Raw genomic sequence first — 57671 nt, forward strand, 5'->3', positions numbered from 1 at the left:
TAAATTCGCCGTTACGTTGCTGGTAAATATAATTGCCGGCCCAATTGTGGAACAGGTCCAATTGAGCTTTAATCCAGTCGGCTTTGAATTTGTACCCCAAATCCAGGTTGTAGGAGGTTTCTTCGCGCAGGTTGATGTCGCCACGCTCAAAACTGCGAGTCGCATCATGAAAACCGTTGGACAGCAGCTCCTGCACTTGCGGTGCGCGTTGCGAGCGCGTTATCGCCAGATTAAGGCTGTTGCTGTCGTTTATCTTCCATAAACTGGAAGCGGAAGCGCTGACCGGCACATAATTAAGGCTGGACAACCCTTGCGGTTCCAGCGTCGTGTCTTCAACCCGGACGCCAAGCTGGTTAGACAGCGCTCCGGTATTGAATGATTCCACCGCAAAGACGCCATAACTATTGCTTTGAGTTTCGGGGACAATTACTTCATTGGTCGATTTATCAATCGCCGTAAAATCGCCGGCTATGGCTTGAAACCCGACCATGCCGCGAAATATCCCGACAGGGTTATGGGTTAGTTCCAGCCGGCTTTCATAAGTTTTATTGGTAAAAAACGCACCCGGTTCTCCATCGGCAATTTCGGTATGTTGGTAATCGGTATAACCCAGCTTCATACGCAATGATTCAGCGAACTTGAACGGATTTTTCAATTCGCTTTTAAAGTCGTATTTGCTTTGTTTCAGATCGATGCGGGTAATCTCACCGCCGCTGCCGTCCGGTGCAATGCCATAGTTATTTTCCAATCGGTTGATAGAGACGCCGGCAAAACCGGGATCGCCGATCAATGAAACGCCGGCCGACCCGCTGATCGCATGAGCGGAGGTATTGTTGATGAAGCCTTGGGTGTTTTGAATAACCTCCAGTGTCGGATCAGTCGCCTGAGCCGCGTTGACATCAATAGCCGAGCCGCCGATATCGAGATTATTGCGGCTGCGGTAAAAACCGTCCAGATGGTAAGCCAGGTGACTTTTGCCGCCTTCTATTTTCATTACGGTAGAGGTTTCGTCGGAGGTCGAATCGAAACGCTGCTCAAGAGCGCCGCCCAGCAATTTGTCCGGGAGCTTGCCTGGAATTCGGTTATCGATCACATTGACCACGCCGCCGATCGCGCCGCTTCCGTAAAGCAACGTACCGGGGCCGCGCAATACTTCGATACGATCCGCCAGCAACGGTTCGATGCTGGTGGCATGATCCGGGCTGATTGCTGAAGCATCATTGCTGCCGATGCCGTTATTCAATACCCTGACACGAGGTCCGCTTTGACCGCGAATGACCGGCGTGCCGACTCCCGGACCGAAGGACTGGCTGGTAATGCCCAGCTCGTTTTTCAGTGTTTCACCGATGCTGTGCCCGACTTTCAAGCGTAGTTCCTCTTCGCTCAAAACCGTAACCGGGATGGCGGACTCAGAGGCCTTGTTCTGTAGCGGCGCAGTCACAACAACATCTTCTAATTGTTGTATATCTTCTTCGGTCGCTCCGGCTGCATAGGCTGTCGGCGCTGCCACAGCCGTTGATAGAAAGAGAAAAATAGCGGTTTTTTTGTTCATCGGATGTCCAAGATATTCAATTGAAGATAAGAAAATTTAATATGCCACGCTGATAAACTCATTAATCCCGATGGTAAATAAGCATGGAAAAGTATTTAGCATTAGATGATATGTTATAACATAACATTGCGCAATTATTATTTATCTTCAAAAATTCTTCCGGCACAAATGAGATATATCCGGAGTACAGGCTTTTCCTGTTCGCAAGCAGAGCATGCACTTCACGTGCCCTAGCCTATTTATAATCTGCCCGGCTTTGACGGATAGCAAAAAAAGCTACCGAAGGATCATAAAAGGTTTAGCTTTGGTCGCCGTAAAACGCCGCACATTTAACGCAGATACCGTGAATTTCTATGGCTTTGCTATGCACGATAAAACCGGCTTGCTCCAGCTCTTCCGACAGGGCTTGCATAACTTCAGTCGCGGGGCGCTCCTCGACTTCATTGCAATGCTTACAGATTAACAGCAGCTGCTCATGTTGATGACCTGAACTACTGCAACCGACAAACGCATTAAGGCTCTCCACCCGGTGAACCAAGCCTTGTTCAATTAAAAAATCCAGCGCCCGGTAAATCGTCGCCGGTTTAGCGCCGTTTTTCAGCGGCTTGATCTTATCCAACAATTCATACGCTTTAACGGCTTTGTGGCTATCCCAGATCAGCTCCAGCACCTGGTGACGGATAGGCGTCAATTGCACGCCGCGCACCACGCACAAATGCTCGGCCGTGTCTAAGGCCTCACTGACGCATTTAGTATGGTCGTGTTCCGAAGGATGGGGATGGTTGTGAATTGCTTCGGCGACTGTGTTCATTGTAAAAACGTTTATCTGAAATCGAATGTTATATTATAACACTCGTTAGGGTTAGGCAATTTACCCTTTCAATAATTAATAAATGTATTTTGCTACGATGGAAATAAACCTTCCAGGTTTTTAAAACCTGGAAGGTTTGGACCGCGGAATTAAACCAAATGCCCCCAAAGATCATATTCGTCCGCTTCTTCCAGCTCGACATCGACAAATCGCCGACTTTCAGTGACAGCATAGATTTTCAAGCAACGGAAAAGACGCGCGGTACTCTCTACTTGACTACCTTATGCATTGTGGCGATGTTTCGCTTGCTGTAAATGCATTAGTTTTGCCTGAGTGCTTTCCAAAATAAAATCGCGCAAAAAGGTGCTGGCCTTTAGAATTTCCACACCGATCAATTCGCCGTCAGCATTCAATTCCGCCGTGATATTTGGACTTAGCTCCATGCTGTCAGCTTCATCGTCATCGGTCATCGCTATGTGGATAATGTCTTGATCCGGGAAATAGTTCATTTTTGGTTTATTCATAAATCAACCTGCCTGTAGTCAGTCTAAATTTGATTTGTTGCCGCGATGTCGTATGTATCGTGACAGGTATCAATTCCCTCTCTGTTTCGTCATAAGGAATCATCACCAGTTTATCGCCATGTTCACCCACCACGATAACCCGTTGCGTTTCCGCATCATAATACCTTTCCGAACTGTAACGGATAATTTGTTCTATTAACAGCAAATCAAAACCGCGTAAGTCCGCCCGAAACTTCAGGTAATCCGTTACTACAAACGTTTTTTCAGCCATGATACCCATCCCGATTAGCCTGAAATATCCTAAACCAAATGCCCCCAAAGATCATATTCGTCCGCTTCTTCCAGCTCGACATCGACAAAATCGCCGACTTTCAGGTGCGTCGCGCCGTCGATAAAGACCTGTCCGTCGATTTCCGGCGCATCGGCTTTACTTCTTGCGACCGCGCCTTCCTCGACCACTTCATCAATCAATACCGTTTCGATTCGGCCTACCCGTTTTTGCAAACGCTCGGCGCTGATTTCAGCCTGATGCGCCATGAAGCGCGCCAAGCGTTCCTGTTTGACTTCTTCCGGCACTTGGTCCGGCAAATCGTTGGCCGCCGCGCCTTTGACCGGCGAATAGGCAAAGCAGCCGACCCTGTCCATTTGCGCTTCGCTGAGAAAATCCAGCAATTCCTCGAACTCCTGTTCGGTTTCGCCCGGAAAGCCGACAATAAACGTGCTGCGCAAGGTAATGTCAGGACAGATTTCGCGCCATGCTTTGATGCGTTCCAAATTATTTTCGCTGGCCGCCGGGCGCTTCATCAACTTAAGAATCCTGCTATTTGCGTGCTGAAACGGTATGTCCAGGTAAGGCAGGATTTTTCCCTCGGCCATCAACGGAATCACTTCATCGACATGCGGATACGGATACACGTAATGCATCCTGACCCAAATACCCAAATCGCCGAGCGCTTCGGCTAAATCGTAAAAACGGGTTCGGACCTCGCGGCCTTTCCAGTTGCGGCTTTGATACTTCAAGTCCAGGCCGTAGGCGCTGGTATCTTGCGAAACCACCAGCAATTCCTTGACGCCGGCATTCGCCAGGCGTTCGGCTTCCAACATCACATCGTCAACCGGCCTGCTGACCAAGTCGCCGCGCATCGAAGGGATGATGCAGAACGTGCAGCGATGATTGCAACCTTCGGAAATCTTTAAGTAAGCATAATGCCGCGGCGTCAGCTTGATGCCTTGCGGCGGCACCAGGCTGATAAACGGATCGTGCGGAGGCGGCAGATGTTCATGCACCGCCGAGACAACTTCTTCCAACGCATGCGCGCCGGTCACTTTTAAAACTTGCGGATGACGTTCCCTGATTTCAGCTTCCCTGGAACCCAGGCAGCCGGTCACGATGACCTTGCCGTTTTGCGCCAGCGCCTCGCCGATGCTGTCCAGCGATTCTTCGACCGCCGCGTCGATAAAACCGCAAGTATTCACCACGACCAGGTCGGCATCCTGGTAACTCGGCGAAACGGTGTAACCCTCGGCGCGAAGCTTCGTTAAAATTCTTTCGCTATCGACCAGGGCTTTGGGGCAACCCAAACTAATAAAACCAATTTGTGGAGCAGTCATTTAAATCTCGGCTAATGTTTCAAAGCGCGCTAGTTTATAGGAGCGGCTGTGCAAATAGAAATTTAAAACGCTAAATTTCTTCGTTATGTTCTTAACAACACCGAACTTTAATTCTCCTGAACCGGCTGTTTCGGCGCTGCCGAAGATTGCGCCTGGCCGAGCGCATCCAGCAGTTGCGAAATATCGCCGGGGCTTTGCGCAATCTGCGGTTTCGGCCCTTCTATTTTTTCTTCCGCCCAATCCACGGCTTCTCCGGAGCCCCACGACAGTAAAGAGGCGAGTGAAAATACCAATACACCTCGCGTCACGCCTTTAGGCAAGCCCTGTTCCTCCAGGTAAGCGCGCAGGTACTTCGCGGCGATGATAAATACAAGGGTCGATATGACCAGGTTCCAGACGGAAGGTAGTGCAAACATGGGTGGAAATTTCCCTGAAGTTAAAACGATATTTATGTAGGTGCGTTTTTGCATTAAGCGATATTGATATGCAACTAAAAAAGAAAACACGGATTGGTACGGATAAGAAAGTTAGCCTCGTAAAAATCCGTGTCAGCCCGTCGCATCCGTATCATCCGTGTTCCCTCTTTAATATTAATGGATTAGCGCTTCTATTATGATGATTGTAGTTGGATTAAACGGCAATAAAGAACAGCGCTTTCAATTTGCCGTCAGGCGTTTTTCCAATATATCCAGCCGCAAATCCGCCACTTTCGGCGTCCATAGTTCGGGATTCACCGGAAACTCCTTGCTTATCCCGGTGCGCCGGTAACCTCGCCGTTCATAAAATGCAATCAGTTCGTTTCTGCATGAGATAACGCTGATCACCGCTGTACTAGCTCCCCAGATTTGCCGGGCGGTCCGCTCTGCTTCGCGCATCAGCTGTTTGCCTACGCCTTGTCCCTGCAATGACGGATTGACGGCCAGCATGCCGAAATAAGCTTGATCGACCTGCTTTTGCAAATGCACCGATCCGACCAATTCCACACCGGCCTTGCACAGCAAAAATAATGAATCGCCGCTTGCAATCAAGCCCAGGATTTCATCGGTATCGGTCCTGAGTCCGGCCAGCAAATCCGCTTCGGTAGTCCAGCCTTGCCGGCTGTATTCGCCGCGATAAGCCGAGTTCACCAACGCGGCAATTTGCCCGGCGTCCTGTTGTTCCGCCGTGGCTATCGATAAATCCAACGCCATGATTAAAGCAATGCCTCAACAGCCGTGCAATCGTCGGCCGTTAATTCAAAATCGAAAATCGCAAGATCGTCGCGCATATGCTGTGGCGATGTGGTCCCGGTCAACGGGATAATGCCGATTTGGCTTAAGTAACGGAAAAAGACTTGCGCGGCGCTACGCCCGCACTTCGCAGCCACCGCTTGAATGGCTGGATGCGACAAAATATTGGGATTGGCGGTCAGCGTCCAGAAACTTTGGTAGATCACATTGTGCTTCCGGCAAAAATCGCGGATCGCTCGATCATAGCCGCTCTCCCGATAGAAGCGGTTCTGGATAACGGCCGGTTTAATCTCGGCCTCTTGATATAACAGCTCGAACTGTCCGGGATCGTAACAATTGCTGATACCCAACTGCTTAACGCCGCCGCTATGAAACAAACTCTCCATCGCTCGCCACACTTCCAGCGTTTGCTGCCGGCTTGCCAACGGCGAATGCAGCACAAGGCAATCCAGGTAAGCCATTTGCAGATTTTGCAGCGAAGTTTGGAACGATTGGAGGACTTGCTCGCTAAGGCTTGCATTCGGATCGTAAGGCACGCGCGCCGGATCTTGGCCGTTCAACGGCGTGAATTTGCTTTGCAGATAAAGTTCGGAACGCTCCAAGCCCCGGCGCAAACAGGCGGCTACGCCTTCGCCGACTCCCGCTTCGTGGTAATGCTTGGGCTGGCAGGCCGTATCGATGCCGCGAAAACCGAGCCCGATAGCCTGCTCGACCAGCGCGGCGGTGCGTTCTTTCTTCCAGGCCGTACCGTAAATAATGCGCGGCATTCGCACGCCGCAGGCCGACATCAAAAAATCTTTAGGATTCATAAACACTCCGGAAAAAATATTAGTCTTAATCATCCTCGCATATTAATCGATTTCAGGCTACAGACCGGCACATACAGCTACACGCTGAAGCTGTCCGCTATCGTTTCATTTCCGCCCGGGAATTTGACAACTTGCATCATGCTTCCACCTCGCACAGGTGAATACTGGAGAAATGCCAAATTGTCCGCATAAACGTGGAGGTTGCCGTCCAGCCAATCCGAAAGCAAGAGTATTTTACTAGCCGCCAAGATTCAGCGCTTCACTCGCCCTGATAACATCGGCCGCAAGTTCCGTCAATTTCCGGCGCTGATTACGCGCGGTTTTGCGCAGCAGTTCAAAAGCGGCCTTGCGGCCAAGCCGGTATTGCACCATCGTGATGCCTATCGCAATGCTGATTTCACGCTCATTATTAAGCGCATTCTGCAACTGCTGTCCGGTTGTTCGCAGCCCCTGAAGCTCCGCGGCTCGAGCTAACGCGGCCTCAATCGTCGGTACCAGTTGCCGCGTATCGACCGGTTTCACCAAATACCCCAGCGCCCCGCTTGCGGCCGCTTGCTGAACGATCTCCTGATCGCTGTAGGCAGTCAGCAGCATGAACGGAATATGGTCGAATAAATGCAGCCGCTCAGCCAGTTCCAGACCGCTTCTGCCGGACATACTGACATCAAGAATGGCCAAGTCCGGCCGTTCGCCGCTCGCCAGCAAGGCTTCCGCATCATCCACGGATTCCGCGCTGCTGACAACATAGCCGGCCCTGCTTAAGCCTTGACCGAGAGTCGCCAGCACCAAGCGCTCGTCGTCGACCAGTAAAAGACTGTGTTTAGTGATTTTGTCAGGATTCATAGGCATTCGAGATAGCAGGTTCGCGTTGGATGATGGGCTCTTCCAAACCCAGCGTGGTTACGACAATATCGCCTTGTTGCGACCAGGCCAGCGTGGCGCCTGTTCGCGGTAATAGCGATGAAACTAACTGCAAGCCGGTGCCGAAAGCGCTCATATCCTCGAAACCGAATTCGGCCGGAATGCGGCCGGTATTGTGAATCGTCAATTGGATCGAATTTTCGTGCGGCCCTTGGCTCAGCATAATTTTGACTTGTCCTTCCGCCCCGCCGTGTTTGATCGCATTCCAGATCAGCTCGTTCGCAACCAAGGCCAAGGGTACGGCTTCCGCCTCGCTGATAACGCAAGTCATCCAGGCTTCGGGAATTTCAACGGCGATCGACTTTTGACACATCGATTCAATGCCCGATGCTATCGCAACGATCAATTCGCACATCCTTACGACGGACGTAACGCTACTGCCTTGCAAGCCATGGATGACGGAAATACTCTGCACTTGGCTGATAGCTTGATTGATAGGATCGCTCATCTCAGGATGGGTTTCGGCAAACTGGCGCAATATGCCGGTAATGCCCTGTAGATTATTTTTGATGCGGTGATGTACTTCACGCACCAGTATGCGGCGATGCGCGGCCTCGTCAAGCAGGCGCTGCTGCTCATGCAGCTTGCTGTTAGTCGCATCGGCGATATTGCCGACGTAATGCGTGACGTGACCACCCTCATCCCTAACGGCCGTAACCATGACCTGCGCCGGATAATCCTCGCCTTTTTTCCGCCGCTGCCATAATTCGCCTTGCCAGGCGCCGATACTTTTGGCTTCGTTCCAGACGGTATCGTAAAACGAAGCCGGGTGCCGATCAGACCTGAAAATGGCTGCCGATTTTCCTTCAACTTCTTGCTGTAAATAACCTGTAATCTGTGTGAAAGCCCGGTTAACCCGTAAAATTTTCAAGTTCGGGTCCATCACCACAATGCCTTCCTGACATTCAAATGCGATAGCGGCAATACGCAACTGTTCCTCTACCTGCTTACGAACAGTGATATTCATATGGGTGATGACCACGCCGCCTTGCCCCGTCTCTCCCAGAGGGGTAACACTCATATTGAACCAGCGTTGTTGTTGCAGCGAATGGCATGGATACTCCATGCTGAAGCTGGGCAAATGGCCATCCAATACAGCACGGATGCCATAGTAGGCTTTCAGCGCGCCATCCGCGGAAGCCCCCTTGCCTGCCGCGTTGCAAACGTCCAGATAATTAGTGCCGACATCGGTTTTTGCCGCTGCCACACCGGGTTTAATGCCGTTCTCAGCCGCAAAACGCCGCCACGGCTCGTTGACGGCAAGAATAACGCCATCACGGTCCAGCACGGCTATTTCGGCAACGACTGAATTCAGGATGGCTTGCTTGAAAACCTCATTCTCCTTCAGCGCCTTCTCCGCCTGCTTACGATGATCAATGTTTTCGATCACGGCAATAAAATAATCGGGCGAACCATCGGCACGCCGGATCAGCGTGGCCGACAAATTACCCCAGACCGGCCTGCCGTCCTTATGCAGATACTGCTTCTCCACATTGAACCCGGAAATTTCGCCGGTCAAAGTTTCGCTGATCCTATCGGCATCGGCCCGGCGAAAATCCGGATGGGTCAATTGCATGAAAGTCATCGTCAAAAGCTCATCGCGGCTGTATCCGACCAAGTCGCAGAATCCTTGGTTAACCGCTATAAAGCCGCCCTCCAACGACGCGTTAACAACACCGACCGGGGCACCCTCGAAAGTAGAACGAAAACGCTCCTCGCTTTGAACTAATGCCGCCGTGCGCTCGTCTACCAGTTGCCGAAGCACGCTTCCACGGCCGGAAAATACCATTGCAAATGCACCGCCCATGCCGGTCGTAACCAAACCGACCAATAAAATCAACCATTCATGATTAGAGCGTCTATGAACGAAATAATCCTGCGTCGGTACGATCTCAAACAACCATTGACGCCCTCCGACCGGTATGACTAACCGGCTTGCCAGAGAAAAATTTCTGCCGAAAAGCCCGCTTTCCTGCAAGACCAACGGCTTTAGCGGTTGCCCATCGCTGGAAAAAATTAACTGTTCGTCGGCCGGCGCCTGCTCGTCGATAAGCCGGTAGGATAGCCTGTCCCGATTCAAGCCTTTGAGCGCCGCGTTAACAATATCCTCCCCCTTGAATACCGCGACCATATAACCGGCAATATTATTATTTCGCCGCTCTTCCTGCGTTCGATGCGGGAAACCTTTGCGATAAAGCGGCATGAATGCGATAAGGCCGTACTGATTTTCGTGTTCCTGAACTAACTTAACTCTGGCCGTAGCGGCGATTTCCCCGCTATCCCGTGCCCGATCGATAGCCTCCCGCCGCAACTGATCGGAATACACATCGTAACCTAACGCCGCTTCATTGCCCCCGTAAGGCGCAATGAAATTGACAGGAACATATTCCGGACGATCTTCCGCCCGAATAAGCTGATTATCGATATTTCTCTCGGTTATCCGGAAATCCCGGAATCCTTCTCTTCGTATGCCGTTTTCAAAGGTCTCGCGTTCAGATGCCGGAATCAGGGGATTCCAGCTTAGCGCTTGAATTCCTTGAAAATCATCAAGCGTATGCGCGACAAAAGTTTGAAATCCCTCTCTGCCGACCATTGCCGAAGCGGTATAGAAACTGCCGAGGGAACGGAGTATGTTTAAGTGCGTCAAAATCGACTTTTCCAATGCGACGCTCAGTTCCGTAGCCTGCTGGTCGAACTCGAACTTTAGCCGCTCATTGTTGTTCTGGGCCTCATAAAAAATGGCGACCGTTGTCAGTGCGAACATGGCGACAATAGGAAAAGTGATCGCGATGCGTCTATTACGCCAGGATTCACGGGGCCGCAATCCCCAGACCAAAACAAGCGGCGTAAAAATAAATATCCCTAGCATATCCCCCATCCACCAAGTTCCCCAGTTAGCCGGAAAATTGGCAAGCGGTATGCGCCCGGTGACGGCCAGCGTCGAGACAGCGGTAGTCGAATTGATCAGTGCGCTTAAGATTCCGCCGTAAAGCAGGAACAAAAAGACCTCTTTCTCCCGGATAAGCGGATTCGGAAAACCGGCAAACCGGCCGACTAAATAAGCGCCGGCAATGGCTTGCAAGCTTGCTCCAGCGCCGATAACCAACGTCGTCACGACTGAAATAAGTGTTTCTGTTGGGGAAATGTAAATGAATGAAGTCGAAAAATTGACCAGGAAAGAACCCAGCAAAATACCCGGCCATGCCCGGTATCCATAAATCAGGAGCCCGCCCAAAGCGATCCCCGAAGGCGGCCAAATGGCTGTCGCATAGCCTGGAGGAATAGCTAAAAAAGTACCGAGTTTGCCGGTTACAAAGTAAGCCGCGGCCAGAACCGCGACGTGAAATATCCAACGATAAGATCGAATCGCCGGGTTCGCAGACGAAAATGAAAAAACACTCTGCAGGGTATCTTTAGGCATATGAAGTTTATTTTTTATTTTTTTCTTAAATTATATCCACATCAATTCAAAATTCAGCATTTCCATTAACCTGAAACCGATACCATCAACCGAAACTCAAATTATAGCCAAAGGCCATAAGTTTCGTTTGAGCGGACAAGCCGCTCAACTCAGCTTTAACCGGAAAATCAGCGGATTGTAAGTAGTCATGCGGATTCATCACGATTTACAAACAAGAGATACTTTATTATCGACATTGACTGAAATATACCGGCCATGAGGATCGAAGGCATGGCATTGGGTAGCTGAATTCGATGTGCAGTTTTAACCGGCCGGTCTACAAGCACAAACAACTAGGCGTTAATAATGCGACAGGACATTAAGCTCCGCCGGTTTTACCCGGTTTGGTCATTAGCGTTACTGCTCTCCGGCTGCATGGTCGGCCCCGACTATGTTTCTCCTGCCACCGAAACGGCAACCCAGTGGCTGGAAGCCGAGGACAAACGGCTTAAAACAACGTCCTCGGCCGATCAAAGCTGGTGGAAAACATTTAACGATCCGGTCCTGAACCAATTGGTCGAGCGCGCCTATCTCGACAACCTGAACATTCGCGTGGCCGGGGTTCGGGTACTCGAAGCCCGGGCCCAATTGGGCGTCGCTATCGGCGATTTCTATCCGCAAAACCAGCAATTAATAGGCTCGCTGAACAAAGTGCATCTTAGCGAGCGTGCTTCGCAGGCAGCTTTTTCGAGGATATTCGATTATGCCCAAACGCAGTTAGGCTTTACCGCCGGTTGGGAACTTGATTTTTGGGGCAAATACCGCCGCGCGATCGAATCGGCGGACGCCGGGTTTCAGGCGGCGGTGGCCGATTACAACAATGCGCTGGTTACTCTAACCGCCGATGTCGCGCATGCCTATGTCACTATCCGAACTCTGGAGAAGCGCTTGAGTATTGCCAAACAAAATGTTGATACCCAACAAGAAAACCTGAATATTGCAAAGATCCGCTATAACGGCGGCACGACTTCCGAACGCGACGTCGAACAGGCCAGGACCGTGCTGGCGAATACGCAGGCGTCCATTCCTACGTTGGCAATCGGCTTACGCCAACAGCAAAATGCGCTGAGCGTCTTGTTGGGCATGCCCCCCAACCGGATGAACGGTTTGCTGTCTGAAACCGCACAAATCCCGTCTCCCCCGCTACGAGTAGCCGTAGGCATACCCGCCGAACTGCTGCGCCGCCGGCCCGACGTTCGTCATGCCGAATGGCAGGCTGCGGCGCAATCGGCCAGCATCGGCGTGACTAAGGCGGCCCTGTATCCGGCTATTTCTTTAACCGGCACGTTCGGTTTATTGTCCAGCGATGTCGGCTCGTTTTCGCTGGGCGATGTATTCTTGTGGAAAAGCCGCACGGCCAACTTCGGCCCGGCGCTGCAATGGAACATTTTCAACTACGGGCAAATCACCAATCAAGTACGGGTGCAGGACGCACGGTTGCAGGAGTTGTTGGTCAATTATCAAAACACCGTGCTGACCGCGCAACGGGAAGTCGAAGACAACCTAGTGGCGTTTTTACGCTCGCAGGAACGCGCCCAAGCCTTGGGCGAAAGCACGGCTGCGGCCCAACGCTCGCTGGATCTGGCGACATTGCAATACCGTCAGGGCATTACCGATTTTACCACCGTGCTGACGGCTCAGCAGGCGCTGTTAAGCGAACAAGACAATCTCGCCAGTACATTAGGGGATATTGCCAATAACCTCGTCGGCGTGTACCGGGCTTTGGGCGGCGGTTGGCAGGTTCGGGAAGGTAACGACGTCGTGCCCGACGCGATCAAGGAGCAAATGGAAAAACGCACCGATTGGGGCGGATTGTTAAGGCCTTCCGCCCAGCCGTCGCCGGATAACGAGACGCCGACCGGCGTCGGTTGGCCAAGATGGTAAAATTTGCCGGCTTGCTAGTTCCGAAACTCCAGCTTGGGAATTCAGTTCTGGAGGCTCTTGGTTGGAAATCAGCCCAAGTTTTTCTTAATGAAGTTGCCGATAGCTGGAGTGCGGGCTTCGCCTGCAAGCGCAAGCAAAGCTTGCACTCCTGTTTATCTCGCTCTCACGCAACGCGCTCGTCGTTATACACAAGTCTGACGTTCAAAAGCGTCCTCCAAAATGAATGCCGGAATGGTTCGGAAGTAGGCCGGAATAGCCTTCAGAGCACAAGTAAGCCCTCCCGGCGGCAGCGAGAACTGGCGTTTGCGGCCTACTTCAAGATGCGTATAAACATGAAAGCTCCGGCTTGGGAGTCGGGTTCTGAAAGCTTTAGCTTCGTGTCTCGCGAAGCTAAAGCTTCGCCTCCCGGATTCCCAAGCTGGAGCTTGGGAATCCGGGTGACCTGCGCAAAAATTGTATGGCTGATAGCAATCCTTAACGCCGCCGGTTGCGAAAACAAAAACACCTACGCGCCCCCGCCTCCGTCGCAAGTCACGGTGAGCCAGCCGATTCGCCGGCAAGTCAGTGAATATCTGGAATTTACCGGCAACACCCAGGCTGTCAATTCAGTTCAATTGGTCGCCCGGGTGCAGGGTTATTTGGAAAAGGTGTTCTTCCACGATGGCGATAAAGTAAAAAAGGGCCAACCGTTATTCCTGCTTCAACAGGACACTTACCAGGCCCGGTTGAAGCAAGCGGAGGCGCAAGTGCTCCAGCAAAAAGCCAGCCTGAGCCATGCGCAAACCGAACTGGAACGATTCAGCGACCTAAACCGGCAACATGCGGCGGCCCAAACCGACGTCGACAATTGGCGATTCGAGCGCGATAACGCCAGGGCTGCCGTGGTAGCCGCCGAGGCGAACCGCAGTCTGGCGAAACTGGATCTGGATTACACCAAGGTGGTTGCGCCTTTTAGCGGACGCATCGACCGCCGGCTCAAAGATCCCGGCAACCTGGTCGGCGCCGGTGAGTTCACGCCGTTGGCCCAAATCAACCAGACCGATCCTATCTACGTCTACTTCACGATCAACGAAACCGACCTGTTAAGGGTTATCAAACAGACCAGCATTGGTCCGGGCGAAGCCGAAAAGTTAAAGATACCGGCCCAGCTTGCGCTATCCGGCGAACAAGGCTATCCCCATGACGGACATCTTGATTTCACGGCGATCTCGATTACGCCGACCACTGGCACGCTGCTGTTGAGGGCCAGTTATCCGAACGCCGACGGTGCGATATTGCCGGGCCTGTTCGCCAGGGTACGGGTCCTGGTGCTGAACTCCGAAAAAATGGCGTTACTGGTGCCGGAAACCGCGATTGGCTATGACCAGCTAGGCTCATATTTGCTGGTAGTGAACGACAACAACGTCGTCGAGCGCCGGCCTGTTAAACTGGGCGTCAAAGAGCAAGATCAACAAGTTATTGAGGAAGGCGTTAGCGACCGGGATTGGGTGATTGTAACCGGGCTTTTACATGCGATCCCCGGCAACACGGTCAATCCGGTACGAAAAACCGATGACGCAGCCGAAAGCAGGAAAGCCGCGCAATGATTTCGCAATATTTTATCGAGAGACCGATTTTTGCGAACGTGATTGCACTGATCACGATCATTCTGGGCCTGGTTTGCTTCATGAACCTGCCGGTGGCGCAATATCCGCCGATCGTGCCGCCGACCATTCAAGTTACCGCCCGTTATCCGGGCGCCAGCGCCGAAGTGGTCGCGAATACGGTCGGCATCCCGATCGAGCAGGCGGTCAACGGCGTCGAGAATTCTTTGTATATGCTGTCGACCAGCGCCAGCGACGGCAGCTATACCTTAACCATCACTTTCAATGTCGGCACCGACCTGAATACCTCTACGTCGCTGGTGCAGAACCTGGTCAACAGCGCTTTGCCGCAGCTTCCGTCGTCGGTTCAACCGCAGGGCGTCAACGTCAAAAAAGTGTCCACCGATATTTTGTTGGTGGTCGGGCTGTATTCCGAGGACGACCGCTTTGACGACACGTTTCTGTCCAATTACGCGGTGATCAACCTGCAAAATCCGCTGGCGCGCTTGCCCGGCGTCGGCCAAATCGCAGTGCGTGGCGCAGGGCCTTACAGCATGCGAGTCTGGCTAAATCCGGAGAAGCTTCGTTACCTGAGCTTAACGACCCAGGATGTGATTAACGCTATCCAAAGCCAAAATCTGCAAGTGGCCGCCGGGCAACTGGGCGGCCCTCCGGTTCCGTCGAACCAGGCGTTTCAATTCACCGTCAACGCGATGGGCCGACTTGAGGATGCCTCGCAGTTCGAGAATATCGTGATTAAAAGCACCCGCGGCGAGTCGGCGCAAATCGTGCGGATTCGCGACGTCGCCCGCGTCGAACTCAGCCGGCAGAGTTTCAGCAACTTTTCCGAATCCAGCGGCCACAAGGCGACCGTGATGCCGGTGTTTACATTGCCCGGCGCCAACGCGCTGAACGTAGCGGATGAAGTTAAAAAAGCCATGGCCTCTATGAGCAAGGACTTCCCGCCCGGCCTGAGCTACGACATTCACTACGACACCACGAGGTTTGTCCGTAGCGCGATTCACGACGTTTACATTACGCTGTTCGAGGCCGGGATACTGGTGCTGGTCGTGGTAGTGGTATTTTTGCAGAGTTGGCGGGCCACCTTGGTACCGGCGACGACGGTGCCGGTCACGCTGATCGGCGCGTTTGCGGCGATGTACATGCTCGGCTTCGGTATCAATCTGCTGACCCTGTTCGCGCTGATCCTCGCGATCGGCATTGTCGTCGACGACGCGATTGTGATCGTCGAAAACGCATCGTTTCATATCGAGCAAGGCATGGCGCCGAAACAAGCGACGATCAAAGCGATGCAGGAAATCACCGGGCCGGTCATGGGCATTACGCTGGTGCTGACGTCGGTATTCCTGCCGGCGGCGTTTCTTCCGGGCATTACCGGACAGTTGTTCCGCCAGTTCGCGTTGGTTATCGCGTCCACGGCGATTATCAGCGCGATCAATGCGTTGACGCTGAAACCGGCCCAGTGCGCTTTGTGGCTGCGTCCGGCTGAAGACAAGCAGCCCAATTGGTTTTTCCGCGGCTTTAACAAAACTTATGCGTGGTTCGAAAATTCTTATGTGCGCCTGGTTAGCTGGATGGTACAGCGGGCCGTTGCGATGGTTCTGCTCTATGCGCTGATCATCGCCGTCAGCGTATGGAAGTTTGCTTATCAACCGACCGGTTTTTTACCGACCGAAGACCAGGGCTATGCGATGATTATCACCAAGCTTCCGGATGCGTCCTCGCAGCCTAGGGTAATTGTCGTGACCAAGGCGCTGAATGATATTCTGCATAAAACCCGAGGCGTGGAAGCGTGGGTAACGATTGGCGGACTGTCGATATTGGACTCCGCCAATGTCTCTAACATCGTTACGACGTTTATCGTGTTTGACGATTGGAAAAAACGCGGCGCGGATTTGAACCAGGACAAGATTACCGCCAACCTACGCCAAGATCTTGCATCCATAGAAGAATCCGATTCCCTTGTTTTGATTCCTCCGCCGATTCGCGGACTGGGCCAGGGAGGCGGTTTCCAGCTGATGATAGAAGACCGCCAAAGCCTGGGACTTGCCGAGCTGCAAAAAGCCGTTGACGAGGCCATCCGCGCGGGAAACTCCCAATCCGGCTTGCGCAATTTGATCTCTACGTTCAATGCGCGCAGTCCGCAGCTATTTCTTGATATTGACCGGACCAAGGCGGAGTCGCTGAATATCCCTCTGAACAACGTGTTCTCGACATTGCAAACTTATCTGGGGTCGTCGTTTGTGAATCTGTTTAACAAATTCAACCAAGTGTTCCAGGTTTATGTCCAAGCCGACGCACCGTTCCGTACGCAGCCGGAAGACATCAAAAACCTTTATGTCCGTAACGGGCAAGGCGAAATGGTGCCGCTAGGGACTTTGCTGGACGTGAGGCGAACTGTCGGGGCCGAACTGGTGTCGCGCTACAACCTTTACCCGGCGGCGCAGATATACGGCGCCGCGGCTCCGGGATTCAGTTCCGGGCAAGCGCTGAATTTGATGGAGCAAGTGTCCAATCAGACTTTGCCCAAAGGAATTGGCTTCGACTGGACGGCAACGTCCTATCAGGAAAAGCAGGTCGGCAACCAAGCTTATTTTATTTATGTGCTGTCGATTACGTTGGTGTTCATGGTGCTTGCGGCTTTGTACGAAAGCTGGACCAGCCCATTGGCCGTGGTGCTGGTTGTGCCGATGGCCCTGGTCGGCGTGCTGCTGGCTTTAATGATACGGGATTTTGACAATAACCTTTATACGCAGGTCGGGCTGATTCTAATGATCGGCCTGGCTTGCAAGAATGCGATTCTAATCGTCGAATTTGCCCGGCAACTGCAAGCCGAAGGCAAGTCCGCGGCGGATGCCGCGGTAGAAGCGACGCGCCGGCGCTTTAGGCCGATAGTGATGACCTCGTTTGCTTTTATTCTCGGCGTCGTGCCGTTGCTCGGCGCGTCGGGAGCGGGCGCTGCCAGCCAACAGGCTATCGGAACCGTGGTGTTCGGTGGCATGCTGTCGTCGACGCTGCTGGCAATACCGTTCGTGCCTGTGCTTTACGTTATCGCGCAACGGCTGGCGGCTTGGGTAAGCGAGCGGAATTAGGGCATTATCGATCAGTTAAGATTAATCCTACCGTTAAAGGCCATTTGTTGAGCAGTAGGAATTTGTTGCGGCACGGATAGAATCCCGGTTGCCGCGCCGAGCACCGGAGCTTTTGCCGAGCATAGCCCGTTAGGGGGGCGGCCGGGAGGCGGCGTAAAAGAAAGTATCTCGCCCTCGGGGGCGAGACCTCGATTCAAATAACCGTCGCGCTAGCGACTCTTCAACTAACGAAGAAATCGCTCACTTAATAACCGGCGTAGCCACCATTGTCGGCATAAAGTTCGCGACGAACGGAACGGTATAGTTCGCCGATTTAACTTGATCCGAACTGCGGTTTTTGTCCGTTTCAGGATAGCCGCAAGGCTGGCCGGCGCATTTTGTCGCCAATGCCGGAGAACTAAAGTACATCAGCACCGGCTGCTTATAGCTCATGATTGTCGCAAAACTGCCTTGAACGCCCCAAGCATAAGAGTAATCGAACACCCCGGTAAAATCGCTGTATTCGCGATCGTGCACCAAACCCAGGCTGTGGCCGATTTCATGGGTGAAAGTGTTGTCTCCGCAATAATAACTTCTGAGCGAATCTTTAGACCTGCCGTCGCTGACGGTACCGTAAGCCAACCATTTGTTGGCGGAACCGGATTGCGCAAACTCGACATAAGTCGTGCCGCAAGAGCCGGAAGTCTGCGCGTACAAAGGCCTGAATAAAAACACAAGATCAGCCCCATATTGCACGCGTTTTTGGCTTATGCCGGCAAAAGCGCCTTTGTCGTTAGCCAAGTCGGACAGCGCTTCGGAGTTGTCGTTATTTTCAATGTAAGTTGTCGGTTCGGCGTAGACCAGCCTCAGTTTCATATTGATGCCGGAATCGACATAAGCTTGATTGCTGGCCGTCACCAGTAACGCGATGCGCTGTTTAGCATAGCCGGCCGTTTGTCCCGCGGTTGTATACAGCACCATTAAATCGACCACCGGCGCGTCTGTAGTCAGTGTCGCGTTGGCGTTTGCGCCGGACAATGCCGAATTGGCGCCGTTAAAGGCTTTAACCGCCAGATCGTAGTTTGCCTGCGCTTTAGCCGCTGCCGCTTTAGCGGCCGCTAGCCTGACGTTGATTACATTAACGTTATTCATTGCGGTTTGGCTGGCGTTGGCGGCATTGACAGCGATATTTTTAGCATTGTTCAGTGCCGTATAAGCGCCATACGCGGCCGTTTGATTCGCGGCGCTTGGTTTGGCTTTATATGCGGCCATTGCCGTATCGAACGTACTTTGCGCGGCACTACGGTTGGCAATTGCGGCATTATAGGCCGCCTGGGCGGTTTTCAATTTAGTTTGATAAACATCCAGAAGGGATAGGTACTGCGTAACCAGGGCCGTTGCGCTATCAAGCGCTTTCTTGGCCTCATTGACAGCAACCTGCAACTGGTCGACTTGCGCTTGCGTGGCTTTCATCGCGATAGCGTTCATCATCGTTTCGGAAGGCACGGCCGAATCGCCGTCAAAGCCGGCGTGTTGCAACTTGCCGGTATCGACAAGATAAATACCCGTTTCGTCGGACTCGATGTTATAAGTTCCGTCGGGCGTCGTTACCATGCCCATCGTACCGCCCGGCCCTTCGGATAAAAACACCCGGTAGCCTTCGCCCTCGTCGGACAAGTGCCCCACCCAGGTTTTGCTGCCGTCATCGCCGTTCTCAGTATGGTCATGAGCGACATTAAACTGCCCCATCGGCAAATCCAGCGCAATCGTTGCACCGTCCTTAACATCCATCATCGTTTTGACCGGTAAAACAACCGGCGTTACCGAACCCGCGGGCAAGTTTTTGTACTTTTCGGGAAGGGGTCTCAACTTAGGCTCGATAACGACAAGATTGCCGGCATCGGCAACGCTCGTAGCAACGCCATCGTTATTACGGCCGGAAACGATGACGGTTTTGACCGTATCTTTATCCTGAATGATAGTGAAATTGTAGTTCGCCAGCAGGGACTTGACCGCAATGGTCCAGTTCTCGGCAGCAATCGACCGATTAACAACATCATTGCCGAGATCGGTGTCGATCTTAAAAGTAATGCCGGAACGCTCGGCGATTTGAGCCAGCGTGTCTGTAAGCGATTGTCCGCGAATAGCATGATATACCGTTGAAGGCTGAACGTTAATCAACCCGGCGGATGAGTGAACATCGGCATAGGAAGCCGTTGCAAAAGCCGCTGCAATCAAGGCAACCATTACATTTGTTTTGATAATGTCATGCGTTTTCAAATCGGCCACCTTAATATAAAAATCAAATGATTAAGCAGCTCAACCCGATGTTTCATTGCCATTAATATCAAGACTAAAACCATCGGCAGGTACTGAAGCTGGGTTTATTTTATAAAATTTTTTAGAGAAGTATTGTGAATTTAGCCGTTTTTTGGTTGAAATAATTTCGATACTACCCGTTGTTCTGTAGTTACCGGGGAACAAGCTGTTAAAAACGATAGCGCGCCAGCCGTATGCCAGGTTTAAACGCCATTGCTCCACCAAGGTTGATTAGTTTTACCCCATGCCATGCGGCTGTCTGCCGGTCGCGATTGCCCCGTGTTCAAACCTATTGGCCGTGCCGATACAGCGGGCTCGCGCCTTTGCCGATTAGGCATTTAGCCAAATTTTCTATACATGCAGATACCCTGGCACGCGTGCGCGGCGATTCCAAAACGGCTTGCAATCCATCGGCACACGCTGCCAACTGAAAGTCTGAGTCCACCGTATCGTAAGCTGCCGTAAGTGGAATATTGAGTCGGCAGAATTGCCGGCATCGATATGATCGGCTATCGAGGAGGTATTCGGGAAAGTCTGGCCGGCCATCAAATTGCCGAAAGGTCCATAGCCGGGTGTCTTTGGCAATAAAGCTAACTTGGCTGTGCTCGCCAGGCGGATTGCCAACCGGTCTATTGACTGTACCTGGAATTTAGCCCCTTAATGTTTTAATCTAATTGGAAACAATGGCAATTACGAGATAGCGCAATAAAAAACAATCGCGCATAGTACCAATAATCGGCGTTGCACTAATCGTAACTTCAACTCTGTCGAGCCGCTATGAGTAACTATTGGCAAAATTTAAAGATTTCCTCTCGGTTGTTAATCGGATTTGCCATAAAAATAACTTTTGTAGCGATCCTGGCCGTATCTGCTTATGGACATCTGACCCAAATTTCTAAGCAAATGGCTACCTTAATAGATCATCCACTTAAAGTCATTGATGAAACCCAACAGGCCCAATTAAAAGTTTTGACAATCGAACGGGATTTTAGAGCTTATATCCGCAACGACGATCCCAATGCCAACGATGAACTATTGCGTAATGTTCGGCAAACCGACCAGGATCTGAACAGTTTGATTAAAGAAATCCGCTCTCAATATCTGGGTCCTGCGGAAGATACCGTAAGAGCCCAAAATGCTTTGGATAATTGGCGACAAACCCGTGAAGAATTTTTGAGCCTTGGACGCGCAGATATTCATTCCGAGGCGTACGTTAGACTGGATGCGGATCGATTCCGTTATAGCGCGGAAACAGAAAATCAGTTTCAAAACATTCTCAATTTTGCCCGTAATAAAGCCAAAACTTTAGGTCGAGCCGCTGAACTCGAACGAGATAATGCGCTATCGAATTTAATCGCAGTCACCACTGGACTCCTTTTTTTAGGTGCCCTCATTGCTTGGATTATTTCCAAAAGCATCACGGCGCCATTGGAAAACCTTCGTTCAAGTATGAATACATTGGCGGAAGGCAACCTTGAGACCAATATTCCTTATTTGGAAAGCCAATCCGAGTTAGGTTCAATCGCGAAAACAGTCCATGTCTTTAAAAAAGCGGCGATCAAACTGGAAACCCAGCGCTGGATCAAAGCCACAGTTTCCGAATTGAGCACCACGCTACAGTCCCTGACCACGACAGTGGATTTTGCTCAACAGGCCATCAACCGGCTGGTTGTTGAATTAGGCGGCGGAGCAGGTGTTTTTTATTACTGGAATGAAACGGACGAGAGCCTGGAACTGCTCGGCAGTTATGGGTTAAAAAAACGCCGCCATCTGGACACGCATTTCAAATTAGGTGAAAGCCTGGTCGGCCAGGCGGCGTTGGAAAAAACGACCATTATCCTCACGGAAGTTCCCGACGACTACGCCCGCATTGCCTCAGGTATTGGAGAAGCCTCGCCCCGCAACATACTGGTAGCGCCGATCCTGTCCAAAAATAAAGTTCTGGCTGTCGTCGAAATCGGCGCGTTTGTCACGTTCACATCCGAACAGCTAGCGTTGATCGATGAAATCTTGCCCAGTTTAGCGTTAAACCTGGAATTGTTGGAACGGAACAATCGTACCTTAACGCTTTTGGATAAAACCCAGCAACAAACCGAAGAATTGAGAGCGTCTGAAGAAGAGCTGCGGGCGCAGAGCGATCAGTTGCAAGTCGCGAACGAAGAATTGCGAAAAAAATCGGACGCCTTGCAACAACAAGCCGAAGAACTTCGGGCTTCGGAGGAGGAATTGCGGTCCCAGCGCGAAGAACTGAGCGCAACCAATGAGGAATTAGCAATTAAAAGCAAGAATCTGGAGGAACAAACCAAACAACTGGATGAAGCGCGAATCGAAGCAGAAAAACGCGCTTTGGAAAGAGATACGGCGAGCCGGTATAAATCCGAATTTTTAGCCAATATGTCGCACGAGTTGCGCACGCCTTTAAACAGTTTATTGATTCTCGCCCGTTCCCTGCGCGATAACGAGGAAGGCAATCTCAACGACGACCAGGTGGAGTCCGCCGGCATCATTCACGAAAGCGGCACTTCGTTATTGCGCTTGATTAACGACATTCTGGATTTGTCCAAAGTCGAGGCCGGCAAGATGGAAATGAACGTCTCGCATGTTCGCCTGGATCAATTCGCGGCCACGCTGCAACAACGCTTTCGTTTGCTGGCCGAAAGCAAAGGCCTCGGTTTCAATATTCAATCGGCACCGGATTTGCCTGAGGCTATCGTCAGCGATAGCGGCAAACTGGAACAAATTCTCAATAATCTGATCGGCAATGCGGTGAAATTCACCGAGCAAGGCCAAGTCTCCGTCACGATAAAACGCCCTGCCCCATCTTCAATGCCGGCTGCCGTCGGCCTCGCCTCCGACCGGGTCATCGAGTTCGAAATCAGCGATACCGGCATCGGTATTCCCGCCAATAAAATCGATGCGGTCTTTCAGGCATTCGAACAGGTCGACGGCAGCACCAGCCGCCGCTACGGCGGGACCGGCCTGGGCTTGACCATTTCCAAGCGCCTGGCGCAATTTTTAGGCGGCGATATCGCCGTTATCAGTAGCGAAGGGCAAGGCAGCACGTTCCGTTTGATTTTGCCGCAGGAAACACGGGCGCAAAAAAGCAGCCAGTCCGGGGCTGCCGTAATTTCAACCTCCTCGGTCGAGCGTGTTTCAACGCCGGAAAATGCCGGCGCGCCCGCCATGCAGAAATTTCCCCAAATCGCCGACGACCGGGAAACGGTTTCAGCCGGGGATGAAACGATTCTGATCATTGAAGACGATGAAAAATTTGCCAAAATCGTGCGGAATTTGTCCCGTAAACGCGGTTTCAAGTGTTTGATCGCCGAAGACGGCGCGGCCGGACTGGAACTGGCCCGGCGCTACCGACCAACCGGCATTGTGCTCGATGTCGGCTTGCCGGGCATGAACGGTTGGACGGTCATGGCAAAATTGAAAGAATGCGCCGAAACGCGCCATATTCCGGTGCATTTTATGTCCGCCACCGATGCCAGTCTTCGCGGCCTGGAAATGGGCGCGGTCGGCTTCTTCACCAAGCCGGTCAGCAAGGAGCAAATCGAAAGCGCTTTTGAACGCATACGCCATTTTACCAGTTCCAGCCAACGCCGCATTTTAGTCGTCGACGACGATGCGGCTACCCGCAAAGCCGTTAAAACCCTGCTTGCCAGCGAAGACATTCAAATCGTTGAATCCGAGGACGCCGAAGCGGCTTTGCTTCATTTGCAAAGCGGCCGCTTGTTCGATTGCATGATCCTGGACCTGACGCTGCCCGGCATGAGCGGCGTGAATCTTCTGGAAGCTTGCGCTCAACAACAGCTCGCCTTGCCGCCTGTCATCGTCTATTCCGGCCAGGAGTTATCGAACGAACAAACCTTGGCGCTGAGGGAGTACACGGACAGTATTGTGATCAAGGGCGCGCGCTCGCCTGAACGCCTGCTCGACGAAGTCACGCTGTTTTTGCACAGCGTAAAAGTCAATCTGCCGCTCGCCCAGCAACAACAACTGAACAAACCGGAACAAAAAATAGAAAGTATTTCCGGCCGAACGGTATTGATCGTCGACGACGACATGCGCAACACCTTTGCCTTGTCCAAGGTGTTGCGCAGTAAAGGCTTGAATGTTTTGATGGCCCAGGACGGGCTCAAAGCCATTAGCCAGTTGGAAGCCAATCCGGGCATCGATCTGGTGTTAATGGACATCATGATGCCGGGAATGGACGGTTACACGGCGATACGCAAAATCCGCCGGGAAATTCCTTGCCAATCGCTGCCGATTATTGCGTTGACGGCTAAAGCGATGATCGGCGACCGGGAAAAATGCCTGGAAGCCGGCGCTAACGATTATTTATCGAAGCCGGTGGATATTGACGATTTGACAGCCATAATGATGCGGTGTTGGCAGGGATAAAAGATGGATAAGGCAAAATTGGACGATATCGAAACCGGATTGTTTTTGGAGGCTTTATATCAACGTTACGGTTACGATTTCCGGCATTATGCGCAAGCCTCCCTGAATCGCCGCATGCACGGCATAACGGCCGCCGCCGGTTGCCGCTCCGTTTCCGAATTGATTCCCCGCTTATTGCACGATGAAAGTTACCTCAATGAACTCTTAAGCCAATTATCCGTTCCGGTGACGGAAATGTTTCGCGATCCCGAGGTTTTTTTGACGCTGCGGCAAAAAGTGCTGCCGGTTTTAGCGACATTTCCCCGCGTGAACATTTGGCAAGCGGGTTGCGCCACCGGCGAAGAAATCTATTCCTTGGCCATTTTGCTCGAAGAAGAAGGTTTGCTGAACCGCACGCAAATTTATGCCACCGATATTAACGACACGGCGCTGCAAATCGCGGAGGACGGTATTTTCTCCACCCGCTTATTGGATGAATACCAACGCAATTACCTGGCCGCCGGCGGGAAAAGTAATCTGGCCGATTATTGCACCGACAGTAAAGACTTTTTCCGCGTCCACGAGCGCTTTCGCCGGAAAATAGTGTTTGCCCATCACAATCTGGTTTCGGACGGCGTATTTTGCGAGGTACAATTGATTCTGTGCCGGAACGTATTGATATATTTTGACAATATCCTACAAAAGCACGTGCTGGAATTGTTTCACGAAAGTCTCTCGCGCGGCGGTATGCTGTGCCTGGGAACGCGCGAAAGCATTCGCACGGTCGCTTCGGAGCGCCTTTTTACGGTGCTGGATCGCGAGGCCATGATCTTCCACAAAACCGAACAGACTTCTCAATGACACGCACAAGCCGCAGCAAGCCTATTGCAAAACCGCAACGCTCGAAAATCTTCGAGATGGTGGCGATCGGTTGTTCGGCTGGCGGACTGGACGCATTGCGCACGATATTGAAAGCGTTGCCCGCGGATTTTAGCCTCCCGGTCATCGTGGTTGCCCATACGCCGCCGGACAACAGTTATTTGCTGCCTTCTTTACTGGGGGCCGTGTGCAAGTTGCCGGTCAGCGAAGCCAGGGAGCGCGAGCCGGCTTTAACAGGCCATGTCTATGTAGCCCCGCCCAATTATCATTTGCTGATTGAACAACATCGCCACTTTGCTTTGTCGGTCGATGATCGGGTTTGTTACGTGCGCCCGGCCATCGATGTGTTATTTGCCGCGGCAGCGGATGTTTACGGCGAATTTTTGGCCGGCGTGGTGCTGACCGGTGCGAACAGCGACGGAGCCGAAGGCATTAAAGCGATCAAACGGCGCGGCGGTTTGACGCTGGTACAAGACCCCAAGGAAGCCTATGCCGATACGATGCCTCAAGCTGCTATCGATACGGGCGCAGTCGATCAGGTTTTACCTTTGGCAGCCTTGGCCGAACGTATATGCGGGCTTTCATCCAACCGGCCAAAATTATGACAATAGAAAAGCCGAAAGTACTGATAGTCGATGACCTGCCGGCCAATCGGATTGCGATGCGTAAGCTGCTGAACCGCTTAAATTGCGAGGTCGTGGAAGCAGGATCGGGCAATGAGGCTTTGACTTGCTGCATTAATCAGGATTTCGCCATGGTGCTGCTGGACGTCAACATGCCGGAGATGGACGGTTACGAAGTGGCGCGTTTACTAAAAGACGAGCCGACCACGCAACATATACCGGTCATTTTCGTCACCGCGGCCCATGAAGACATGGAGCATCAACTGCGCGGCTATCGAACAGGGGCGGTCGATTATATCCAAAAGCCGGTCGATGACCTGATATTACTGTCCAAGGCCCGCGTTTTCATCGATCTTTACAACAATCGGCAATGGGCTCGTTATGAATTGGAACGTAGCGAAGCGCTCCGCCAAACGTCCGCGGAAAACGAAGCCCGATTCCGTCAAGCGTTAATGGACGCCCCCATTCCGATCATGCTGTATGCCGACGACGGGAAGATCATTTTGCTTAGCCATGTTTGGACCGAGTTGACAGGTTATACCTTAAACAATATGTCTACTGTGGTGGATTGGTTTTCGAAAAAACTAACATTGTCCGAAGGAATTCAGGAAACAGTTGATCAGCCGGTTATTGCCAGCGATAGTCTTAACTTCGAGGAATTCCAGTTCTTAACCCAGGATGGTCAATGTCTAATCTGGATAATCCATCAAAGCAGTTTGGCGCCTTTGACCGATGGCCGCCAATTAACGGTGCTGATGGCAATCGACGTCACGGAGCGCAAACAAAACGAAATCGCGTTAAAACAGTATCAAGATCACCTTGAAGAGGAAATTCAACAACGTACCGCCGATTTGGTTTTAGCGCGCAATGCCGCTGAAGCCGCCAATAAAGCCAAAAGCGTGTTTCTGGCCAACATGAGCCATGAACTTCGCACACCGCTGAATGCGATATTGGGCTTTTCCAGCATGATTCTCAAGGATGCGCAATTGCCCGAAAACCAGCTGCGAAACCTTGAAATTATTAACCGTAGCGGCGAACACCTGCTGAGCCTGATCAACGATGTACTGGAAATGGCCAAAATCGAAGCCGGCCGTATCCAGTTTGAAGAAGCTCAATTCGATCTTGGCAGCATGATAAGAGACGTTGCCGACATGATGTCGGTACGCGCTCAAGATAAAGGCTTAGCGCTGTTAATCGATCAATCGTCCGAATTTCCGCGCTTTATCGTCGGCGATGAAGCGCGTCTACGCCAGATATTGATCAATCTGATCGGCAATGCGCTTAAATTTACCCAGCAAGGAGGCGTCACCCTACGCCTTGGAATCAAACAAGATCCCAATGCACAGCTATTGATCGAAGTCGAGGATTCGGGGTTCGGTATCAGCCCGGAAAACCAACGGCATATCTTCGAACCGTTCGTACAACTGGGCGAACAAGGCGACGGCAAAGGCACCGGACTCGGCTTAACCATTACCCGTCAATTCGTACGGCTGATGGGCGGACACATCAGCTTGGAAAGCACATTGGGCAAAGGTTCGCTGTTTCGGATCGATCTGCCTTTGCGAGAAGTCAAGGAAAATGACCTCATCAAATCGAAAGAAACAAGCCGCGGCGAAGTAGTCAGCCTGGCTCCCGGTCAACCCGCATACCGCGTATTGATCGTCGAGGACCAGCTGGAAAACCAGTTGCTGCTTACTCAGCTGATGGAATGCATAGGTATTTCAACCAAAATCGCAAAGAACGGCAAAGAAGGCGTTGAACTGTTTCAGAGCTGGCATCCCCATCTGATCTGGATGGACCGGCGTATGCCGCTAATGGACGGTATTCAGGCTGCCCAGGCAATACGCCTGCTTCCCGAAGGCAAAGCCGTGAAAATTGTCGCGGTGACCGCTTCGGCTTTTATGGAGCAACGCGACGAAATGCTCCAGGCGGGGATGGATGACTTTGTACGCAAGCCCTACCGTTCTAGCGAAATTTACGAATGCCTGTCGAGACAATTGGGCGTTACCTATATTTACGACGGCGTTGCCGAGCCGCAAGAACAAGACATGCCGTTGACGCCGGAAATGCTGTCAGCGCTGCCGGATGAATTGCGCAAGGATCTGCTGGATGCGCTGGAAAGTCTGGACAGCGAAGATATAGACTCCATAATCCAGCAAATTGCAAACTATGACCAACCTTTGCAAAAAGCCCTGACGAATCTTGCCGAAAGCTTTGACTACTCGGCAATCTTGAAAGCCCTAAGAGAGTGTAGATAAAATAAATTACCCGGCCAACCGACCGGCTTCGGCGCACATCCAAAATCGCATCGCTGTGCCTAACGCTTGGAACTATTGGGTTGGCAATTTTCTGAACAAGGCATGACAAGAACTGCAGGTCATCTTGATCTGGCAGACAATATTGTCAAGAGCATCGATATAGTTAAGCTCGGCCTGATCTTGTAACAAACGCGATTGTTGCGATAACTTTTGCGCTAATGCCAGGAAGGTTTGACGTTCGCTACCGGTTAATTGTAACGCGGGCATTCTTTCGATAATTTTGCCTATGGTTTGCTGCATACTCTCCGCATTATCGGCAACGCCTTGCGCGTATTTACGCCGCTCCCGGTCCAACTCCGGCTGGGTCGTAAAGCGGTCCAGCACCAAGACGTCCATTTTATCCGTCAGTTCATGCAAGCGGTTGAAATAGACTGCATGCAATGCAGGTCCGCTACGGCCGTTAACATGCTCGTAAACCCCGCCGCCCGGATTGGAACACGCTGCTAATGTAGATACGGATAATATAAAAAGATATACTTTGGATCTGCTTGGCATGTCTGATTGCTTCCTCTATAGAAACACCAACGATACGGGAAATAGCAGCCGGATTAGGTTCGCAGATTAGCCGCCCCGGCCTTTAACCGTCAACAGTAGCAAATACGTATAAAAAGCTGAGTTGAGCGGCTTGTCTGCTCAAACCCTACTTATGCCCTTTGGGTATGGAATATGCGCATTGTGAAAAATAACAAAACGGATAGCCGCTAAAATCGGGCGCTGCAAAACAGCTAAAGGGAAAATTGAGTAATGCAAAAAATATTTGATCGATGCCCACCATCCCTTGTTTTAGCGCTAACCGTCATCAGCTCTGCATTACCGTTCCTGCTGGTAGAGTTATTCCCTTCATACTTTTACTGGGTTATGGACATTACTTCCTACCTGGTATTCCACAACCTAGCCGAATTCTTCAGCGTGATGGTCTCGCTGTCGATTTTTGGCGTGGGCTGGTTCTCTTATAATCAATCGCGCGATTATCATGCCCTGCTCCTCAGTACGGCTTTTCTTGTCGTTGGCCTGGTGGATTCCATGCATACGCTGAGCTACGTCGGTATGCCGGAATTTTTTACTCCCAATTCCGCCGATAAGGCATCGCGTTTTTGGGTGTTGGTCAGGATGTTTTCGGCCTCAGTCTTCCTGGCCAGCGCTTTCATCCGCATCAAAACGACAAGCCGGCGACTGCCGAGAATGTTACTGTTGGCAATCGCATTGGCGATTTCCGCACTGGCTTTCACGATCGTCATTTTCTTTCCCGAATACATGCCTGCCGCGTTCGTACCGGGCCAGGGCCAAACCCCGTTCAAGAAAAATTCCGAATACCTGATTATTGTCTTGCTGCTGCTAGCGACCGCTGCCTACTGGCGCCGCATGTCGAAAACCGGCAACCGGCTGCTGCTGTACTATTTGACCGCATTTATCGTTTCGATTTTCAGCGAACTGGTGTTCGCTTTTTACAAGAACGCTTTCGACAGTTACAACGGCTTGGGCCATCTCTACAAAATCGTAGCGTTCTGCCTGATTTACAAAGGTATTTTTACCAGTTTGATTGAACATCCCTATGTCAGCCTGGCGCAAGCAAACAATCATCTGCACGTGGAAATTGCCGAACGTAAACGGGCGGAAGAAAACCTGCGGCACATGAACCGCGAACTACAGGCCATCAGCAACTGCAATCAAACCCTGATGCGGGCGGAGGACGAGCAAACATTGCTGAATGAAATCTGCCACCTGATCTGCGACAAAGCCGGTTACCGCATGGCCTGGGTCGGCTATGCCGAACACGATAATGCCAAGAGCGTACGTCCTGTCGCCTGGGCCGGAGTCGACAACGGCTATCTAGCGGCCGCGAACTTAACCTGGGCTGACACGGAACGTGGACGCGGCCCCGTAGGAACAGCCGTGCGTAGCGAGGTAACTGCCTGCATCCAAGATTTCGTGACCGATCCTCAAGCCGCTCCCTGGCGTGAAAATGCTTTACAGCGCGGTTACCGCTCCTGTATCGCGCTGCCCCTCAGGGATCAAAACGGCAATGTGTTCGGTGCGCTCATTATCTATTCGACCGAACCCAACACCTTTACCTTAAACGAAATACGCCTGCTGGAAGAGCTCGCCGGCGATCTGGCCTTCGGCATCACCGTTCTGCGCGCCCGCACCGAGCTCAAGCAAGCGGAAGCGACCCGCACGCAACTGGCCGCGATTGTCGAATATTCGAACGATGCCATTATCGGCAAAACGCCGAACGGCATCGTCAGTCACTGGAACAAAAGCGCCGAAAGAATATACGGCTACAGCGCAACGGAGATCATCGGCAAACCCGTTACCGTACTTGCGCCTCCAGCACTCCATGCCGAGATCAAGGAGCTGCTGGAAAAAATCCGCAACGGCGAAGTCGTGGTCAGCCACGAATCGGAAAGAATCCGCAAGGACGGCACCCTGATTCATGTCGCCATTACGCTCTCCCCGATCAAGGACGCTTCGGGCAATACCATCGGCATATCGACGATAACCCGCGACATCACCGAACACAAGCGAAATGCAGAAGAGCTTAGGCGCTACAAAGACCATCTCGAAGAAGAAGTACAGCAACGTACTGAAGACCTGGTATTGGCCCGCAATGCGGCAGAAACCGCGAACCAGGCGAAAAGCGTGTTCCTATCCAACATGAGCCATGAATTGCGCACGCCGCTGAATGCGATTCTCGGTTTCTCGAAGCTGATGCGCAAAGACACGCTGCTGCCGGAAAGCCACCGGCAAAACCTCGACATTATCAACCGTAGCGGTGAGCACCTGCTGACGCTGATCAATGACGTATTGGAAATGGCCAAAATCGAAGCAGGCCGGCTGCAACTTGAAAATGCTGCATTCGACTTGGGCGCCATGGTGCGGGATGTAACCGACATGATGCTGATACGCGCCGGGGAAAAAGGCTTGCGCCTATTGGTCGACCAGTCGTCGCAGTTCCCACGCTATATTGCCGGAGACGAAGCCCGCTTGCGCCAAGTGCTGATTAACCTGATCGGGAATTCGATCAAATTTACCGAACAAGGCGGCGTCACGCTACGTTTGGGTACGCGCCAAAACAGCCGCTCGCATCTGGTGATTGAGATTGAGGACTCCGGCCCCGGCATCGCGCAAGAAGATCAACAACGTATCTTCGAGCCTTTCGTGCAACTAGACTCGCATTGGGATAACAAAGGAACCGGGCTGGGATTAAGCCTCTCGCGCCAATTCGTGCAATTGATGGGCGGCAGCATCAAACTGGAAAGCACTGTCGGCAAAGGCACGCTGTTCAGGATTGATTTGCCGCTCAGCGAAGTCGCGGAAGCCGATATTATTCAATCGAAACAGGCCGAAAAAGGCGACATCGTCGGTTTGGAGCCGGGACAGCCGGATTACCGCATCCTGATCGTCGAAGATAAACTGGAAAATCAATTGCTGCTGACCAAGTTGATGGAATCGGTCGGTTTTCAGGTCAAAGTCGCGGAAAATGGCGAACAAGGCGTGAAATTGTTCCAAAGCTGGCATCCGCATTTCATCTGGATGGACCGCCGCATGCCGGTCATGGATGGGCTGGAAGCAACGCGCCGGATACGCAAACTTCCCGGCGGCAAGGACGTGAAAATAGTCGCCGTTACCGCATCCGCGTTTATCGAGCAACGCTCGGAAAGCATCGATGCCGGCATGGATGATTTTGTGCGTAAGCCCTACCGTTTCAATGAGATTTACGAATGCATGTCCAAACAGTTGAGTGTAAAATACATCTACGACGGAATGTCTGAACCGGAACAGCAAGCGGTCACGGCAAACATGTCGGAAATGTTGTCTGTATTGCCGGAAAGTTTGCGTTACGACTTGACGGAAGCGCTTGAAAGCTTGGAAACCAACCACATCGCACAGGTCATCCAGCAAATTGCAACATACGACCCCAAATTACAAAAAACGCTTTCCCACCTTGCCGACACCTTTGATTACACGGCGATCCTGAAAGCGTTACAGACAAACTAACCAGACCTCTATGACAAGCAAAGGCAGAATACTCGCCGTCGATGACACCCCAACGTCCCTGAAGCTGTTGTCGAACATTCTCAATGAAGAAGGCTATGAGGTGCGTGCCGCGATTAACGGGGAACTGGCTTTACATTCCGCCATCAACAATCCGCCCGAACTGGTGCTGCTGGACATTCGCATGCCCGGAATGGATGGCTTCGAAGTCTGCCGGCAACTTAAGAGCCATCCGAAAACCTGCGGCGTACCGGTCATTTTCGTTAGCGCGGTCTCTGAAACGGGTGAAAAAGTGCAAGGATTCGAGCTTGGAGCCGTGGACTTTGTCACCAAGCCTTATCAACGCGAAGAGTTGCTGGCCAGGGTACGTACTCACCTTGAAGTCAACCGGCTACGCAATCATCTCGAAGACCTGGTAGAAGAACGTACCCGCGAGCTCAAGAACAGCCTGCTGGACTTCGTCACCGCAATTGCAGCCACTATCGAAGTGCGCGACCCTTATACGGCCGGACATCAACGCCGCGTCGCCCACCTTGCGACCGAGATCGCCAAGGAGTTGCACCTGCCCGAAGACCAGATCGTCGGACTCAAACTGGCCAGCGTGATGCACGATATTGGCAAGATTCGGGTGCCGGCCGAAATACTCAGCAAACCGGGACGCCTGGATGAGCTCGAATTCAACCTGATCAAGCGCCATCCGGTCACCGGCCATGAAATACTCAAATCCATCAATTTCCCCTGGCCGATTGCTACAGCGGTACTGCAACACCATGAACGCTTGGACGGCTCGGGATACCCCAATGGGCTAAAGGGCGAAGAAATCATCGCTGAAGCCAAAATCGTGGCGGTAGCCGACGTTGTCGAAGCCATGGTCTCGCATCGCCCTTACCGCGCAGGGCTCGGCGTCGATGCGGCGATGGAGGAAATTACCGCCAATAAAGGCACGCGGTACGATCCTTTAGTCGTGGACGTCTGCCTGAAGCTGTTCAGGGAACAAGGCTATACCTTTCCGACCTGATTCGTCCGCCGCTATTAAGTCAAGCGTTGTAATTATCTCCTTAACTTAATGACCGCTTTATGTCGGAGCGCGAAGCCAATACGTCTTATGCAGGCTAAAACACCGCCGCATGGCGCGCGGCAATCCCAGGTGTAACACGCCCAGCTTGAATCCGAGCCATTTCAACCCTGTCCGCAGCAACGCGGACGGAATCAACCAGGGTGCGTGCTTTAGCAAGTAGCGTATTTCCGATCTTACAAAACGCAAACCCTCCCCCGACGCCCGGCCGAACGTCTGTTGCAGCCAGGCGGTGTAATTATGGAAAACCCCGATATCGAAGTAGCGCCTAAATTCGTCCAGAAAACCGTAATCATGGGAATGAAACACCTGCGCATCGGCGCGATAAGCGACTTTCCAGCCCGCCACCAGCATTCTGCCGGCCACGTAAGTATCTTCGTTCATGATAGTGCCGGCCGGAAAACCGCCGACCTGCATCAACGTGCTGCACCGATAGGCCGCAAAAGAATTGGAGATAAAAACCGACTTAATGCCAAAGCGCATTCGGTCTTCTATGCCGCGCAACTGGCTTTCGGCCGGATAATTGAACAGCCGGGCGTGCGCGGCAATCGGTCCGGCATCGCGGTGCGGAAGCTGCCGCCCGTAGGCCGCCCCGACTTGCGGATCGTCGAACGCCGCCAACAGCCGCTCGATAGCGTCGGGACCGGCCAATAACGCATCCTGGGTCAGGAAGACAACAATGTCCATCGCCGAAAGTATATTCACGCCGAGCTGGCGAGTGCCGCCGTGATTGAATTCCGGCTTTGGTATCACCTTCACCTCAAAACCGTAGGCGCGCGCCAACGCGGCCGTGTCGTCGCTGGACGATGAATCGATGACCAACACGCAATCCGGCTTCCGGGTCTGTTGATCGAAGGCCTTCAGCCAGGATACCCATAAACTGCCGGCGTTTAATGTAGGTACGATAAGACCGACCTTGTTCATAACGAAGTCCCCTCTGCTAGCGGTTGCGGCAGCCTGGTTTGAACGGCTTTTTTCAACACCTGCCAAATACGCTCGCCCAACCTGACCGGGTTGAGCTGTTGTTCGACATACTGCCGGCCGTTCCGTGACATCCGCTCCCAGCCCGAACTGTCCAGCGCTTGCGCTTTACGCAGCGCGTCGCAAACCGAAGCCTCGGTTCTATCGAATACAAAACCGGCCTCCAACGATTGCAAATGATCCCAGGCCAAACCTTTGGCGACCAATACCGGCCGCCCGGCAGCCATCGCTTCGGCGACGACGTTGCCGAAGTTCTCGCGCATGCCGCCCGCAGCCTCCAATCCTGACGGCAACACCAGGAAATGGCTCGCTGCGAGCAACTCGGCCACCTCGCCGCGCTCCAGATAACCGCGATAAATAATCGCGCCTTCAGCCTGTTCGACCAGGGCTTGAAATTCTTCGAAATAATCGCCGTCGACGCTTCTGCCGGCAACGACCAGGCTATCCTCGGGTTTGCGCACATTCAACCATGCGCGAATGAAAGCATTGATGCCTTTTTCCTGCTGAATATGTCCCAGAAAGCAAAGTTTCAGGCCTTTCCCGCCAGGATATTCGGCGACGTTAAAATCGCCGCTGTCGATGCCGTTCGGGACCAACAGTATGCGGGCCTTTTCGCCGAGCACGTTGCGCACGCCTTCGGCCTCGGTTTCGCTGGTGCAATGCACGGCGATAGCGCGGCGCAAAGTCGGAAAAGTCAGCCATCGATAAAACAGCCATTTGTGCGGCTTTCGCCGTTGTATCAGCTCAACATGTTCGGGCATCAAACCGCCATGCACGGCAACCATGAACGGGCGGCGCAACAGACTGCAAAAGACCGCAGCCAGCGTCGACGGCCAGGTCGCAATGCCGTGGATATACACAACCGGCGATTGCCGGCAGAGTTTGAATAGCTTGGGAACGGCGCTCAAACCGAAGCCCCAGCGCCTGAAGCCATAGCACCGATAGAGCCGGACGTCCACCCGCTCGCCAAGACAGACCTGCTCGGGCCGCAGCCGGCCTGCAATCGATTCGTCTGACGCGACCAGCGCCATTTTATGGCCCCGTTCCGCCCATGCCTTGGTCAACACGCCGGCTGTAACGGACACGCCGCCGTACCCCTTGGCCGGCGGTATATGCGTGGTAACGATGCCTATATTCATCGCGTTTCTCCTGGATCTAACTGTAAATAATAATTTTCAAAGAATGGAACACGGATGACGCGGATTAGACGGGTATACACGGATTTTATTCTCTCCCGTTTTTCTTTCGTTCCCAGTTTGCTCTCGTTCCCACGCGCTGCGCGGGAATGCAGTGAAGGACGCGCCGCGTCCCGTAAACACAAGACATTAGCCATGACTCGCGGCGCAGCGCGCCTTGATCGCATTCCCACGCAGCGCGTGGGAACGAGCGGAAAAATCCGTGTACATCCGCCTAATCCGCGTCATCCGTGTTCCATTACTTTGTCTAAGCAGCCGGCGGCAACATTACCTGCCATACGCCAAAAAACCGCGCCAAATACCGACCAGGTTATAAAACGAGTAAGCCAGCTTCTCCCTATTCAACAGAATCGCGGCCAACAACATTTTCAAGACCGGCGCGACAAACATTTTGCGAGCGATGTAATACAAAATGAAGACGTCCTGCTGGTTCGCGAACTTCCTGATATAAGCGCCGATGCCGGTCGAATACATCAGCATTCTTGAAGTACCGAGCTTGTAGTGATCTTTATTCGGGTGGTAAACCTTGATTTCCGGGTTATAAAACGCCGTGCAGCCGGACCGCAGCAAGCGATATAAAAGCTCAAAACCCTCCGCTCCCGAATATTTGGAACCGATGCCGAAATCGTGGTCCAGGTAAAATTGTTTCGGGTCGATCTTTTTCCGGTCGAAGAATTGCGTGAACTCAACGCCCATCATTTTGAAACGCGAAAAATACTGCGCGCTATGGCTATTAACGCCGACGCTAAATCCGCTCGATGAAAAATCGTACGAGCCCGCTACCAGGATGGAAAGGTTCGGCCGCCGTTTAAACTCGCCGACGACTTTTTTCAACACATCCTTATGGTAAGCGCAATCGTCGTCCGGAAACGCTATGATCCTGCCTTTAGCCAAGCCGATGCCGTAATCCCTGGCCCTGGCGTTACCGGTGAAATCCACTTTCACATGCTTCACGTCCAGGCAGCTGTAAGCCGGCTCGACAATCATGTCGATTTTGCCGTCCTTGTTTTGATCGATAATAATCAGCTCAAAATCCCGATAGCTTTGGTATATCAGAGACTTCAGTAAAACCGCCAATTCCCAGTCTCTACCCAATGTTGCTAAAATCAACGAAACCTTCATAGTAAATCACCTCGCCTGAATACCGGCTTTTGCTTGTAAATAGATCGTTGCTTCGTACCAGGTAAACATCAGCGCAAACTCCAGTCCTGCAACGCCGTCCAAAAATCCGCCCCGAAATACGAAGTGGTATAAAAAACGGGCAATAATCCTGAGCCACGACCTGCCCAACAAAACGCTTAATCGCCCGCGCGTCGTCATAACCGCGCCTGCTGTCGGTTGAAGTTGCACTTCCTGCGCGGCTTTACCGATATGTTTATGCATCCATTCGATAATTTCGCCGTGATAAAAATAGTGTTCGTAAGGAATCGCCGAATAGCCGATCCGGCAGGCGTTAACGACGGCTTCTCCGTGCCCGGTATGGTTGCGGACAAAGCGGGCCGTTGCTCTACGCACCAGTCTTGGATGGTAAATCGGATAGCCGGGCGCATAATTAAGGCGTTTGCCGCGAAGATAAAGTATCGACGGCACCATCCATACATCCGTCGAATCGGCATCGGCCATGCCCGATTCAAACCAATCGTAGAACGCTTGCGGATAGATTTCGTCGGCATCGACGAACAATATCCATCGCGTGTTTATACCGCATTGCCTGATCGCAAAGTTGCGCTGTTCGGCAAAGCCTGGCCACGGATTCGTATAAATCCTGCAATCCCGGCTCACAGCGATGGCCACCGTGTCGTCGGTGCTGCCCGAATCGACAATCACCACCGGATAGCGCTCAGGGATAGCAGCCAGACAACCCGGCAGATTGGCTTGCTCGTTTTTGGTCAAAATAACGATGGTTAGCATGGATAACTTCTTCTTAACTTTGTGATTTGGGGGTGAGGTTCAAGATTCAAGGTCCAAGGTCCAAGGTCCAAGGTCCAAGGTATTTTGTCCTTTCACCTTGCCCCTTTCACCTTGTACCTAAATCATTTCTTAATCGCATATAAATTGATATAAATGCCCAACCCGAAATAATTCATCAACTTAGCAAACGGCCCCTGTAGAACCCGTGTCAAACCGTCGATAATCGCCGCCGTTCTGCCTTTCAACTTTAGCCGCCTGGATAACGCATTGAACGGCACGCGGGTGATTTGCTCGACCTTAACGACGCGGAAGCCGTTCCTCTCCACCAAGGCTTTGAGCCCATTCTCGGTAAAATAATTGACATGCTCCGGCACCCATAAACACGCATTGTCCTTCGTGCCCAACAGCTTGACTAAAAACGAGCTGTAATTAGGCACAGCGCAAGCCAGAACGCCGCCCGACGCCAACAGCATTGCTACTTTTTTTATCGCATGATCCGGTTCAAGCAGATGCTCCAGCACCTGCGACATCATCACCACGCCGAACTGCCCCGGCGGTTGCGGCTGGTAATTCTCGAACATCACCGGCAACGGCTCGTCGCCGTTCAATTTTTTGAACACTTCGTTTTCATATTGGCCGGGATTGATGCTGACGGTCCGGTAGCCCAAATTTCTAAGCGCCCGCGTGTAAAAGCCAAAGCCCGAACCAATATCGAGAGCCCTGTCGTTACCCGAGCTGTTTAATAAATCGGCTTGATCGCTCATCCGTTCCGCATCGACCGTGCAATTAGGAAACTCTTTCTCTCTGGCCATGACTTCCGCCAAGGTTATTTCTTGCGTCAGTGCCTGGCCTGAGTATTGATAAATGGATTGCAGCCATTTCACATGCGGCGGCCGGTTTAAGAAGCCGGTACCGCAACATTCGCAACGATAAATATGAAACTCCTTGTGGCTGGTGCCTTCCGTATACTGGAAATGTTTCTGGCGCCAATACCTTATTTTCTGGCCGCCACACGCCACACATTCCCGCAAAATATCGCCATAAACTTCCGAAGCTGCCGGTGCATACGCCATAATTTTCTCCTTCAATGCTTACTTGATAATCTGTTGACTGTAATAAGTCGGTTTAAAAAATCTTTTGTTACATACATTTCAAAGTAGAACGGAGCCCATCCCCTATGCCGCGCCGAGCACCGGAGCTTTTGCCGAGAATAGCCCGTAGGGGTGCGGCAGGGATGCCGCACGTCGGCAGAGGGGCAGGAGCCCCTTCTGCTGACCCTCGGCAAAAGCGAGGAGCGCAGGAAGCAAGCGGCATGGGGCCGCCTTTCTTTTGGATACTTTTCTTTGGCGGAGCAAAGAAAAGTATCTCGCCTTCGGGGGCGAGACCCCGATTCAAATAATCCGTCGCGTGAGCGACTCTAAATAATAGAAATCCAAATAACTAAGCAGCAAAAGGTACGCAGAGCGTACCCTACCTTCTGCGCCTAAAAACAAGAGCAACATACCGTTCAAACCGTAACCCTCGACTCCGACGCTTCCCGATCGGGCTGGTCTATTTCAACCGGTTCATCAATATCGATATTCCGCCAAGGCTTCGCCAACATCGCCAAAACCAGCGCCTCAACGCCAAAATAAACCGGATTGGCCATCGCCGCGCCGAGCAATCCGAAATGCATCACCATCAACGGGATACTGACAGCCGCCGTCACCGCCCCGCAGACGCGCCCCAGCAACAACACCCGTGTCCGTTTGGCGGCCAGCAACGGTTGCGCGACGACGGTTCCCAACGCATGCAGCGCACAGCCAATCGCAATGGCCGGCATCAGCTCAATCGCCGAATGATAGGATTTAGCCAACACCATAGCCGCCACCCAATCCTTCATAAGCAACACCAGCACCACGCCGGCAACGCCCAACGCAACAACGCTGCCTATCCATAGCCATAAAATCCTGAATCCTTCCTTAGCCCGGTATTCGGCATAATGCTGAAAGTAAACCGGCTGGAAGGTCCGCAATAAAATCATCGCGCTACGGTTAAACGCCTCGTTGACGATCGTGTAAGTCGCCGCATATAAACCCACCTCCGCGGCCGACATTAAATAGCCGATCACGTAGCGGTCGCCCATGCCGTTCAGCCAAAATATCAATTCCATCGGGATCAGCGGCAACGCATAAGCCCAGACATCGGCGCCGAAATGACGGGTGACGATGGAACGCTTGCTGTCGGGTTTCGCGCTCAATGCTAACGACCAAAACGTATTCGAGAGCACGCTTGCAACGATGTAACCCAACAGCACCCACTCCGCCTTTTGCCCGCCCCACACCACCAACGCAATCGCCAACGCTGGCCGTAAAATGCTGTCGCCGGTCTGCCACAGGCTTGCACCGCGCTGCTTACGCTGGCCGATCAGTAACTGAATGCCCAATTCACGCCGAACGGTGACCATCAACAGTGCGCCGGCCAACATGAACAGCCAAAAATCGCTGCCTGAAAAATAGCTGTACAGGCCGCCGCCCAATACCAGCAAAACTATCGCGACCGCCGTGAAACGGACGGCCAGCCTTGCCACCACGGCATATAAAGCGGCTTGCTCGCCTTTGTTCAGGCATTCCGGCACTATCCTCATGCCCGCGCAAATAAACGGATAGGAAAACAGCGTAACGCCGAGCGCAACGAAACCATTCAGTAACGCAACTTGTCCGTATATGTCCGGTGTGACCAGCTCGGTCAGGATTCGCGTACCGGCCAGCAATGCGCAAGCCGAAGCCGCTTGTCCAAACAGCGCCCAAAACGCATCGCCGAATAATCGTTTTTCTTTTAATGGTCCGGTCATAGGCTTCTCAATCAGTCTGCATTAGACCTTCCAGGTTTTCAAAACCTGGAAGGTCTGAATATCGGCAATGGGGATGCTTCCCGCTGCAAGCCCGTCCCCAACACCATGCCCCACAAATACATCAGCATCGCGTTCTGCGGAAAATACTCCCACATGTTGAACGTCAATCCGGCAACGAAGATGAACATCACGACCACGCCTTTGTTCCGATGAATAGACGTTCGCGTCGTCATCCATAAAAACAGCAGATACGCCAGCAAGCCGATCAATCCGTAACCGTTCAACAGGAATAAATACAGGCTGTCCGAATCGAATTGCCCCGGAAAATGTTCGGCGCCGTAAAGAATGTTGATCGTGTTCGAACTTAGCCCCAAACCCCAGCCAAACAGCACGTCCGCCGGTCCATGCACTTGCTCCGAAAACACCCGCTGCCATAAAGCGATACGGCCGTCTTCGGTAGGATCGGCATCGTTGCGCCCGCTAAGCAAAGGACTGGACGCCAGCACCAGCGCGCCGACCGCCAATACCGGCGCGGGCATCACCAGCGCCCAGCGGTCGCGCGGGCGAAGCCGCGCATAAACCTGGAAATACACGACCAACAACGCGCTGATGAACGCGGTCCGCGAACCGCTCAGCAAAGCCAGGAATACGCTGACCGCGACCCACTTGCCCATCGCCGGAACCAACGAGAACAACAACGCGCAAGTCGCCATCGTCGCGCCGAACAAGTTCGGGCTGACAAAAGTCCCGAATGGCCGGCCGCCGCCCAAAAACGACACGCCGAACAACGGCGGCGCCCACAAGGCCTGGGCTATCGCCAGCACCGCCTGCACGGCAATGTAATAACGAAGATAATGCGCAAAGCGGTTGAGAATATAGTCGCCGGCACCCAAGCGGCTGGTCACGAAGCCGATTAACGCCAGCGGCAGGTATTCGAACACGCGCAGCCCGGCCATCGGCACGACGAACGGCAAGTCCAGGTACAACGCGTAGCCGACCTCGAACAATACATAGGTTGCAACAGCGCCCAAAAAAGCCAATACCCTGCTGGACAAGGCCCCGTTGCGCAAGCGCGGCTCGAAAAACGCATACGCGACCAGCACCAACAACATCAACTCGCGAAGAATACGCAAACCGAAATCCTGCTCGCCGTAGACCTCCTTCACGCCTGTCCAGGCCGACTCGACCTGCGGCAACGAAGCCAGCGTCGACGCGCCGACCAACGCGAACAACAGCATCGGCAAGTCTTTTTCGAAGCGCAATATCATCTTAGGCCTGCACCTTGTCGTCCGAGTCGTCGATAACTTCCGAATCGATCAGGTAGTCGCCGCGGTCCTGGCGCTTACCCAGCCAGTCGCCGACGGCCTGGTAACCGGCCGTGAATAGCGACGGGTTCTTGGCTTCCATATCGGGACGGTTGTAGGCGTAACCGTAATAAGGGTAGTAAGACGAGCCTTCCTTCATATCGTTGATAATAAAGCCGTTCGGTTTGACGCCGACCTGCTGGAAACGCCTGAAACTGACTTCCAATTCCTGCGCGGTATAGCGGCCTTCCTTGACGACCAGGAAAGTCGCGTCGGCATGCTTGCCGATGATCGCGGCGTCCGTCGCGCCCAAAATCGGCGGCGAATCGATCACGATGTGGTTATAAAAACTCTTCAATTGCTCAAGCGTCTCGTCCAGATGCCCCAGCACCAGCAACTCCGCCGGATTCAGCGCCATGCTGCCGCGCGGTATCAAGTCCACGCCGACCTCGGGCAGGCTGATAATCACCTCGCCGAGCGTCGCCGTTCCTGACAGCAAGTCGGAAAGCCCCGGTTGCTTGTCGATAAAGAACGTTTCATGCAAGCGGCCGTTGCGCATGTCGGCGTCGATGACCAGCACGCGTTTTTTGATGCTCGCCAACAATGCGGACAGATTCGTGCTGACAAAAGACTTGCCCATGCCCGGCGCCGGACTGCTGACCATGATGACCTGGCTCGCGTCACTAGCCAGCGTCGCTTCCAAAGTCGTGCGCAGACCTCGCAACGATTCCACCGAAATATCGAGCGGGTCCTGGCTGACCAAAATGCCTGGTTCGCGATCCTTGCCCTGATCCATCAGGCGCGCCAGGCGGCGCTGTTTTTTACTATGCGGAATCGCGGCATAAAGCGGCAAGCCCACCTGGTATTCCAGCAAGGCCGGATAATTATCGTGGCGTTGCAACGAATGTCTCATGAACACCAGCGCCGAGCCCGCACTCAAACCCAGCAGCGTGGCAATCGCCAGCAACAGGCCCGGCTTAGGCCAATACGGTTTTTCCGGAACCACCGCGAAATCGACAATCCGTGAATTGCCCAGCGAACCGGCCGCGGCAATGCGCTGTTCCTGGGCGCTGTTCAACAATGACGTGTAAAGCTCGGTGTTGACCTGCACATCCCGCGATAAGCTGACGACGTTTTGCTGAGTGCGCGGTAAATCCTTAATTCGTTTCTCCAGGCCCGCCAGCTTTTGTTCGACGCGCTTGATTTGCGCCTTGGTTGCGATCATGTCCGGATGGGCGGCTTCCAAATGCTGGTTTTGCTCTTCGAATTTTTGCTTCAGTTGGATGCCCAAAGTCTCCATTTCGGCAGCCTGTTTCATCAGTATCTCGGCCTCGGCGGATATGTCGACCGCGCCGTGCTGCTGCCGGTAAGCGCTCAAGCCTTGCTCGGCTTTTTCCAGGCGGTCCTTCACCACCGGCAACTGGCTTTCCAAAAAGCCCAACTTTTGCGAGGCTTCCGCTGACTCCCAATTGACGGTCGCATTCACATAAATCGTCGCAATGTCGTTGACCGATTTAGCCAGTTGCTCCGGATCGCGGCCTTTCAGTTCGACGCTCAAAATATCCGTATCTTTCGATACTTCTTTGACCGCAAACGCTTTTTGCAGGATTTCTATCGCGGCCAGCGAGGTTTTCCTGACCAGTTCAAAATGAGTACCCGGATGCGCCTGAAGTTCGGCAAGCTTAATCACGGCCGGCATCGCTTCGCCCATATCGGCGCTCAACGTATCGCCTACCTGCCCTTCGGCCAGGACTTGATCTTTTGGTCCAAGCAAACGGAAGCGTCCTTGTTCCAACGCGATCAGCGTAAAGGCTTTGCCGAGGTAACGGTCCGGCACAGTGAAAGTAGCGACTTTCAATTTTTCGCCGCCCCAGGCCCAGCGGCTGAAACCCCACCAGGCGCCGGCGATACCGTCATGGACATCGTGCCGTCTGGCCAGCGTCTCGCCAATCAGCGGAAAATAATACGGCGAAGCCTCAACCGTCAGATTCAGGTCGTCCACGACCTTGCCGAGCACCGAACGCGAGCGGAGTATTTCCACTTCGCGCTGAGCCCGGGGATTATCGGCTTCGGTCGAAGCGCCGTTCGCCTCGTTACGTAGCGGAGCGGCCAGCAGCGCCTTGTTCTTGTCGATCCGCAGCAGCGCGTCGGCCTTGTAAGTGCGCGGCGCCAGCACCAGATAAGCCGTAGTCAGCAGCAGCACAACCGCCAGCACGGTTAGAATGATCTTCTTGCCTTCGATCAACAGATCGACGTAATCCCGAATACTGACGCCGTGTTCCTCAACCCTGGACAAATTCGGCGGCGGGAGCTGTATAGTAGCTTCATTCTGTGAATACATAGTTTTCGCTATTCCCATTATGTGAAAAGAAAAGTGATTGAGGTGAAATCAGCGCATCCCAATAGAACACGGATGACACGGATTAAACGGATCATCACGGATTTAAAAAGCGTGAACAAACTGGATTCGAACTAAAAATCCGTGTAAATCCGTCCTATCCGTGTCATCAGTGTTCCATTTCTCTACGTGCTGAATAGTTCTTAACCTTTAACTTTCGATCACATCCCCATGAAAGCCGCACGCGACATCACCGACGTGAACGACGACGGCAGGATTTGGTTCAGCACGCGGGACCATTGCGTAACGCCGGCGGTGCCGACAAATACGGTATCGTGCGCTTGCAGATTGAACTGGTCGGCCAAAATCATCGCGTCCGGCGATTCCGCATTCAGCTGAAAAATCTCCGGATTCATATCGCCCGGCCGGATCACGTAAATTTCTCCCGGCCTGGAGCTGTTGAAATCCACGCCGTAAGCTTCGGCCAACGCCTGCGACAGCGACAACCGGCCTTTGTTGATTTGCAAAGCTTGCTGCTTGCCGACTTCGCCGATCATCATCACTTTATTGTCCTTGCGGTCGGGAATGTTCAGCACGTCGCCGTCCTTCAGCAGCAGGTTTTGCGTCGAGCTGCCCTTTTCGTACAGCGCCTGCACGTCGATTTTGTAAAGCTTGCCGTCGCGCGCCAGCGCCACGTTGCTCATGTCGGCATCGGCACTGACCCCGCCTGCCCGGCTGATCGCTTCGGCGACCGTCATCGGCGTTTCGGTCATGGCTTGGATGCCCGGCGTTTTGACTTCGCCGACCACGGCGGCGCGATGGCTCTGGAACGACAGCACGCGCAGGTCGAGTTTGACCTTTTTGAAATACTTCGACAGCTCGTTCGTTAACAGCGTTCTGGCCTCGCTGACGGTTTTGCCGGCCAGATAGATGTTGCCGACATAGGGGTAATACAGATTGCCGTCGTCGTCGACCACTTTACCGGCCAATTCGGGCATGATCTTTTCGCTGCCCGGATCGTTCAGCTCGGGATGCTCCCAAACCGTAATCAGCAAGCGGTCGTGAGGGCCGATTTTATAAACCGATTGATTAACGTCCACCGGCGGCAGGTTGTTGACCGCTTGCAGCCTGACGTTTTCCCGGTCGATGATCAAATCGGCGGTAATCGGGACGATGCGGGTCTTTTCCTTAGTCATCTTGCCGTTCTTCATGACCGGCAATTCCAGCTCCGTCAGGTTGTTTTCGGCTTTCATTTCCATGCCGGGCGTTAAGGAACAAGCCGGTAACAGCAAAACCGGCGTTAACAGAATCAATCTAAAGCTGAGCCGGGCAGCTTGCCTGCTCAAACGAAACTTATGGCCTTTGGGTATGAACATGGCGAAACTATCCTTTAGTAAGCGTTTTTATTAATGAAGCCGGTCAGCACCGTGCGCAGTGCGATTTCCAGGTCGAACCAGATCGACCAGTGCTGAATGTAATACAAATCGTGCTCGATGCGGCGGTTCAAGTCGGTGTCGCCGCGCCAGCCGTTGACTTGCGCCCAACCGGTGATGCCGGCCTTGACCATGTGTTTTTTCATATAATTCGGCACCTGGTCCTTGAACACTTCGACAAAATCCGGGCGTTCAGGCCTTGGCCCGACCAGCGACATGTCGCCTTTCAGCACATTGATCAACTGCGGCAACTCGTCGAGGCTGGTTTTGCGCAGGAAGCCGCCGAACGGCGTAGCACGGTTTTCGCCTGGCTTGGCCCAAACTGCGCCGGTTTTGGCTTCGGCATCGACCGGCATCGAGCGGAACTTCAACATCGTGAACGAGCGGTTGTTCCAGCCGACCCGTTCCTGACGGTAGAACACCGGGCCTTTGGAACTCAGCTTCACGCCGATCGCGATTAACAACAGTAACGGACTGATCAGTATCAGCAACACGAACGCCAACACCCTATCCTCGATCTCCTTGATATAGCGGTTGACGCCGTGCAGCGGCGACACCGACACATCCAGCGTCGGGATGCCGGCCACCGTGTTCAGGCTCAGGAACTTGCTTTGTTTGAATGCGTAACAGTCGATGACCAGCCGGATGCTGACCGGCAGATGCCGCAGCTCATGTTGCGCGCGTTCGGCCAGCGACTCGCCCGGAAACGCAATCCAGACTTCGTCAATCGCTTTTTCGGTGACTATCGCGGTAAGGTCTTCCAATTCGCCGAGACGCGGCAGTGAAAAATCGTCAAGCGAAGGCTGCTGTTCGGAACAATCGTCGACATAGCCGACAACATGCAGGCCGGCCCAGGATGAATGGTTCAACTGACGGCCAACCGCAACGGCCATTTGGTTCAATCCGACCAGCACGATACGGCCCTGCGACCAACCGCGGGCACGCAGCCATTGCAACAGGTGAACAAGCAGGCTGCGGGCCGAGAGCACGAATAACAATCCCAATATCCACCAAGTGATAATCCAGCGGTAACTGGAGCCGAACCAGAAATGTAAACGAATCAACGCGACGATAGAGATAACCGACACGACGGCCGACACCCAAGCCCTGACGATCCGCGCGACTTCCCCGCGCATCGCATCGTTCCGCCACGGGCGGTAAACCTGGCCGATTTCGAAAAAGATGATGGCCGCCAATGTACCGAGAGCAACGACGATGCGGTAATCCTGATCGATAACGAACCGGTGAAGCCATAAATAATGAGAAACCCACGCCGCGCCGAGCAGCATCGCGACGTCGATGAACCGCAGCAACAGGATCACCGTATGACCGTATTGCTTAAAGAGCCCGTTGAAAATGTTACCTAATCCGAGCGGCATATTCGTTAAACCCCTGTTGATTTTTAATACCCAAAGGGCATAAGTTTCGTTTGAGCGGCAAGCCGCTCAACTCAGCTTTATAATGAACGGCGCAAACCGTTCACTCCCCAAAGTCATTGCAACCGGCGTTTCGAAGGCCGGCGCTCTGTTGGGGTAAAGATTACAGAGGCAAGATGAGAAGAAAGCTGTGGATTTAATTAAAATTAGATGAAGATCTGACTCGTAACCCGCTTAGGATTTGGTTAAAAATAACTTCCCGAAACCACTGTGTTCTATCGTCAAGCCGTTCGTGCTGAGCTTGTCGAAGCATGATCGGCTTGACGCGCGGTAAGCCAAAATTTTTCCGATCCATATCGGGAAGTTATTAATGACCGCATCCTTAGCAGGCGAAGCGGTGAACTTTACAACCGGCTTTGCAACAAATTGACGACCAGGGTCAGCGAGTCAAGCGCTTGATCGGGCGTTTCGTCGAACTGGGCCCGAACGATAGCGCCGTCCACCGCTATCGATAAGGCCTCGGCATACTGCTCCCTAAATTCCGAACGCGGCAGCAACTCTGCAATCGCGCGCGTCATGTCTTGCTTATGACTGCGGGTAATCTGAACCACCTCAGGCATCGCGCCGCCAAGCTCGCTAACGCCGTTAAGAAAAGCGCAGCCGCGATAACTGCCGTTTTGGAACCACTCCGCCAAGGTTGGCGCTAACGCTTGCAGGTTATTGCCGTGGCGTTGCAGCGCATCGACGAACCACGAGATCCAGCGCTGATGGCGGTATTCCAGAAACGCGTAAATCAAATCGTTCTTGCTGGGAAAGTGCCGGTAAAAAGTCACCTTGGTCACGCCTGCTTCGGCAATGATCCTGTCAATGCCGGTGGCGCGAACGCCCTCTCGGTAGAATAGATCATGGGCTGTCAAAAGAATGCGTTCCCGTGCCGGCAGGGATTGTCTATCTTGGTTTGTATTCGTTTGCATAGCCATATTGTAGACAGAACTGTCTACAAAGAGTACCATTCTTTCATGTAGACAATTCTGTCTACATTTATCATTAACCGATACAGGAGCTGAACGATGGAAACCAAACCGCCACTTCCCCCTTTTACGCCCGAAACCGCCGCCCAAAAGGTGCGCATGGCCGAAGACGCCTGGAACAGCCGTGATCCCGACCGCGTCGTGCTGGTTTATACCGAAGATACGGTCTGGCGAAATCGCAGCGAATTTCCGGCCGGCCGCGAGCAAGTGCATCAATTCCTGGCTCGCAAATGGGCCAAGGAGTTGGACTATCGGTTAATCAAGGAGCTATGGGCCTGTACCGGCAACCGCATTGCTGTGCGCTTTGCCTACGAATGGCACGACGACTCGGGGCAATGGTTCCGCAGCTACGGCAATGAAAACTGGGAATTCAACGAACACGGTTTCATGATGCGCCGCTTTGCCAGCATTAACGACCTGCCGATCAAGGAATCCGAACGCAAATTCTTCTGGCCGCTAGGCAGACGCCCCGACGATCATCCGGGCTTGAGCGAGTTGGGATTGTGAGAGAAACCTGCGCAACCAAGATGGCTAATTTTTAGCCATTTTAACAAAAACGCTAATCCGGATAGGTAGTTATACGTATAACCCATAGCTGAACCACAAGGTTATCCACAATTTTTGTGGATAACCGCAATGAGTCTTTTACAGCACACAAGATGACTGAAAAAACGATAGTTATGCTTTGAGTATCGTAGCGCGTGGTGGAAACGAAATAACGCCATACATTTGCTCAGGTATTTGCCGTTAACGCGGCCATATTCTTACCGTATAGGAAGGCGGAACTGTGCCGCAAGCATAATAATCATCGTCGGCCATAACCGTTTTAATAACGCAATCATTCTGCTTGTTTTTTGATGTTTTGGGAGCTGTGGGTGGAGGAGCTGCCGGCGGCTGCTCTTGTTTTGTAGAAGACGTTGTTGATTTTGTAGATGTATCTGGAACTTTAGAAGCGGTAGACGTTGTGGCGGGTGTTTGGGTTTGGCCTGAATTAGCCGGCGAAGCTGTTGGCGGTGTTGATCTTGAATCGGCCGGGGAAGATGTTGGCGTTATTGGTCCTGAATCAGACGTGGAAGCCGTTGGCGGCGTTGGTCCTGGATCAGCCGCGGAAGCCGTTGGTGGAGTTGGTCTTGAGTCAATCAGGGAAACCGTCGGCGATGTCGGTTCCGGATCAACCGAGTCAGCTGTTGGCGTTGTTGGTTCCGAATCGCTCGCTGGAGTCGTTGGGCTTGCCGATGTCCCCGCGTCTTCGGTGTGATGATTACTGCTTCTTCCACTAAATAAATTACTAAAAAAGCCGCTGTCCGAATGGCTCCTCGCATGAGAACTGCTGTGAAAGCGCCCGCGAGCATTCCCGGATACTGAATAACATGAAATTATCGGTATCAAAATGATTAGGCTAATATTTTTAATGCTCATATAACCACCATGATCTTTTTTAGTTAACGGCCAACGCCGACTGCATAGCTTTCTCAATAATTCCCGGCTCCGATCCATTGGGTCTTCTTCGTCAACCCAAGCTACGCGCTGTAGCATAAGATAAAATATGAATGGCTACCATTTAAAACATTTACATTGATGAACTTGAGTAATTGACCGCAACACAAGCGAATCTTGTCTACCGAAAACACTCGTAAGTTTGCGTAAGCTAGCGTTTGAAGTTAGTATCTTTTTTCGTAGTTGTTTAGACGTTATTTTGCAGACGGTTTGATGATGCTGGCTGTTTCTTGTTTTAAGTCATGCTGAATTTATTCAACTGGATGAAATAACAATGTTTTTTAATTTATATATCGCATTAGACAGACAAATGGCGCAATGTTTTGCGTCTATTATAGTGGCTAATAATTAGTTAGGCTGTAAAACTCAGAGGATTAACTTTATGAGTAAAAACTCAAAATTTTATAAATATTTCTTTATTGCTCTTTTAAAAAAATACATTCCAATAAATCGGCCAACAAAAACTAACACCTTACGCTACCTAATTTTGTTTTGCATATTGTTATCTATCTCTGTATTTTCATTCTCTTACTTCAGTAATTGGTACAAAAATACAGGGGTGATTGATGGATTAATAACGGAATTGCATGGGATTATTGTTGAGCTGTTCGTACTCACTATATTGCTGGATTGGATATTAAAAATTAGAGAAGAGCTAAGATTTAAAGAACCCAGAGCATTTGCTTATGCTAAAGCATACTCAGCAATCGATAACTGCCTTGATGCTCTAGTAGATGAATATCGTTCAAAAGGAGAAAAACAATATGTGTATTTTTCTGGAAACATGGAAATATCAAGGAAGCTAGACATTATTTATTGCCTCAATCCTACACTATCAAATATAGAGGAAATAATTATTAAAACGCAAGGACACAATTATTTCCTAGAAAACTATATAAATAAGGTAATAATTTTTAAAGAGAATCTCAGCTTAATACTAACAAACTATTTATATTTAATGGAACCAGAAATCATCCACAATATCCAAACCATATTAGAGAAAGCATCCAATGTGACTGAAAAATCAAACGAGCAAACCAAAAATGATTTTAATATGGAAGTGGCACGTGAGTTTATGAAAAACAGTGAATCTCTAATTTATTATTTATTTAAGGCCAAGTCGTCACTAGAAGCAGTTGCAGACATTATTCAAACGCGAGCAGAACACTCTGCTGCGATGAAAATAGAAAGAGAAAAATGGAGAAAGAAATATGAAGAACTTCATTAAAAATGAACCTAACAACACGGTAAGCCCTGTAGGGTGCGCACCACGCACCATTTGCGGATTTCAGAATATCAGTCGCGTCGGAAAAGGGCGCGATGCGCCCCCTACACGACTTCTATTTAGAATGGCTAATATTAGTTAGCCGCACAACAGTTCATCTTCACGAATATGGATAGATTATGAATTTTAAAAACCAAGCATATGAAGATTTAGTAAGAGACTTGATCAATGATGCTTTCTATATTGACTCAAGATCTAACAGAGGGAAAATTTCAACGATAAGGCAATATGCTGAAGTTGTCATAAGAAAATTATTAGATCTGCCTAATAACAAAAAAGTTACTCTTGGCGATTATGAGATTATAAAAAAACTCAAGATAGTCAGTTCAAATAACAAGCTGTTGATGAAAGCTGTAAAGAAGTTACAAGAAATTGGAAACAAGTGTACTCATACACAAAACCCTTATCCAATTTCTGAAGAAAATGTTAGCGATGCAATTAATGAGTTATTTAATCTGTACGCTAGTATTTTTGTTATATATTTTCAAAAGTATAAATTCGGTTCTAATAATGAGGTAACAAGTGCATTTTCTATTCTTCCTCCAATTATAAGGTATATTGTTCTCGATAATTTATACAAGGATGACAAAAAAAATCTATTAATTATTGATAAGTTAAGTTTGGTTTTGCTCAAAGCTTTCGATAAAGAGAGTGCTCTGAAATGGGTTGAAGATAGAAAAGATGAGCTATCAAATACATTGCCATATACGCAAGAGGGTATTACTGAAATTGAATCATCCCACAGAAAATTATGTGCTGATGCTGTAGTAGCTAATGCTCCTGAAAGCATGTACAACTTGTGTTTAGAACGTCTAGAAGAAGTTTCATCAATTATTGATAAGCAAGGTTTACTTTACAATAACTTTGAGCAAGCAAAACCACTATATATAGAAAAAGGAATTCTTTCTAACGATAGCCAAGAACATAGAGATTTTAATAGCATAATGGAGTTTGTATATCTCGGCCGAAAAGCTGAAGAAAATGAAAAGCTAGAGAATCTACACCTTTACAATATCACAGTCTAACAAGTGGTTCCAGACGACTCCTGCCGCGCACCTGAACCAAGCGTTAGCCAAAATAAGGAATATGAATGGTAGAAATATCAAATTTTAATAGCCTATGGGAAATAGCATTTGCTACGAATGCTATTTTTGTATACTTCGACCTCCTCCCTGTTCTTGAAAGTAAATTTAAAGGCACTCAAGCATTGGGGGTAAAGTTTATTAGTCTCGTTGTGCCAGAAAAAGATCTTGAATATATAAACGCTTATGGGTGGAGGAGCATTCTTTTTGGATATACAGTATGGGTTTCAAGATTAAAGTCTTTATCGGTAATAAATTCTATAATTTCTATATTTTTAGTAGTTTTAGCTGGTTATAGTCCTGATCTGGATCTCGGGTTTACCAACATATTAATTATCATAGTATTATTTTTCCCAGTTATATTTATTCCTGCAATTGTTGTGTATGGATTACCAATGTATAAACTGAAATGTATTGAAGAAGCTGTATATTTAGCACTTGAAAGAGATAATTTAGAACCTGCTATTAAAGAAGTAAGAATAAGAAAAAATAGAATAACTATTGAATTTATAAAGCTAACAACGTTTCCTGTCTTATTCTATTTAATTAGAGATAAAAGGCTTACAATTAAAGAAGTATTAGAGGAATTTAATCAATAAATGGCTAACAAAAAATTCCAGCTCTGTAGGGTACGCACCGCATACCTTTTCGCACTTAATTCACAGTACCGTAGATTGGGCTAACGCCAAAAAGCCCAACAAAGCAACGCCGCTAAGTATTGCCCCTTGACTACACACTTAATAAACAAACAGATCGATAAAATATAAAAAACAAAAAATCCTCCTTTTTCCCAAGGCAAACAGCAAAAATGACAACCCAGCCCCCTTCCCGCACCGTAAAACTTCTTTTATTAACCTACATTTTCCTACTAACAGGATGCAGCAAAAACTTAGATATAGCCCCCGCTGCCGAAAAGATCGCCAACCAACCGCCCGTAACCTCAAACGCTGCCGCAACGAGCAATTATTACAACGAGTTAATTGCCGGAACCACGCCTAAAATCGCGGACCTGACTTTATTTACCAATATGCTGCCCAAAGGCGGCGACCTGCATCATCATTATTCAGGCGCGATCTATGCGGAAACTTATTTGGATTGGCTCGATAAAACACAAAGCTGTATTTGCAGCGGCAACGAATGTAAAAGCAAAACCGATCCGGAGCCCATCCCTAAATTCGGGATTGTGAAAAATCCGCCGTCCGGTACTTGCATCAGTGCGCAAGAGCTCAGGACAAACAAAAAATATACGGCTTTCTACCGGGACCTGCTCAAACGCTGGTCGGATAAAGACTTCGGCAATCACGTTCATGAACAAAACGCTCCCGATCAACAGTTCTTCGATACTTTCGCTTTCTTTGGCCCGGTTTCGGACTATTCCTATCGCGAAGGTTTGCAGTCTTTAAAAGAACGGGCCGTCGCTGAAAATGTTTTATACCTGGAGACCATGCTGAAAAGCGCTCCCACCCTCGAAAACCCGGACTTAGCGAAAAAACTCAATGCCTTAAACGCCAATTCGGCAGACCGGCAGGTAGAAGAAGCGCTGAGCCTCTACTTTGATTTCATGGCCGCTAGCGCCGACGCGAAAGCCGCAATCGACAAATACGTCGGCGCTCACCAGGAGGCCGTTGCCGGCATCGACGGCGCCGGCTTCAAACTGCGCTTCCAGGCTTACGTTTCCCGCAACAGCAGCCCGGCCAAGGTGTTTTCCGGTTTGTATTCGTCTTTTAGTGCGGCGAAACAAAACAGTCTGATTGTTGGCGTCAATATGGTCGGACCGGAAAACGGCTATGTGGCGATGCGCGATTACAGCCTGCATATGAAAATGCTGCGTTTTTTGAGACAGCGTTTTCCCGAGGTTAAGCTTGCCCTGCATGCAGGGGAATTAGTGTTAGGCATGGTACCGCCTGAAGGCTTAAAGCATCATATCAACGAGGCGGTACAAGTTGCGGGCGCGGACCGCATTGGGCACGGCGTTGATATTACGCATGAAAGCAATGCTTACGAACTGCTGACAGCGATGAAGCAACGCAACGCCGCTGTGGAGATCAACCTGAGCAGCAATGCTTTCATTCTAGGGGTCAAGGATGAAGTCCACCCACTGCAACTGTATCGGCAATACGCGGTACCGTTTGTCATTGCCACCGACGATGCCGGCGTATCTCGCAATAATTTGAGCCATGAATACCTGCTGTTTGCAAGCCGCTACAAACCGTCCTACGGAGAACTGAAAACCGTGGTGTACAACAGTATTCATCACTCTTTTTTGAATGAAGATCAGAAGCGCGAAGAGTTTCGGGAATTAGATAGACGCTTCGCTGCTTTCGAGGAAAAAATCTCAACCATGGCGCGTTCACGCAAAACATATACGGCTGTTGCCGGGCCGGGCATCTGAGCTTTCGGTGGCAGGGTCAGTTTCACTACGCTCGGTTGCCTGTTTAAATCAAGTCAGGTGTAGTACCGCTTACCTTTGCGAATTTAATTCATAGTGTCGTATGGATTGGGCTAAATGCAATAAAGTCCAATCTACGGCACTTAATTTAATAATGATAACGACAGGACACGATATAAATATTTCCGTCATCCGGTAGATAAATTAAACGGTGTTCGCTGGTGATTCTCCTGGACCAATACCCCGTCAGGTCCCCTTTAAGCGGTTCCGGCTTGCCTGTTCCTTTGAAAGGGTTCCGTCGGCACTCTTCAATGAGATTGTTAATTTCATTGACTATTTTTTGATCTTCTTTCTGCCACGAAAGATAATCATCCCAAGCAATCGGCGTCCATGATAATTGGGCGCTCTTAACTTGCTGTTTGTTTTTGCTCTTCTTGTTCTTCATTGCGTATAAGCTCTCGTTTTTGAGTCTTACCTGCTTTAAGTTGAGCAATAGATTCCATTAAACGGCTGGCGTTATTCGCTGAACTGAGGAGATACATTGTTTCCTCAATGCTATTAAAATCAGCCAAAGACAACATCACGACGTGTTCGCCATTTACACGGGTAACAACGGTCGGGACGTGATCTTTGCAAACGTCGTCCATCACTGTCTTCAAGCTGGCTCGTGCCTCGCTAAAAGTTAATATATTCATAATTATTGTCTCTGATCTCGTGTATGTATGATACAGCTCACTCACGGATAATCTTATCGTTCAACAGTGAACACTTAGGACTGGATGAAAGTTGTGGATATGACTACATGTTTACCTCCTGTTTGTTTTTTATAACGTCGAACGCAAATTAATTGTACAACATCCTGTACATATTGGCTAGATGCAAAAAATAACCAAGTACATATTTGGCAGAGCCGTAGGTTGTTCTGAGGAACGAAGCCCAACACTTAACTGTTGCTGGACAGCCCAACGTAAACACATACACTATCAGGCATCATTCCCGCGTCAACCGCCGATACTCGTCCATCGTCAACACATAAACCGGACTTGCCGACAACGGTATCTCGGTATTTCCCAAACCATCTAGCGACAACGCCCTGACCTGTCCGACCACGTCCACCAGCACCCAGGATTTGCCCGGATCGAGCCGTAACGGCGCATTGACGCTTTGCCGGTCGGTCCGCCAGGCCATCAGCGTATCGCCGAAATAAGCGGCCTGGATATTGGTATCCTTGGTGTCGAAAGCTCGGTACGGCAAGCCGTCGATTAGCGCGCTCGCGGTATACAGCGCCGCCTCGCCGGGTTTGTGGCCCATCGAATAATCCCAAATCCGGCCGTAAGCCAAGTCGTATTCATGGCCTATACAAAACGTGATTCCCAAATAATCGCTACGGCTGTTGACCCAGGCGATCATTTTAGCGACCTGCTCGGCCTGCCAGCGGCGGCCGGTCAAACCGTGCATCGCTTTCGCGCCGGTTTCGCCGAGCCAGAACGGCAAGCTGTTGTTCTTGCCCAAGCTTGCGTAAACAGCCAGTACGCCGCGCTCGTCCTCGCTTGCGCCATTGCCTATCGGGCCGCCGAAATACGGCTCTTTCTGCGGATAAGCATGCACATCCCAGGCGTCCTGGTAACGATCCAGGCCCAGTTGCAACACCTGCTTGAACCAATCCCCCTCGCCAGGCCTCACCAAGCTGCCGCCGACATAGTGCGCATCGCCGCGCTGCTTGTGCGCCTGTTCGTATTCCCACTTCGCGCGTTGCACCCAATGCGCAGGCTCGCGCAGTTTTTGCCATTCCGGCTCGTTACGAATATCGATCTCGTTGGTCGCTTTAAAGTAACGGGTAAACGCGGATGCGGCATTGATAAAGCTCTGGCCGTCGGCCTGATTGTCGTTGAGCCATGAGCTGTCGCCCGAAGAATCCGCAAACAAAACCAAGCCCAATTGTTTCGCCTGTTCCCACTTGGCCTTATACTGCGGATCGAATCCCGGATAGCTGCCGTAGCTCCTGAAAATACCGGTCCGTTCCAGCCAGGAGAAATAGCCGCCTTGCTGCATAAAACTGTTGTCGCCGTCGGCCAGCGCGTAATAATCGTTGTTCCATAATTTCTTCTTGTCCAGCCGCTGTTTTTGCTCGGCAACGCCGCGCACGACCGAGACGCCGTCGGCCGGATAGTTCATGATCAAGCGGCCGTCGGGCGTATATAGCGACATATAAACCGCGTAGTAACCGGGCTCGCTGACCTTGCCGAAATCCGCTTCGACCTCGCCCGGAAACACGCCGTCTATGTCCTTCGCTGCAACCTCGTTACCGCTGTAATCGACCACGCGCAGCCGCAATTTTGCCGAAAAGCGCGGCAACGGCGCCGGCAGGCTGGTTTCCTCCAAAATAGGATGCCAACGCATATCAACATGCAGCTTAATTTGATCGCCCGTACGCGGCAGATTGGCCGGCGCATCGGTGAACACCAGCGGCCGCAGCTTCGCGGCGATTTTGTTTAGCGCCAAATCGGCTTCGGGATCGGTCAACTGCGTTTTGATCGATTCCAGCGGTTTGCCGGCCGGGTCGGTGAATAGACCTGCAAAATAAAACCGTTGATTTTGTTCATGCTGCATGACCAGTTTGACCAGCAGGCTGTGCCAGCCTTTCGACAGGTTCAATGTTGCCAGTTGCGGCGCTTCGCTCCGCTCGGCCCAGGCAGCCGCTTTCAGGCCTTCGGTGGTCAGGCCCTGCAACAGTTTGGTGATTTGTGCGCCGGTCGATATTGAAAAGCCGGCCGGTGGATTCGAATCGTCGGCCAGTTTAAACGGCTGCCCATCCAGCCAGCCGCCGGTTTTAATGCCGGATTGTTTCAGGTGCAACAGCGCCTGCTTGGGCTGGTCGACATACAGATATAACTGGGCATAAGCGCTGCCGCGCGACCAACCGTAGGAGTGCATCGTGTTGGGCTCGATGTCCGTCGTGCCGTCGGCTTGCGTCGGCTCGACGCGCCAAGCACGCATTTGCCCGCCCGCCATTTGCAAGCTCAGGTAAGGCTGCTCCGGATTCGGGCGCAGCACGGTTTCGCTGTCCACGCCGAAAATCGACATTCCCGCCAAACCGTCCTGCAAACCGCCGACCAGCCAGGCATCCGGCATGCCGGCCCGTAGAGGCTTCGAAGCATCGGCCTGCCCCGCCGCTATCGGCATGGGCATGCTGTCAAAAGCGGCAGGGTCGGCCAGGAACGCGGCCACATCGCGCTCGCTGTTCGGCTGGCTTAACATGCCCAAGATGTCGTAATGATCGTCGGTTATCAATGCGGTAGGCAGCACCGAAAGATTCAGGCTGCGCGCCAACGCCTCGGCTTCCGGCCCTATTAGATAAGATACCGGCAGCTTGTCGTAACTGGCTCGAGCCGCATCGGAAGCCAGGCCGCTAAACAAAACGTCGCCTTTTCCGCCTTTGCCGTCGAGCACGTACAAGCGCCGGTCTGCATTGGGCACGTTCTTGGTCAGCGCCAAAAAGCGGTTTCTGGCCTGGGCTTGCGCGGCCGTCATCCAGTCGCCCAAAGGCGTTTCCAGCTTCAACAGGAAAGCGTCGAAGACTTTGGCCCCATCGGCCTTGCCGGTATTATCGATTTCCAGCCAGCGGTCGCCCGGCAATACGGTGACCGTCGTTGCGGCTTGCAGCCACTGATATTCCCAAGGCGTGGTGTTGGTCAGCGCAAAATCGCCTCGCGCCGCCAGTTCGTCCGTCTTGAGTCCGGCCTTGACGGTGAAATCCTGCTTAACCTGCGAAACTTCGCCGCCGCTTTTATAACGGGCGTAAACGCGGTACTGTCCCGGAATAATCGCCGGGTTCAGCTCAAAACGAAAATTCGCGCCCCAGTCGCCGAAGCCCTGATGAAAAACCTGGACTTCGTCTTTCTCGGTCAGCAGCGATTGGGCATCGTGTCCGGCAACGGCCGTA

The 57671-nt window shown here is 51.7% G+C and carries 43 protein-coding genes (1 of these 43 running past the window's edge); 15 read left to right on the forward strand and 28 right to left on the reverse strand.

The genetic code is table 11. The features are described from left to right. The 10 genes from EKO24_RS17385 to EKO24_RS17430 form a co-directional block, all read right to left on the reverse strand. The coding region (locus EKO24_RS17385) for a TonB-dependent receptor (RefSeq protein ID WP_143733247.1) at positions 1-1552 on the reverse strand (1552 nt) is incomplete at its 3' end. Between the two features lie 298 nt (positions 1553-1850). Next, a complete protein-coding gene (locus tag EKO24_RS17390) occupies positions 1851-2363 on the reverse strand; it encodes a transcriptional repressor (protein WP_127027796.1) in 513 nt (170 codons plus the stop codon). Positions 2364-2644: 281 nt separating this feature from the next. Next, positions 2645-2887 carry a DUF2283 domain-containing protein gene (locus tag EKO24_RS17395; RefSeq protein ID WP_127027795.1) on the reverse strand — a complete coding sequence of 81 codons (243 nt, stop codon included), beginning with the start codon at positions 2885-2887 and terminating at the stop codon, positions 2645-2647. Then, on the reverse strand, positions 2880-3158 hold the full coding sequence (locus tag EKO24_RS17400; protein ID WP_127027794.1) for a hypothetical protein: 279 nt from the start codon (positions 3156-3158) through the stop codon (positions 2880-2882). The genes EKO24_RS17395 and EKO24_RS17400 overlap by 8 nt, the downstream gene beginning before the upstream one ends. A gap of 29 nt (positions 3159-3187) precedes the next feature. Beyond that, positions 3188-4498 carry a 30S ribosomal protein S12 methylthiotransferase RimO gene (rimO, locus tag EKO24_RS17405; RefSeq protein WP_127027793.1) on the reverse strand — a complete coding sequence of 437 codons (1311 nt, stop codon included), beginning with the start codon at positions 4496-4498 and terminating at the stop codon, positions 3188-3190. A gap of 107 nt (positions 4499-4605) precedes the next feature. After that, the gene (locus tag EKO24_RS17410; protein WP_127027792.1) at positions 4606-4914 is read right to left on the reverse strand and encodes a hypothetical protein; all 309 of its coding nucleotides are present in this window, start codon (positions 4912-4914) and stop codon (positions 4606-4608) included. A 240-nt stretch (positions 4915-5154) separates the two neighbouring features. Further along, positions 5155-5688: a GNAT family N-acetyltransferase gene (locus EKO24_RS17415; RefSeq protein ID WP_127027791.1), complete on the reverse strand. Its 534-nt coding sequence runs from the start codon at positions 5686-5688 to the stop codon at positions 5155-5157. A 2-nt stretch (positions 5689-5690) separates the two neighbouring features. Further along, positions 5691-6536, reverse strand: a complete 846-nt coding sequence (locus EKO24_RS17420) for an aldo/keto reductase family protein (protein WP_143733248.1) — start codon at positions 6534-6536, stop codon at positions 5691-5693. 237 nt (positions 6537-6773) lie between these two features. Further along, positions 6774-7379 carry an ANTAR domain-containing response regulator gene (locus tag EKO24_RS17425; RefSeq protein WP_127027789.1) on the reverse strand — a complete coding sequence of 202 codons (606 nt, stop codon included), beginning with the start codon at positions 7377-7379 and terminating at the stop codon, positions 6774-6776. Beyond that, on the reverse strand, positions 7369-10878 hold the full coding sequence (locus EKO24_RS17430) for a PAS domain S-box protein (RefSeq protein ID WP_127027788.1): 3510 nt from the start codon (positions 10876-10878) through the stop codon (positions 7369-7371). The genes EKO24_RS17425 and EKO24_RS17430 overlap by 11 nt, the downstream gene beginning before the upstream one ends. A gap of 345 nt (positions 10879-11223) precedes the next feature. Here EKO24_RS17430 and EKO24_RS17435 point away from each other — a divergent pair, with 345 nt between their 5' ends. The 3 genes from EKO24_RS17435 (at position 11224) to EKO24_RS17445 (ending at position 17497) form a co-directional block, all read left to right on the forward strand. Then, the gene (locus EKO24_RS17435; protein ID WP_127027787.1) at positions 11224-12801 is read left to right on the forward strand and encodes an efflux transporter outer membrane subunit; all 1578 of its coding nucleotides are present in this window, start codon (positions 11224-11226) and stop codon (positions 12799-12801) included. A gap of 332 nt (positions 12802-13133) precedes the next feature. Further along, positions 13134-14387 (forward strand): efflux RND transporter periplasmic adaptor subunit, encoded by a 1254-nt coding sequence (locus tag EKO24_RS17440; protein ID WP_127027786.1) that lies wholly within the window; start codon positions 13134-13136, stop codon positions 14385-14387. Next, on the forward strand, positions 14384-17497 hold the full coding sequence (locus tag EKO24_RS17445; protein ID WP_127027785.1) for an efflux RND transporter permease subunit: 3114 nt from the start codon (positions 14384-14386) through the stop codon (positions 17495-17497). Before EKO24_RS17440 ends, EKO24_RS17445 begins: the two co-directional genes overlap by 4 nt. 240 nt (positions 17498-17737) lie before the next feature. Here EKO24_RS17445 and EKO24_RS17450 read toward each other — a convergent pair whose 3' ends face one another. From EKO24_RS17450 to EKO24_RS17460, 3 genes are all read right to left on the reverse strand, one after another. Continuing rightward, positions 17738-19756 (reverse strand): reprolysin-like metallopeptidase, encoded by a 2019-nt coding sequence (locus EKO24_RS17450; RefSeq protein WP_127027784.1) that lies wholly within the window; start codon positions 19754-19756, stop codon positions 17738-17740. 39 nt (positions 19757-19795) lie between these two features. Then, positions 19796-20020, reverse strand: a complete 225-nt coding sequence (locus EKO24_RS22915) for a hypothetical protein (protein WP_127027783.1) — start codon at positions 20018-20020, stop codon at positions 19796-19798. A gap of 126 nt (positions 20021-20146) precedes the next feature. Further along, on the reverse strand, positions 20147-20380 hold the full coding sequence (locus tag EKO24_RS17460) for a hypothetical protein (RefSeq protein WP_127027782.1): 234 nt from the start codon (positions 20378-20380) through the stop codon (positions 20147-20149). 192 nt (positions 20381-20572) lie between these two features. Between EKO24_RS17460 and EKO24_RS17465 the strand changes: the two genes are divergently transcribed. The 4 genes from EKO24_RS17465 to EKO24_RS17480 are packed head-to-tail and all read left to right on the forward strand — an operon-like array spanning position 20573 to position 27941. Then, the gene (locus tag EKO24_RS17465; RefSeq protein WP_127027781.1) at positions 20573-24202 is read left to right on the forward strand and encodes a response regulator; all 3630 of its coding nucleotides are present in this window, start codon (positions 20573-20575) and stop codon (positions 24200-24202) included. 3 nt (positions 24203-24205) lie between these two features. Then, on the forward strand, positions 24206-25042 hold the full coding sequence (locus tag EKO24_RS17470) for a CheR family methyltransferase (protein WP_127027780.1): 837 nt from the start codon (positions 24206-24208) through the stop codon (positions 25040-25042). After that, entirely contained in the window at positions 25039-25665 is a 627-nt protein-coding gene (locus EKO24_RS17475) for a chemotaxis protein CheB (protein WP_127027779.1), read from the forward strand. The genes EKO24_RS17470 and EKO24_RS17475 overlap by 4 nt, the downstream gene beginning before the upstream one ends. After that, positions 25662-27941 carry a response regulator gene (locus EKO24_RS17480; protein WP_241674620.1) on the forward strand — a complete coding sequence of 760 codons (2280 nt, stop codon included), beginning with the start codon at positions 25662-25664 and terminating at the stop codon, positions 27939-27941. The genes EKO24_RS17475 and EKO24_RS17480 overlap by 4 nt, the downstream gene beginning before the upstream one ends. A 72-nt stretch (positions 27942-28013) precedes the next feature. Here the strand turns inward: EKO24_RS17480 and EKO24_RS17485 are convergent, their stop codons facing one another. Then, entirely contained in the window at positions 28014-28496 is a 483-nt protein-coding gene (locus tag EKO24_RS17485; RefSeq protein WP_127027778.1) for a hypothetical protein, read from the reverse strand. 249 nt (positions 28497-28745) lie between these two features. Between EKO24_RS17485 and EKO24_RS17490 the strand changes: the two genes are divergently transcribed. Together EKO24_RS17490 and EKO24_RS17495 are read left to right on the forward strand one after the other, a co-directional pair. Further along, the gene (locus EKO24_RS17490; RefSeq protein WP_127027777.1) at positions 28746-32000 is read left to right on the forward strand and encodes an MASE3 domain-containing protein; all 3255 of its coding nucleotides are present in this window, start codon (positions 28746-28748) and stop codon (positions 31998-32000) included. 10 nt (positions 32001-32010) lie between these two features. Then, positions 32011-33015, forward strand: a complete 1005-nt coding sequence (locus EKO24_RS17495) for an HD domain-containing phosphohydrolase (protein ID WP_127027776.1) — start codon at positions 32011-32013, stop codon at positions 33013-33015. Positions 33016-33072: 57 nt separating this feature from the next. Here EKO24_RS17495 and EKO24_RS17500 read toward each other — a convergent pair whose 3' ends face one another. The 11 genes from EKO24_RS17500 to EKO24_RS17555 form a co-directional block, all read right to left on the reverse strand. Next, entirely contained in the window at positions 33073-33996 is a 924-nt protein-coding gene (locus EKO24_RS17500) for a glycosyltransferase family 2 protein (protein WP_127027775.1), read from the reverse strand. Beyond that, positions 33993-35192, reverse strand: a complete 1200-nt coding sequence (locus EKO24_RS17505; RefSeq protein WP_127027774.1) for a glycosyltransferase family 4 protein — start codon at positions 35190-35192, stop codon at positions 33993-33995. Before EKO24_RS17505 ends, EKO24_RS17500 begins: the two co-directional genes overlap by 4 nt. Before the next feature lie 324 nt (positions 35193-35516). Beyond that, the gene (locus tag EKO24_RS17510; protein WP_127027773.1) at positions 35517-36371 is read right to left on the reverse strand and encodes a glycosyltransferase family 2 protein; all 855 of its coding nucleotides are present in this window, start codon (positions 36369-36371) and stop codon (positions 35517-35519) included. A gap of 6 nt (positions 36372-36377) precedes the next feature. Beyond that, on the reverse strand, positions 36378-37160 hold the full coding sequence (locus EKO24_RS17515) for a glycosyltransferase family 2 protein (protein ID WP_127027772.1): 783 nt from the start codon (positions 37158-37160) through the stop codon (positions 36378-36380). Between the two features lie 122 nt (positions 37161-37282). Beyond that, positions 37283-38233, reverse strand: a complete 951-nt coding sequence (locus tag EKO24_RS17520; RefSeq protein ID WP_127027771.1) for a class I SAM-dependent methyltransferase — start codon at positions 38231-38233, stop codon at positions 37283-37285. A 434-nt stretch (positions 38234-38667) separates the two neighbouring features. After that, the gene (locus EKO24_RS17530) at positions 38668-39993 is read right to left on the reverse strand and encodes a lipopolysaccharide biosynthesis protein (protein ID WP_127027770.1); all 1326 of its coding nucleotides are present in this window, start codon (positions 39991-39993) and stop codon (positions 38668-38670) included. 38 nt (positions 39994-40031) lie between these two features. Next, on the reverse strand, positions 40032-41261 hold the full coding sequence (locus EKO24_RS17535) for an O-antigen ligase family protein (RefSeq protein ID WP_127027769.1): 1230 nt from the start codon (positions 41259-41261) through the stop codon (positions 40032-40034). A gap of 1 nt (position 41262) precedes the next feature. Beyond that, positions 41263-43638 carry a polysaccharide biosynthesis tyrosine autokinase gene (locus tag EKO24_RS17540; RefSeq protein ID WP_143733250.1) on the reverse strand — a complete coding sequence of 792 codons (2376 nt, stop codon included), beginning with the start codon at positions 43636-43638 and terminating at the stop codon, positions 41263-41265. Positions 43639-43856: 218 nt separating this feature from the next. Next, a complete protein-coding gene (locus EKO24_RS17545) occupies positions 43857-45011 on the reverse strand; it encodes a polysaccharide biosynthesis/export family protein (protein WP_196240037.1) in 1155 nt (384 codons plus the stop codon). A gap of 14 nt (positions 45012-45025) precedes the next feature. Beyond that, complete coding sequence (locus EKO24_RS17550; RefSeq protein ID WP_127027767.1) at positions 45026-46447, reverse strand: undecaprenyl-phosphate glucose phosphotransferase; 1422 nt, start codon at positions 46445-46447, stop codon at positions 45026-45028. Positions 46448-46848: 401 nt separating this feature from the next. After that, a complete protein-coding gene (locus EKO24_RS17555; protein WP_127027766.1) occupies positions 46849-47418 on the reverse strand; it encodes a TetR/AcrR family transcriptional regulator in 570 nt (189 codons plus the stop codon). Between the two features lie 96 nt (positions 47419-47514). On the opposite strand from EKO24_RS17555, the gene EKO24_RS17560 reads away from it, so the two are divergent. The 6 genes from EKO24_RS17560 to EKO24_RS17585 all read left to right on the forward strand — a co-directional run bounded on the left by EKO24_RS17560 (position 47515) and on the right by EKO24_RS17585 (position 53731). Next, a complete protein-coding gene (locus EKO24_RS17560; protein ID WP_127027765.1) occupies positions 47515-47982 on the forward strand; it encodes a nuclear transport factor 2 family protein in 468 nt (155 codons plus the stop codon). Positions 47983-48346: 364 nt separating this feature from the next. Next, on the forward strand, positions 48347-48733 hold the full coding sequence (locus EKO24_RS17565) for a hypothetical protein (protein WP_206667305.1): 387 nt from the start codon (positions 48347-48349) through the stop codon (positions 48731-48733). Positions 48734-49354: 621 nt separating this feature from the next. Continuing rightward, a complete protein-coding gene (locus tag EKO24_RS17570) occupies positions 49355-50200 on the forward strand; it encodes a hypothetical protein (protein WP_127027763.1) in 846 nt (281 codons plus the stop codon). 176 nt (positions 50201-50376) lie between these two features. Then, positions 50377-51282, forward strand: a complete 906-nt coding sequence (locus EKO24_RS17575; RefSeq protein WP_127027762.1) for a hypothetical protein — start codon at positions 50377-50379, stop codon at positions 51280-51282. 65 nt (positions 51283-51347) lie between these two features. After that, positions 51348-51938 (forward strand): hypothetical protein, encoded by a 591-nt coding sequence (locus tag EKO24_RS17580; RefSeq protein WP_127027761.1) that lies wholly within the window; start codon positions 51348-51350, stop codon positions 51936-51938. A gap of 209 nt (positions 51939-52147) precedes the next feature. Beyond that, positions 52148-53731, forward strand: a complete 1584-nt coding sequence (locus EKO24_RS17585) for an amidohydrolase family protein (RefSeq protein WP_127027760.1) — start codon at positions 52148-52150, stop codon at positions 53729-53731. A 145-nt stretch (positions 53732-53876) separates the two neighbouring features. Here the strand turns inward: EKO24_RS17585 and EKO24_RS17590 are convergent, their stop codons facing one another. The 3 genes from EKO24_RS17590 to EKO24_RS17600 all read right to left on the reverse strand — a co-directional run. Further along, positions 53877-54173, reverse strand: coding sequence for a Txe/YoeB family addiction module toxin (locus EKO24_RS17590; protein WP_127027759.1), 297 nt, complete (start codon positions 54171-54173; stop codon positions 53877-53879). After that, positions 54136-54423 (reverse strand): type II toxin-antitoxin system Phd/YefM family antitoxin, encoded by a 288-nt coding sequence (locus EKO24_RS17595; protein WP_127027758.1) that lies wholly within the window; start codon positions 54421-54423, stop codon positions 54136-54138. The genes EKO24_RS17590 and EKO24_RS17595 overlap by 38 nt, the downstream gene beginning before the upstream one ends. 295 nt (positions 54424-54718) lie before the next feature. Beyond that, positions 54719-57671, reverse strand: the 3' portion of a protein-coding gene (locus EKO24_RS17600) for a hypothetical protein (protein WP_127027757.1). Its footprint extends 683 nt past the window's final position; the window shows 2953 of its 3636 coding nt (coding positions 684-3636); its start codon lies beyond the right edge, outside the window — the gene reads right to left on this strand; it ends in the stop codon at positions 54719-54721.

The sequence above is a fragment of the Candidatus Methylobacter oryzae genome (genome assembly GCF_003994235.2).
GTDB lineage: Bacteria > Pseudomonadota > Gammaproteobacteria > Methylococcales > Methylomonadaceae > Methylobacter_A > Methylobacter_A oryzae.

Bases quoted from the DNA above. Each gene is read 5' to 3' on its own strand.
- EKO24_RS17390 (WP_127027796.1), bottom strand. From the start codon at position 2,363: ATGAACACAGTCGCCGAAGCAATTCACAACCATCCCCATCCTTCGGAA.
- EKO24_RS17395 (WP_127027795.1), bottom strand. From the start codon at position 2,887: ATGAATAAACCAAAAATGAACTATTTCCCGGATCAAGACATTATCCAC.
- EKO24_RS17400 (WP_127027794.1), bottom strand. From the start codon at position 3,158: ATGGCTGAAAAAACGTTTGTAGTAACGGATTACCTGAAGTTTCGGGCG.
- rimO (WP_127027793.1), bottom strand. From the start codon at position 4,498: ATGACTGCTCCACAAATTGGTTTTATTAGTTTGGGTTGCCCCAAAGCC.
- EKO24_RS17410 (WP_127027792.1), bottom strand. From the start codon at position 4,914: ATGTTTGCACTACCTTCCGTCTGGAACCTGGTCATATCGACCCTTGTA.
- EKO24_RS17415 (WP_127027791.1), bottom strand. From the start codon at position 5,688: ATGGCGTTGGATTTATCGATAGCCACGGCGGAACAACAGGACGCCGGG.
- EKO24_RS17420 (WP_143733248.1), bottom strand. From the start codon at position 6,536: ATGAATCCTAAAGATTTTTTGATGTCGGCCTGCGGCGTGCGAATGCCG.
- EKO24_RS17425 (WP_127027789.1), bottom strand. From the start codon at position 7,379: ATGAATCCTGACAAAATCACTAAACACAGTCTTTTACTGGTCGACGAC.
- EKO24_RS17430 (WP_127027788.1), bottom strand. From the start codon at position 10,878: ATGCCTAAAGATACCCTGCAGAGTGTTTTTTCATTTTCGTCTGCGAAC.
- EKO24_RS17435 (WP_127027787.1), top strand. From the start codon at position 11,224: ATGCGACAGGACATTAAGCTCCGCCGGTTTTACCCGGTTTGGTCATTA.
- EKO24_RS17440 (WP_127027786.1), top strand. From the start codon at position 13,134: ATGAAAGCTCCGGCTTGGGAGTCGGGTTCTGAAAGCTTTAGCTTCGTG.
- EKO24_RS17445 (WP_127027785.1), top strand. From the start codon at position 14,384: ATGATTTCGCAATATTTTATCGAGAGACCGATTTTTGCGAACGTGATT.
- EKO24_RS17465 (WP_127027781.1), top strand. From the start codon at position 20,573: ATGAGTAACTATTGGCAAAATTTAAAGATTTCCTCTCGGTTGTTAATC.
- EKO24_RS17470 (WP_127027780.1), top strand. From the start codon at position 24,206: ATGGATAAGGCAAAATTGGACGATATCGAAACCGGATTGTTTTTGGAG.
- EKO24_RS17475 (WP_127027779.1), top strand. From the start codon at position 25,039: ATGACACGCACAAGCCGCAGCAAGCCTATTGCAAAACCGCAACGCTCG.
- EKO24_RS17480 (WP_241674620.1), top strand. From the start codon at position 25,662: ATGACAATAGAAAAGCCGAAAGTACTGATAGTCGATGACCTGCCGGCC.
- EKO24_RS17485 (WP_127027778.1), bottom strand. From the start codon at position 28,496: ATGCCAAGCAGATCCAAAGTATATCTTTTTATATTATCCGTATCTACA.
- EKO24_RS17490 (WP_127027777.1), top strand. From the start codon at position 28,746: ATGCAAAAAATATTTGATCGATGCCCACCATCCCTTGTTTTAGCGCTA.
- EKO24_RS17495 (WP_127027776.1), top strand. From the start codon at position 32,011: ATGACAAGCAAAGGCAGAATACTCGCCGTCGATGACACCCCAACGTCC.
- EKO24_RS17500 (WP_127027775.1), bottom strand. From the start codon at position 33,996: ATGAACAAGGTCGGTCTTATCGTACCTACATTAAACGCCGGCAGTTTA.
- EKO24_RS17505 (WP_127027774.1), bottom strand. From the start codon at position 35,192: ATGAATATAGGCATCGTTACCACGCATATACCGCCGGCCAAGGGGTAC.
- EKO24_RS17510 (WP_127027773.1), bottom strand. From the start codon at position 36,371: ATGAAGGTTTCGTTGATTTTAGCAACATTGGGTAGAGACTGGGAATTG.
- EKO24_RS17515 (WP_127027772.1), bottom strand. From the start codon at position 37,160: ATGCTAACCATCGTTATTTTGACCAAAAACGAGCAAGCCAATCTGCCG.
- EKO24_RS17520 (WP_127027771.1), bottom strand. From the start codon at position 38,233: ATGGCGTATGCACCGGCAGCTTCGGAAGTTTATGGCGATATTTTGCGG.
- EKO24_RS17530 (WP_127027770.1), bottom strand. From the start codon at position 39,993: ATGACCGGACCATTAAAAGAAAAACGATTATTCGGCGATGCGTTTTGG.
- EKO24_RS17535 (WP_127027769.1), bottom strand. From the start codon at position 41,261: ATGATATTGCGCTTCGAAAAAGACTTGCCGATGCTGTTGTTCGCGTTG.
- EKO24_RS17540 (WP_143733250.1), bottom strand. From the start codon at position 43,638: ATGTATTCACAGAATGAAGCTACTATACAGCTCCCGCCGCCGAATTTG.
- EKO24_RS17545 (WP_196240037.1), bottom strand. From the start codon at position 45,011: ATGTTCATACCCAAAGGCCATAAGTTTCGTTTGAGCAGGCAAGCTGCC.
- EKO24_RS17550 (WP_127027767.1), bottom strand. From the start codon at position 46,447: ATGCCGCTCGGATTAGGTAACATTTTCAACGGGCTCTTTAAGCAATAC.
- EKO24_RS17555 (WP_127027766.1), bottom strand. From the start codon at position 47,418: ATGCAAACGAATACAAACCAAGATAGACAATCCCTGCCGGCACGGGAA.
- EKO24_RS17560 (WP_127027765.1), top strand. From the start codon at position 47,515: ATGGAAACCAAACCGCCACTTCCCCCTTTTACGCCCGAAACCGCCGCC.
- EKO24_RS17570 (WP_127027763.1), top strand. From the start codon at position 49,355: ATGAGTAAAAACTCAAAATTTTATAAATATTTCTTTATTGCTCTTTTA.
- EKO24_RS17575 (WP_127027762.1), top strand. From the start codon at position 50,377: ATGAATTTTAAAAACCAAGCATATGAAGATTTAGTAAGAGACTTGATC.
- EKO24_RS17580 (WP_127027761.1), top strand. From the start codon at position 51,348: ATGGTAGAAATATCAAATTTTAATAGCCTATGGGAAATAGCATTTGCT.
- EKO24_RS17585 (WP_127027760.1), top strand. From the start codon at position 52,148: ATGACAACCCAGCCCCCTTCCCGCACCGTAAAACTTCTTTTATTAACC.
- EKO24_RS17590 (WP_127027759.1), bottom strand. From the start codon at position 54,173: ATGAAGAACAAGAAGAGCAAAAACAAACAGCAAGTTAAGAGCGCCCAA.
- EKO24_RS17595 (WP_127027758.1), bottom strand. From the start codon at position 54,423: ATGAATATATTAACTTTTAGCGAGGCACGAGCCAGCTTGAAGACAGTG.